At 74.6% G+C, this 50,854-nt stretch carries 41 protein-coding genes; 18 read left to right on the top strand and 23 right to left on the bottom strand.

Going from position 1 to position 50,854, the window contains the following annotated elements:
- Positions 1-50: 50 nt before the first annotated feature.
- Complete coding sequence (gene kynU, locus ACWGB8_RS16745; protein WP_452214227.1) at positions 51-1,280, bottom strand: kynureninase; 1,230 nt, start codon at positions 1,278-1,280, stop codon at positions 51-53.
- A gap of 62 nt (positions 1,281-1,342) precedes the next feature.
- Positions 1,343-2,188 (bottom strand): tryptophan 2,3-dioxygenase, encoded by an 846-nt coding sequence (locus tag ACWGB8_RS16740; RefSeq protein WP_452214223.1) that lies wholly within the window; start codon positions 2,186-2,188, stop codon positions 1,343-1,345.
- A 193-nt stretch (positions 2,189-2,381) separates the two neighbouring features.
- Here ACWGB8_RS16740 and ACWGB8_RS16735 point away from each other — a divergent pair, with 193 nt between their 5' ends.
- Positions 2,382-2,816 carry an Lrp/AsnC family transcriptional regulator gene (locus ACWGB8_RS16735; protein ID WP_452214222.1) on the top strand — a complete coding sequence of 145 codons (435 nt, stop codon included), beginning with the start codon at positions 2,382-2,384 and terminating at the stop codon, positions 2,814-2,816.
- Positions 2,817-2,872: 56 nt separating this feature from the next.
- Here ACWGB8_RS16735 and ACWGB8_RS16730 read toward each other — a convergent pair whose 3' ends face one another.
- Positions 2,873-3,508 (bottom strand): MarC family protein, encoded by a 636-nt coding sequence (locus ACWGB8_RS16730; RefSeq protein ID WP_452214221.1) that lies wholly within the window; start codon positions 3,506-3,508, stop codon positions 2,873-2,875.
- A 223-nt stretch (positions 3,509-3,731) separates the two neighbouring features.
- Between ACWGB8_RS16730 and ACWGB8_RS16725 the strand changes: the two genes are divergently transcribed.
- The 3 genes from ACWGB8_RS16725 (at position 3,732) to ACWGB8_RS16715 (ending at position 7,208) form a co-directional block, all read left to right on the top strand.
- The gene (locus ACWGB8_RS16725; protein ID WP_452214220.1) at positions 3,732-4,292 is read left to right on the top strand and encodes a DoxX family protein; all 561 of its coding nucleotides are present in this window, start codon (positions 3,732-3,734) and stop codon (positions 4,290-4,292) included.
- A gap of 153 nt (positions 4,293-4,445) precedes the next feature.
- A complete protein-coding gene (locus ACWGB8_RS16720) occupies positions 4,446-5,078 on the top strand; it encodes an FxLYD domain-containing protein (protein WP_452214219.1) in 633 nt (210 codons plus the stop codon).
- Positions 5,079-5,381: 303 nt separating this feature from the next.
- The gene (locus ACWGB8_RS16715) at positions 5,382-7,208 is read left to right on the top strand and encodes a glycosyl hydrolase family 18 protein (RefSeq protein ID WP_452214218.1); all 1,827 of its coding nucleotides are present in this window, start codon (positions 5,382-5,384) and stop codon (positions 7,206-7,208) included.
- A gap of 102 nt (positions 7,209-7,310) precedes the next feature.
- Here ACWGB8_RS16715 and ACWGB8_RS16710 read toward each other — a convergent pair whose 3' ends face one another.
- Both ACWGB8_RS16710 and ACWGB8_RS16705 read right to left on the bottom strand, forming a co-directional pair.
- Complete coding sequence (locus tag ACWGB8_RS16710) at positions 7,311-7,859, bottom strand: hypothetical protein (RefSeq protein WP_452214217.1); 549 nt, start codon at positions 7,857-7,859, stop codon at positions 7,311-7,313.
- A 135-nt stretch (positions 7,860-7,994) separates the two neighbouring features.
- On the bottom strand, positions 7,995-8,576 hold the full coding sequence (locus tag ACWGB8_RS16705; protein ID WP_452214216.1) for a MarR family winged helix-turn-helix transcriptional regulator: 582 nt from the start codon (positions 8,574-8,576) through the stop codon (positions 7,995-7,997).
- A gap of 170 nt (positions 8,577-8,746) precedes the next feature.
- Between ACWGB8_RS16705 and ACWGB8_RS16700 the strand changes: the two genes are divergently transcribed.
- The 4 genes from ACWGB8_RS16700 to ACWGB8_RS16685 all read left to right on the top strand — a co-directional run bounded on the left by ACWGB8_RS16700 (position 8,747) and on the right by ACWGB8_RS16685 (position 13,289).
- Complete coding sequence (locus ACWGB8_RS16700) at positions 8,747-10,042, top strand: MFS transporter (protein WP_452214215.1); 1,296 nt, start codon at positions 8,747-8,749, stop codon at positions 10,040-10,042.
- 101 nt (positions 10,043-10,143) lie between these two features.
- Positions 10,144-11,712: a dolichyl-phosphate-mannose--protein mannosyltransferase gene (locus tag ACWGB8_RS16695; RefSeq protein WP_452214214.1), complete on the top strand. Its 1,569-nt coding sequence runs from the start codon at positions 10,144-10,146 to the stop codon at positions 11,710-11,712.
- A 3-nt stretch (positions 11,713-11,715) separates the two neighbouring features.
- Positions 11,716-12,489 (top strand): ABC transporter permease, encoded by a 774-nt coding sequence (locus ACWGB8_RS16690; RefSeq protein WP_452214213.1) that lies wholly within the window; start codon positions 11,716-11,718, stop codon positions 12,487-12,489.
- Positions 12,490-12,698: 209 nt separating this feature from the next.
- The gene (locus tag ACWGB8_RS16685) at positions 12,699-13,289 is read left to right on the top strand and encodes a TMEM165/GDT1 family protein (protein WP_452214226.1); all 591 of its coding nucleotides are present in this window, start codon (positions 12,699-12,701) and stop codon (positions 13,287-13,289) included.
- A gap of 80 nt (positions 13,290-13,369) precedes the next feature.
- On the opposite strand, the gene ACWGB8_RS16680 is transcribed toward ACWGB8_RS16685, so the two are convergent.
- Positions 13,370-14,515 carry a peptidoglycan-binding protein gene (locus tag ACWGB8_RS16680; protein ID WP_452214212.1) on the bottom strand — a complete coding sequence of 382 codons (1,146 nt, stop codon included), beginning with the start codon at positions 14,513-14,515 and terminating at the stop codon, positions 13,370-13,372.
- Between the two features lie 427 nt (positions 14,516-14,942).
- Between ACWGB8_RS16680 and ACWGB8_RS16675 the strand changes: the two genes are divergently transcribed.
- Positions 14,943-17,051: a DHA2 family efflux MFS transporter permease subunit gene (locus ACWGB8_RS16675; RefSeq protein ID WP_452214211.1), complete on the top strand. Its 2,109-nt coding sequence runs from the start codon at positions 14,943-14,945 to the stop codon at positions 17,049-17,051.
- Positions 17,052-17,117: 66 nt separating this feature from the next.
- Here the strand turns inward: ACWGB8_RS16675 and ACWGB8_RS16670 are convergent, their stop codons facing one another.
- Entirely contained in the window at positions 17,118-17,594 is a 477-nt protein-coding gene (locus ACWGB8_RS16670; protein WP_452214210.1) for a MarR family winged helix-turn-helix transcriptional regulator, read from the bottom strand.
- A 59-nt stretch (positions 17,595-17,653) separates the two neighbouring features.
- Between ACWGB8_RS16670 and ACWGB8_RS16665 the strand changes: the two genes are divergently transcribed.
- The gene (locus ACWGB8_RS16665) at positions 17,654-18,073 is read left to right on the top strand and encodes a cupin domain-containing protein (RefSeq protein ID WP_452214209.1); all 420 of its coding nucleotides are present in this window, start codon (positions 17,654-17,656) and stop codon (positions 18,071-18,073) included.
- Between the two features lie 96 nt (positions 18,074-18,169).
- Positions 18,170-18,502 carry an antibiotic biosynthesis monooxygenase family protein gene (locus tag ACWGB8_RS16660; RefSeq protein ID WP_452214208.1) on the top strand — a complete coding sequence of 111 codons (333 nt, stop codon included), beginning with the start codon at positions 18,170-18,172 and terminating at the stop codon, positions 18,500-18,502.
- An 84-nt stretch (positions 18,503-18,586) separates the two neighbouring features.
- On the opposite strand, the gene ACWGB8_RS16655 is transcribed toward ACWGB8_RS16660, so the two are convergent.
- From ACWGB8_RS16655 to ACWGB8_RS16620, 8 genes are all read right to left on the bottom strand, one after another.
- Positions 18,587-20,281: a DUF2079 domain-containing protein gene (locus ACWGB8_RS16655; protein WP_452214207.1), complete on the bottom strand. Its 1,695-nt coding sequence runs from the start codon at positions 20,279-20,281 to the stop codon at positions 18,587-18,589.
- Between the two features lie 127 nt (positions 20,282-20,408).
- A complete protein-coding gene (locus ACWGB8_RS16650; protein ID WP_452214206.1) occupies positions 20,409-21,794 on the bottom strand; it encodes a DUF2079 domain-containing protein in 1,386 nt (461 codons plus the stop codon).
- Positions 21,795-22,167: 373 nt separating this feature from the next.
- Entirely contained in the window at positions 22,168-23,055 is an 888-nt protein-coding gene (locus ACWGB8_RS16645) for an ECF transporter S component (protein ID WP_452214225.1), read from the bottom strand.
- 125 nt (positions 23,056-23,180) lie between these two features.
- Entirely contained in the window at positions 23,181-24,926 is a 1,746-nt protein-coding gene (locus ACWGB8_RS16640) for an ABC transporter ATP-binding protein (RefSeq protein ID WP_452214205.1), read from the bottom strand.
- The gene (locus tag ACWGB8_RS16635) at positions 24,923-26,152 is read right to left on the bottom strand and encodes an energy-coupling factor transporter transmembrane protein EcfT (protein ID WP_452214224.1); all 1,230 of its coding nucleotides are present in this window, start codon (positions 26,150-26,152) and stop codon (positions 24,923-24,925) included. Before ACWGB8_RS16635 ends, ACWGB8_RS16640 begins: the two co-directional genes overlap by 4 nt.
- Positions 26,153-26,544: 392 nt before the next feature.
- Complete coding sequence (locus ACWGB8_RS16630) at positions 26,545-27,534, bottom strand: SCO2322 family protein (RefSeq protein WP_452214204.1); 990 nt, start codon at positions 27,532-27,534, stop codon at positions 26,545-26,547.
- A gap of 59 nt (positions 27,535-27,593) precedes the next feature.
- Complete coding sequence (locus ACWGB8_RS16625; protein WP_452214203.1) at positions 27,594-28,979, bottom strand: prenyltransferase/squalene oxidase repeat-containing protein; 1,386 nt, start codon at positions 28,977-28,979, stop codon at positions 27,594-27,596.
- 550 nt (positions 28,980-29,529) lie between these two features.
- A complete protein-coding gene (locus ACWGB8_RS16620) occupies positions 29,530-30,111 on the bottom strand; it encodes a TetR family transcriptional regulator (RefSeq protein WP_452214202.1) in 582 nt (193 codons plus the stop codon).
- A 430-nt stretch (positions 30,112-30,541) separates the two neighbouring features.
- Here ACWGB8_RS16620 and ACWGB8_RS16615 point away from each other — a divergent pair, with 430 nt between their 5' ends.
- The 3 genes from ACWGB8_RS16615 (at position 30,542) to ACWGB8_RS16605 (ending at position 34,012) form a co-directional block, all read left to right on the top strand.
- Positions 30,542-31,852 carry a glycosyltransferase family 4 protein gene (locus ACWGB8_RS16615; protein ID WP_452214201.1) on the top strand — a complete coding sequence of 437 codons (1,311 nt, stop codon included), beginning with the start codon at positions 30,542-30,544 and terminating at the stop codon, positions 31,850-31,852.
- 292 nt (positions 31,853-32,144) lie between these two features.
- On the top strand, positions 32,145-32,933 hold the full coding sequence (locus tag ACWGB8_RS16610) for a class I SAM-dependent methyltransferase (protein ID WP_452214200.1): 789 nt from the start codon (positions 32,145-32,147) through the stop codon (positions 32,931-32,933).
- Complete coding sequence (locus ACWGB8_RS16605) at positions 32,930-34,012, top strand: prenyltransferase (RefSeq protein ID WP_452214199.1); 1,083 nt, start codon at positions 32,930-32,932, stop codon at positions 34,010-34,012. The genes ACWGB8_RS16610 and ACWGB8_RS16605 overlap by 4 nt, the downstream gene beginning before the upstream one ends.
- Positions 34,013-34,094: 82 nt before the next feature.
- Here ACWGB8_RS16605 and ACWGB8_RS16600 read toward each other — a convergent pair whose 3' ends face one another.
- From ACWGB8_RS16600 to ACWGB8_RS16585, 4 genes are all read right to left on the bottom strand, one after another.
- Positions 34,095-34,985, bottom strand: a complete 891-nt coding sequence (locus ACWGB8_RS16600) for a hypothetical protein (RefSeq protein ID WP_452214198.1) — start codon at positions 34,983-34,985, stop codon at positions 34,095-34,097.
- A 236-nt stretch (positions 34,986-35,221) separates the two neighbouring features.
- A complete protein-coding gene (locus ACWGB8_RS16595; protein WP_452214197.1) occupies positions 35,222-36,364 on the bottom strand; it encodes an N-acetylmuramoyl-L-alanine amidase in 1,143 nt (380 codons plus the stop codon).
- Between the two features lie 7 nt (positions 36,365-36,371).
- A complete protein-coding gene (locus tag ACWGB8_RS16590; protein WP_452214196.1) occupies positions 36,372-37,793 on the bottom strand; it encodes a hypothetical protein in 1,422 nt (473 codons plus the stop codon).
- Between the two features lie 282 nt (positions 37,794-38,075).
- On the bottom strand, positions 38,076-38,732 hold the full coding sequence (locus ACWGB8_RS16585; RefSeq protein ID WP_452214195.1) for a class I SAM-dependent methyltransferase: 657 nt from the start codon (positions 38,730-38,732) through the stop codon (positions 38,076-38,078).
- Between the two features lie 352 nt (positions 38,733-39,084).
- Between ACWGB8_RS16585 and ACWGB8_RS16580 the strand changes: the two genes are divergently transcribed.
- Positions 39,085-40,239, top strand: a complete 1,155-nt coding sequence (locus tag ACWGB8_RS16580; RefSeq protein ID WP_452214194.1) for a zinc-binding dehydrogenase — start codon at positions 39,085-39,087, stop codon at positions 40,237-40,239.
- 65 nt (positions 40,240-40,304) lie between these two features.
- On the opposite strand, the gene ACWGB8_RS16575 is transcribed toward ACWGB8_RS16580, so the two are convergent.
- From ACWGB8_RS16575 to lanL, 4 genes are all read right to left on the bottom strand, one after another.
- Entirely contained in the window at positions 40,305-40,469 is a 165-nt protein-coding gene (locus ACWGB8_RS16575) for a hypothetical protein (RefSeq protein WP_452214193.1), read from the bottom strand.
- A 1,217-nt stretch (positions 40,470-41,686) separates the two neighbouring features.
- Positions 41,687-41,830: a VenA family class IV lanthipeptide gene (locus ACWGB8_RS16570; RefSeq protein WP_452214192.1), complete on the bottom strand. Its 144-nt coding sequence runs from the start codon at positions 41,828-41,830 to the stop codon at positions 41,687-41,689.
- Between the two features lie 139 nt (positions 41,831-41,969).
- The gene (locus ACWGB8_RS16565) at positions 41,970-44,213 is read right to left on the bottom strand and encodes an alpha/beta hydrolase family protein (RefSeq protein WP_452214191.1); all 2,244 of its coding nucleotides are present in this window, start codon (positions 44,211-44,213) and stop codon (positions 41,970-41,972) included.
- Positions 44,210-47,434, bottom strand: coding sequence for a class IV lanthionine synthetase LanL (gene lanL, locus ACWGB8_RS16560; RefSeq protein ID WP_452214190.1), 3,225 nt, complete (start codon positions 47,432-47,434; stop codon positions 44,210-44,212). Before lanL ends, ACWGB8_RS16565 begins: the two co-directional genes overlap by 4 nt.
- Positions 47,435-48,057: 623 nt before the next feature.
- On the opposite strand from lanL, the gene ACWGB8_RS16555 reads away from it, so the two are divergent.
- The 3 genes from ACWGB8_RS16555 to ACWGB8_RS16545 are packed head-to-tail and all read left to right on the top strand — an operon-like array spanning position 48,058 to position 50,817.
- A complete protein-coding gene (locus ACWGB8_RS16555) occupies positions 48,058-48,894 on the top strand; it encodes a Nif3-like dinuclear metal center hexameric protein (RefSeq protein WP_452214189.1) in 837 nt (278 codons plus the stop codon).
- 23 nt (positions 48,895-48,917) lie between these two features.
- The gene (locus ACWGB8_RS16550; RefSeq protein WP_452214188.1) at positions 48,918-49,661 is read left to right on the top strand and encodes a zinc ribbon domain-containing protein; all 744 of its coding nucleotides are present in this window, start codon (positions 48,918-48,920) and stop codon (positions 49,659-49,661) included.
- A gap of 4 nt (positions 49,662-49,665) precedes the next feature.
- Positions 49,666-50,817, top strand: coding sequence for a bifunctional RNase H/acid phosphatase (locus ACWGB8_RS16545; RefSeq protein WP_452214187.1), 1,152 nt, complete (start codon positions 49,666-49,668; stop codon positions 50,815-50,817).
- Positions 50,818-50,854 lie beyond the last annotated feature (37 nt).

Raw genomic sequence — 50,854 nt, 5'->3', positions numbered from 1 at the left:
GTCCGGTGGGGTACCGGACGGGGGCCGCGCGACGATCCGGGCGACGGGCCTCAGGTCACCGCGCCCCGGCGGCCGAAACGCTCGGCCCGCCACTCGCCGGTCTCCAGCACCTGCGCCAACTGCTGCGCCGCGTCCCAGACGTCGGTGTACGAGAGGTACAGCGGGGTGAAGCCGAAGCGCATCAGGTCGGGGGCGCGGAAGTCGCCGATCACCCCGCGCTCGATCAGCGCCTGCACCACCGGGTAGCCGTCCGCGTGCCGCAGCGCGACCTGGCTGCCGCGCCGGGCGTGCTCGCGCGGGGTCGCCACCTCGATGCCGTCCAGCCCCTCCACCAGGGAGATGAACAGGTCGGTCAGCGCCAGGCTCTTCGCCCGCACCGCCGCCAGGTCGACCCGCTCCCAGACGTCCAGCGAGGCGTCCAGCGCGGCCTGGCCGAGCAGCGACGGCGAGCTGGTGAGGAATCGGCCGATGCCCTCGGTGGCCGCGTACCCGGGCTCGAAGGCGAACGGGCGGGCGTGGCCGAACCAGCCGCTCAGCGGCTGCTCCGCCGCGGCGAGGTGCCGGCGGGCCGCGTACAGGAAGGCCGGCGAGCCGGGGCCGCCGTTGAGGTACTTGTAGGTGCAGCCGACCGCGAAGTCCGCGCCGCTCGCGCCCAGTTCGACCGGGAGCGCGCCCACCGCGTGGCAGACGTCCCAGATCATCAGCGCGCCCGCGGCCTGTACCCGGGCGGTGATGCCGGGCATGTCCAGCAGCTCGCCGGTGCGGTAGTCCACGTGCGAGAGGACGACCACGGCGGTGTCCGCGTCGAGGTGGGCGTCGAGCTCCTCGGGGGCGACCAGCACGCTGCGGGTGCCCTCGAACAGCCCGGTGACCCCCTCGGCGATGTACAGGTCGGTCGGGAAGGCCGCGCCGTCGCCGAGCACCGTGTGCCGGCCGGGGCGCAGCCGCAGGGCCGCCGCCAGCACCTTGAACAGGTTGACCGAGGTGGTGTCGCAGACCACGACCTCGTCCGGTCCGGCGCCGATCAGCGGGGCGATCCGGCGGCCCAGCCGGTACGGCTGCTCGAACCAGCCGGCGTCGTTCCAGCTGCGGATCAGCTCGCGGCCCCACTCGCCCTCGACCACCTCGCGCACCCGTTCGGGGGTGCGGGCGGGCAGGGCGCCCAGCGAGTTGCCGTCGAGGTAGACCACCCCGTCGGGCAGGGCGAACTCCTTGCGGAACGCCGCCAGCGGGTCGACGGCGTCCAGCGCCGCGCACTCCTCGCGCGTGATCACCGACATGCCCTCCTTGCTCGGGGTCGTGCCCGGGTCCCCGTCCGGGGCCCGGTGGTTCTCGGTCGTGCTCACAGTCCGTCCCGGACGGTCCACAGCTCGGGGAAGACGTCCTGCTCGGCGGACTTCCGCAGCCAGGTGAGGCCGCTGGAGCCGCCCGAGCCCGGCTTGGCGCCCATCGAGCGCTTGACCGCCGCCAGGTGCCGCTGGCGCCAGCGGGTCACCCGCTCGGCGACGTCCAGCAGGGCCTCGGCGAGCGGCTGCAGCCCGGCCAGCTCCGGTTCGGTGTACACCCGCCGCCAGGCCGCCTCGACCGCCGGGTCGGGCAGGTGCCGCTGCTCGGACGGCGCGTGCGGCACCGCCACGCCGCGGCGGTCGAGCAGCGCCAGCGCGTCGTCGTAGAGGCTGGCGGAGCGCAGTACCCCGGCGAGCTCCTCGCGGGTCTCGGGGACGTCCGCGTACATGTTCAGCAGGGCGCCGTTCTTGTTGCCCAGCAGGAACTCCAGGTGCAGGAACGCCGAGGACTGGAAGCCGGACGCCTCGCCGAAGACCGAGCGGAAGGCGTTGAACTCCTGCGGGGTCAGGGTGGCCAGCAGGTCCCAGGAGGAGACCAGCACGTCCTGGGCGTGCGTGCCGCGCCGCAGCGCCGCGAGGGCGCTGGGCAGGTCGTCCTCGCGCAGCGCGTGCTGGGCGAGCGTCCACTCGTGCTTCAGCAGGTCGAAGAGCAGCTCCATGACCTGCGTGGTGACGATGAACGACAGTTCGGCCGGCACCTTGCTGCGCGGGTGCTGCAGGCTGTGCAGGTCGTCCAGCCGCGCGTAGCGGGCGTAGGGGGTGCCGCGGTCCGGCTCCCCGCCGAGGCCGGGCTCCAGCCGACCGAACGACAGGTTGGGTGTTTCCACCGTGTCGTGACCCATCCCAGTTCCTCCTGACGACCCGGGCTCTCCCCGGGGGCCCCATTGTGCTTCCGGGGCGGCCCGGACTTGAATGGGCTCCGGGCACCGCAACGGGCTGCCCGCTTTCCATTCGCGAGGCGTTTCGTCGGATCGGCCTTACGATCGCCAGGCAGCCTCTCGTCCGCCCTCCTCCACCGACCCCGGGAGCCCGCCCATGGACGCCGTCGACCGACGCCTGCTCGCCGAGCTCCAGGCGGACGCCCGGCTCTCGTACAACGAACTCTCCCGCCGGGTCAGCCTCTCCGCACCCGCCGTCGCCGAACGGGTGCGCCGACTGGAGGCCGAGGGGGTGATCAGCGGCTACCACGCGCACGTCGACCCGAACCGCGCCGGGCTGCCGATCACCGCGCTGGTCCAGCTCCAGTGCTACGGCCCGCGCTGCGTGCTGCGCGACCCCGAGGTGGCGCACTGGCCGGAGGTGCTGCAGCTGCACCGGGTCACCGGCGGGGCCTGCTGCGTGCTGCTGGTGGCGGTGCCCGCGATGGCCGCCTTCGAGGCGCTGATCGACCGGCTCGGCAGCTACGGGCAGCCGGCCAGCTCGATGATCCTGTCCTCCCCGGTGCCCTGGCGCCCGGTCGTCGCGCCCTGACCCGCCCGCCCCGGGCGCCCGCCCACCCCCCCGGGGCGGGCTGGGCCCTGTCCGGCCTACTCGTGCGGTTCGGGCAGGTGCACGCCCAGCCCGGCCAGACCGTTCAGGAAGAGCTCCACGCCCACCGCCGCCAGCAGCAGGCCGAGCAGCCGCGACAGGACCTCCAGCGAGGTGCGGTGGGTGCGCTGCATCAGCGGGGCGAGCACGACCACGCAGACGTAGTTGATCGCCACCACCGCGAGGTAGGCGCCGGTCACGGTGGTGCGCCAGCCCCAGTCGTCCTTGGCGAGCGAGCCGATCAGCACCGCGGTGACGGCGAGCGGGCTGGCGATGTACGGCAGCATCAGCTCGCGGATGCCGTCGATCAAGGGGTTGCGCAGGTGCTCGCCCTCGTCGTCGCCGGCGCCCAGGTGGACGCCCAGGACGAGGGCGACCGCGTAGATGAAGAAGATCACCCCGCCCGCCAGCTCCAGCGACTGGTCGCTGATGTGGAAGAGCGAGGTGACGAAGTCCGCCGAGTACGCGAGCAGCACGCCGACCAGCGCGGCGATGAGCGTGCTCCAGGCCGCCAGCCGCCGCAGCTCGCGGGAGCTGCGGTCGCCCGCCAGCCGGGCGTAGGCCAGCAGGACCTTCGGCGGGCCGACGACGGCGAAGAACGCGATGAAGGCGCTGCTCAGGTTGAAGACGAACATGGACAAAGCATGCCGTGACGGACGCTCCGGGCCGGGCGCCGCGGCTCCGGGCGCCGTGTGTCGGCGGCCGCGCGGCCACGTTGCGGTGCCGTTCCCGGACGCTGCGACATTCGCCCGGATGGCGGTCCCGGGTCGAGTCCGCTCGTCCTTTCGGGTGCCATGGAGACCGGACGGTCGGATGCCATGGAGACCGGACGGAATCTCGCTGGAACGAGGATTCGACATGTGTCTGAACCGCAAGGATCTCGGCCTGCTGGCCCTGCGCAGCGCCGTCGGCGGTGTGCTCATCGCGCACGGCACCCAGAAGCTGTTCGGCTGGTTCGGCGGCAGCGGTCTGGACGGCACCGCGGAGGCGATGGAGCACATGGGCTTCCACCCGGGCCGGCAGAGCGCGCTGGCGGCCGGCCTCGGTGAGGCGGGCGGCGGCGCGATGCTGGTGGCCGGGCTGGCCACCCCGGCGGCCGGTGCGATGGTGGCCGGCACGATGGCGACCGCCGTGGCGGTGCACGCCCCCTCGGGCTTCTTCGCCATGGGCGGCGGCTACGAGTACCCGGCCTTCCTCGGTGCGACCGGTCTGGCGCTGGGCATCGCGGGTGCCGGCCGGTACTCGCTGGACCACCTGACCTGCCACGTCCTGGACCGGCCCTGGGTCGGCGCGGCGGCCTTCGTGGCGAGCGCGGCCTCGGCGTACGGGGTGGTGGCGCGGCGGCGGCACGTGGTGCGGCTGCGCGAGGAACGGGCCGCCGTGGAGGCGGACCGCGAGGAGGGCGCCGGGCTGTCCTAGGCCCGACCCCGGCCGCCGCGGATCACCCCGGCCTGCTCCGGCCGACCCCGGATCACCCGGATGCGCCACCCGTGCTGCGGGCCGGGCCGGGGACTCGCAGGGTGGGCGGGAGGTGCGCCGGGCAGCCCGGCCCAGGGCAGAAACGAGGACGCGATGGACCGCCACCAGCCCCGTCGGACGACCACTCCGCCGCGGACGGGAGCCCCCGTCCGTACGACCGTGCGGGACACCGCCGCCCCGGTGGTGCGCCGACCGCGCCGGGCCGTGGCGGGCGCCCTGGCGGCGGTGGCGCTCGGGGCGGCGGCCCTGGCCGGCTGCTCGTCGGACGGCTCGCCGAGCAGTCCGGCGGCCACCTCCGCCGCCTCGGCCGTCCAGTCGGCCCTGCAGTCGGGGCTCTCGGCCGCGGCCTCCGCCGCCGCCTCGGCGGTGCAGTCCGCGGCGGGCGGGCTCTCCTCGGCGGCGGCCTCGGCGCAGGCGGCGGCCTCCTCGGCGATCGCGGGCATCAAGGGCGGGCTGGACGCCAAGGGCGATGTGACGCTCGGTCCGGTCGCCGCCGCGTCGGACGGGCGGCTGGAGGTCCCGCTGACCGTCAACAACCAGCAGCAGCAGGCCAATCGCTACACGGTCCAGGTCAACTTCACCGACCAGTCCGGGAACCTCCTGGACGCGGTCGTGGTGAACGTGCCGGACGTCCCGGCGGGCCAGAGTGCGCAGGCCACGGCGCGCAGCAACCGGGAGTTGAGCGGCGACGTGAAGGCGGTCGTGGCGAACGCGGTGCGCTACTGAGCCGCGGGTCGCGGCTGTTCGGGCGGGGGAGTACGAACCTTAAGGGCGGCTCAAGCCTCACCATCACCCCTTGACGGCGATGTTGGTCTAGTCCATTTTAATCCCCAGGTGCAGGGAGCCCCTGGACCGGCGTCAGCGGTCTCGACCGCTGGCGCCGGTTCGGCCCATCCCGGTGTCCGTCAAGGCATGTAGCCGCTCTGTTCTCCTCCCCCTTGTTCTGTCATGCCCCGGTCGTACGGCCCCACCCCGTGCGAGCCCACCCGGAGCGGGCGGAGTCCCCCACAACCCGGAGTCATGCACCCCATGCTGCGTTCTGTTCCCGCGGCGGCCCGGCAGCCCGCCCGCCGGCGGCGCCCGAAGAGCCTGGCCGCGCTCGCGGCCGGCACGGCCGCCTCCCTGCTGCTCGGCGCCGGTCTCGCGCTCACCAACGGTGCGGCCGCCAACGCCGCCGTCACCAACTCCACCGGTGCCCCGGCCACCAGCGGTGGCATCAAGGTCGCCTACTTCGACCAGTGGTCGATCTACGGCAACGCCTACTACCCGAAGACGATCCAGGACACCGGCGTGGCCGGGAAGCTGGACTACCTGATCTACTCCTTCGCCAACATCCACCCCACCGACCTGACCTGCTTCCAGGCCACCAAGGCCGCGAACCAGGACGACAACAACCCCAACGCGGGTGACGGTGCGGGCGACGCGTTCGCCGACTACCAGAAGAGCTTCGGCCCGGACACCTCGGTCGACGGCGTCGGCGACGTCTGGGGCCAGCCCATGGCGGGCAACTTCAACCAGCTGAAGAAGCTGAAGGCGAAGAACCCGAACCTCAAGGTGCTGATCTCGATCGGCGGCTGGACCTACTCCAAGTTCTTCTCCGCGGCGGCGGCCAATGACGCCTCCCGCAAGAAGCTGGTCTCGTCCTGCATCGACATGTTCATCAAGGGCAACCTCCCGGTCGACGCCGGGTACGGCGGCCCGGGCGCGGCGGCCGGCGTCTTCGACGGCATCGACATCGACTGGGAGTACCCGGGCGGCGGCGGCCACGCCGGCAACCTGGAGAGCCCGAACGACAAGCAGAACTTCACCCTGCTGCTCAAGGAGCTGCGCGAGCAGCTCGACGCCCAGGGCAGGGCCGACGGCAAGACCTACGCCACCGCGGCGGCGGTCGGCGCCGGCCAGGACAAGATCCGCAACGTCGAGACCGACAAGATCGGCCAGTACCTGACGTTCCTGGACATCATGACGTACGACATGCACGGTGCCTGGGACGCCAAGGGTCCGACGAACCACCAGGCCCCGATCTACTCCGGCCCGAACGACCCGATGACCCCGGCCAAGCCGGGCAACGGCAAGTACTCGGTCGACGCCGCGATCAAGGCCTACACCGCGGGCGACGCGGAGTACGGCATCCCCGGCGGCTTCCCCGCCAAGAAGATCAACATCGGCGTCCCCTTCTACTACCGCGGCTGGACCGGCGTCGCCGACAACGGCAAGCACGGCCTCTTCCAGCCCGCCACCGGCCCGGCCGCCGGTGCCGCGATGTCCGGCAACGTGCCCGGCATCCAGATGTACAAGGAGCTCGCGGGCTTCGTCGACAACCCGTCGAAGACCTACTGGGACGAGGCGGCGCAGACCTCGTACTTCTACGACGGCACCACCTTCTGGTCCGGTGAGGACGCCCGCTCGATCCAGGCCAAGCTGGACTACGCCCACTGCAACGGCCTCGGCGGATCCTTCGCCTTCTCGCTGTACGACCTGGGGACGAAGACCGCGCTGTTCGACACGATGGTGGAGGCCACCAACGGCTCCGCCGCGTCCTGCCCGGCCGCGCCGAACCCGACCCAGACCCCGACCGCGACCCCGACGGTGACCCCGAGCCCCACGGCCACCGCCACCGCGACCGCGACGGCCACCGCGACGGCGACCCCCACCGCGACGGCGACCCCCACCGCCACCGCGACGGCCACCGCCGGCTGCCCGGCCGCGCCGAGCTGGAACTCCGGCACCGTGTACGCGGCCCCGACCAAGGTCTCCTGGAAGGGCCGCTACTACACCAACAAGTGGTGGACGACGGGCGAGGACCCCTCCACCACCGGCCAGTGGGGCGTCTGGACCGACAACGGCCCCTGCTGACGCACCCCTGAGCGGTTGAGGGCCTGACGGACCCTCGGCACCGAACCCGAGCGGCCCCGGACGAGCACGGATCTCGTCCGGGGCCGTTCGTCATGCCCGGGGTCAGACCTTGGTGTAGGTGACGGTCACGGTGTTGCCGGCGGTGCTGGCCAGCAGGTTGATGCCACCCTTGCGGGCGAGGACGCCGCCCGCGTCGGAGTTGGTGTCGTACCCGGCGGCCTTGAGGGCCTTCGCGTACTCGGCGGAGGCGCTCGCGCCGTTGGAGGTCTCGTAGACCAGGACGTAGGCCCCCGGGACGCCGGTGACCGAGGTGAGCTTGCCGTTGGGCAACGGGAGGTCCGAGGGCAGGTCGGACGGCTTGGTGGTACCGGTCGTGACGCCCGGCACCCCGGGGATGCTGGGCATGCCCGGCAGGCTCGGTACCACGGGGACGCTGGGCATCCCGGGGACGCTGGGAACACCGGGCAGGCTGGGGACACCGGGCAGGCTGGGCACCCCGGAGGTGTTCGGTACGCCGGGGATGCTCGGCGCCGGCGGGGCGGCCGGGGTGGTGGCCGCGGCGCCGGTCTTGTCGTCGTTGGTGCAGGCGGTGAGGCCCAGCCCGCCCACGAGCACGGCGGCGAGCAGGGCGGAGGTGCGCTTGAGCAACATGTGACGGCCAATCATGCGACGTGTTTCAGTGGTGTACTGACGCCAAGCAAGTTGTCATACGAGCACTGAAATGCCAACAGTTCGTCGGCGGTCGCATGCGTGCGCCCGGCGGAAGTCGGCCGGGCGCGGCCCGCGTCAGTCCAGGTCGTCGGTGCGCCCGAGGGCGTCCGGCTGGGTGCCCTCGATCCGGCGCAGCATCCGGGCGAGCATCCCGGACAGCACCGAGCGCTCCTCGGCGGCGAGGTCCTGGAGCAGCTCCTCCTCGAAGACCGCGGCCATCCGCATCGACTCCAGCCACTTGTCGCGGCCGTTCTCGGTCAGCTCGATGATCACGCGGACCCGGTTGGCCTCGTCGCGCTCCCGGGTGACCAGGTCCTCGGCGACCATCCGGTCGATCCGGTGGGTCATCGCGGCGGGGGTGAGGCCGAGCCGCTTGGCCAGCTCGCCCGGGCCCAGCCGGTACGGGCTGCCCGCGACGACCAGGGCCTTCAGCACCTCCCACTCGGCGGAGGTGATTCCCAGCACAGTGAGCTGGCGCCCGTAGGCGACGCCCATCCGCCGCGCGACCCGGGAGAGGGTCTGCACGATCGTCTCCACCTGGGGGTCCACGGTCGGGAATTCCCGCTGGTAGACGGCCACCTGCTCGGCGACTCCCAGCTCGCCGGGGGTGGCCGGCCGCTGCTTCGGTGCGCTCGGTTCCGGCTTCTCTGCGGTCATGCGCACCAGTGTCGCACGAGGGGTGCACCTCTTAAGCCTTTGACTCCGCAATCTTCCAGTGCTAAGACTTTAGGGTCAAAGTTTAGCTCTGAAATCTTCGGGCCTTAAGAGTATCCAGCTCAAGAGTGCCCGCGAACACTCACGAAGGGGTGTGCACGGTGACCGGCACGGTGAAGCAGCAGAGGCAGCAGCGTCACGGGGCGGGCGGCCCGCTGCGCCGCGTCCAGATCGGCAATGCGCTCAGCGCGTTCGGCAGCGGGTTCACGATGCCGTACATGTTCGTGTACGTGGACCAGGTGCGGGGCCTGGGCTCGCTCGCCGCCGGGATGGTGTTCACCGTCTTCGCGCTGGCCGCGCTCGCCGTCCTGCCGTTCACCGGCCGGGGCATCGACCGCTACGGCCCGCGCCCGGTGCTGCTCGCCGGCGCCGGCCTGGCCGCCGTCGGCGCGTTCGCCTTCGGCCAGGCCGCCGGCACCCCGGCCCTGCTGGTCTCCTCGTTCCTCTTCGGCGCGGGCGTCACCACCTGCCAGCCGGCGCTCGCCACCATGATCGTCCGCTGCTCCACCGCCGCCACCCGGGCGCACGCCTTCGCCCTGCAGTTCACCCTGGTCAACCTGGGCATGGGCATCGGCGCGCTGGTCGGCGGCCAGATCGTGGACGTCGCCGACCCGGCCAGCCTCACCCGGCTGTTCACCATCGAGGCGCTGACCTTCCTGGGCCTGGCCCTGGTCACCGGCACCGCCCGGATCCCGAACGCCGCGCCGGTCCTGGTGCAGCAGAAGGCCGACGGCCCGAACGGCCTGCGCGCCCTGGTCGCCGACAAGGCGATGCTGCGGCTCAGCCTGCTCGCCGGCCTGATCTTCTTCACCTGCTACGGCCAGTTCGAGTCCGGCGTCGCGGCCTTCGCCACCGACACCGTCGGCACCGCGCCCTCCACCCTGGGCCTGGCGATCGGCGCCAACGCGGTGACCATCGTGGTGCTGCAGATGTTCATGGTCCGGATCACCGCCCGCCGCCGGCGCACCACCGCGATGGCCGCCGCCGGCGTGGTCTGGCTCGGCGCCTGGACCATGGCCCTGGTCGCCGGACTCGTCCGCGGCGAGGCACTGGCCGCCACGGTCGCGATCGTCTCGATCTACGCCCTGTTCGGCGTCGGCGAGTCGCTGCTCGCCCCGACCCTGGGCCCGATCGTCGCCGACCTCGCCCCGGCCCGCCTGCTCGGCACCTACAACGCCGGCTACGCCCTGGTGAAGCAGATCGCCGTCGCGGTCGGCCCCGCCGTCGGCGTGCTGCTGGTCGGCTCCGGCACCTGGCCGCTCTACCTGGCGGCGATGGCCGGCTGCACCGTGCTGATCGTCGTCCTGGCGGTCCGGCTGCGCGCCCACCTGACGCCGGCCCAGGACAACGTCCGTACCGCCACGGTCCGCCCGCTGCCCGCCGTCCGGGAGCTGCAGACCGCCGCCTGACCGGCCCGCCCGTCGCGCTTGGTTTCGCGTCAGGCACGTCATAGTGTCGGTCGGCGGCGCCCGGACCGGGCGACCGGACCAGCGGCGGAACGACGAGGCACATGACGCAGGCGCAAGTCACGCAGCACCCGGCCCCACCGGCCCCACCGGCCCCCGCAGCCCCCGTCAGGGAGGCCCTGCGGGGGCCGGTGTCCTGGGCCGCCGCCCGGTCCGGCTGGCTCGGGCCGATCGCCGTCGCGCTCTTCGCCGGACTGCTGCGCTTCTGGGACCTCGGACACCCCGACGCCTTCGTCTTCGACGAGACGTACTACCCCAAGGACGCCTGGTCGCTGCTCAAGCAGGGGTACGAGGGCAGCTGGCCGGACAGCGCCAACCGCGACATCCTGGCCGACCCCCAGGTCGTCCCGCTGGGCCCCGCGCCCTCCTTCGTCGCCCACCCGCCGCTCGGCAAATGGGTGATCGCGGTGGGCGAGCAGCTGTTCGGTCTGCACCCGTTCGGCTGGCGCTCCATGACCGCCCTGCTCGGCACCCTCAGCGTGCTGATGCTGGCCCGGATCGGCCGCCGGCTCCTCGGCTCCACCCTGCTCGGCTGCACCGCCGCCCTGCTGATGTCCGTCGACGGCCTGCACCTGGTGATGAGCCGGACCGGCCTGCTCGACGGCGTCCAGATGTTCTTCGTCCTCGCCGCCTTCGGCAGCCTGCTGCTCGACCGCGACCGCACCCGGGCCCGCCTCGCCGCCGTCCGGCCCGACCACGGCGGCGACACCGTCCGGCTCGGATGGCGCCCCTGGCGGATCGCCGCCGGACTGCTGCTCGGCGCCGCCTGCGCGGTCAAGTGGAACGGCGCCACGGTGCTCGCCGCGTTCGGCCTGCTCACCGTCCTGTGGGACCAGTCCGGACGGCGCTGGGCGGGTGCCCGCCGCCCCTGGCGCTCGATGCTGCGCCGCGACGCCGTCCCCGCCCTGCTCGCCATGGTCGGCACCGCCCTGGTCGTCTACGTCGGCTCCTGGGCCGGCTGGCTCGCCACCACCGGCGGCTACGACCGCCAGTGGGCCGACGGCCGCTCCGGCTTCGGGCCCGCCCCGCTGCGCAGCCTCTGGCACTACCACGCACAGATGTGGGAGTTCAACACCGGTCTGTCCACCCCGCACACCTACCAGTCCAACCCGTTCAGCTGGCTGGTCCAGGGCCGCCCGGTCTCCATGTACTGGGAGCAGGTCCCGCAGGGGCAGCAGGGCTGCACCGCCCCCGGCGGCTGCGCGGCGCAGATCCTGGGCCTCGGCACCCCGCTGCTCTGGTGGGCCGCCTGCTTCGCCCTGGTCTACCTGCTGTGGTGCTGGTTCTTCCGCCGCGACTGGCGCTCCGGCGCGGTGCTCTGCGCCGTCGCCGGGATCTACCTGCCGTGGTTCCAGTACCAGGAGCGCACCGTCTTCTCCTTCTACATGGTGGTGCTCGTCCCCTTCCTCTGCCTGGCCGTCGCCCAGATGCTCGGCGCGATGCTCGGCCCCCCCGACTGCACCCCGCTGCGCCGCCGGGTCGGCGCGGCCGGCGCCGGGCTCGTCGTCCTCGCGGTCATGGGCTGCTTCCTCTTCTACTACCCGCTGTACACGGCGGAGGTGATCCCGATGTCGGAGTGGCAGGACCGCATGTGGTTCACCAGCTGGATCTGACCCGTGCGCCTCGCCGCGGCCGACCAGCTGCTGCCCGTCGGCCCGCTGCTCGGCGCGGTCACCGCCGTGCTGCTGGCGGCCGCCGCGGCCGTCGCCGGACTGGGCCTGCTCGGCCACGGCCGCGCCGTCCTGCGGGCCGGAGTACGGGCGGTGGTGCAGCTCGCCGCCGTCGCCCTGGTGATCACCTGGGTGGTCGACTCGCTCGGGCTCTCGGTGCTGTTCGTGCTGCTGATGTTCGCCGTCGCGGTCCGCACCGCCGGGCGTCGGATGACCCCGGGGCCCGGCTGGGCCTGGGCCGCCGCCCCGATCGGCGCGGGCGTGCTGCCCGTCCTGGCCCTGCTGCTCGCCGTACGGCTGCTGCCGCTCGACGGGCTGTCCCTGATCCCGGTGGCCGGGATCCTGATCGGCGGCGCGCTCACCGCGACCTCGCTGGCCGGCCGCCGCGCCCTGGACGAGCTGCGCCAGCGGCACGGCGAGGTGGAGGCCGCCCTCGCCCTCGGCTTCGAGGAGCGCGACGCCCGGCTGGAGATCTGCCGCACCGCCGCCGCCACCTCGCTCGTCCCCGCCCTCGACCAGACCCGGACGGTCGGCCTGGTCACCCTGCCCGGCGCCTTCGTCGGCATGCTGCTCGGCGGCGCCTCCCCGGTGGAGGCCGGCGCGGTGCAGCTGTTCGTCCTGGTCGGGCTGCTGGCCGTGGAGGCCGTGGCGGTCGTCGTGGTGCTGGAGCTGGTCGGCCGGGGCCTGGTCACGGCCGGGCCGGATCCGGCGATCGGGTAGGCTGGCACCTGTTGAAGGGGAGTAGCCCTCCACCGGACCGTCGACATACTGGCCCCCACGGGCCCGGCGCCCGGGGCACCGCGTCCGCGCAGGTGCCGGCGAGACCTTCGGCCGCAGTGCTGTGAACCATGACCAGTGCTGTCGGGCCGAGGCGTCCCCTGACGGAGTTGCGCACCCGGTCCGGCGGCCCGACCCGAGGACCGTAACCCCTGATGAGCCTGACCGTCGCCGCGATCACCTTCGGCATCGTCTTCCTGGCCGAGCTCCCGGACAAGACCGCCCTGGCCAGCCTGATGCTCGGCGCCCGCTACCGCGCCTCCTACGTCTTCGCCGGCATCGCCGCCGCCTTCGCGGTGCAGGTGGCCATCGCCCTGCTGGCCGGCCAGCTGCTCTCCCTGCTGCCGCAGCGCTGGGTGGAGGGCGTCACCGGCGTGCTGTTCCTGGCGGGCGCGGCGATGCTGCTCCTCCACGGCGGCGGCGACGAGGAGGACGGGCACGCCGCCAAGGAGCCGTCCTCGGGCAGCTTCTGGAAGGTCGCCGGCGCCAGCTTCGTGGTCGTCGCGGTGGCCGAGTTCGGCGACCTCACCCAGATCGTGACCGCCAACCTGGCCGCCACGTACGCCGATCCGCTGGCCGTCGGCCTGGGCGCCTGGCTGGCGCTCTGCTCGGTCGCCGGGATCGCGATCCTCGGCGGGCAGAAGCTGCTGAAGCACGTGCCGATGAAGGTGGTCATCCGGGTCGCCGCGGGCGTGATGGTGCTGATGGCCGGGTTCAGCATCTTCCAGGCCGTCACTGGCTGACCGGGCGACGGGATCCGGGCGGCGGGTGGCGCGGGGCACGGGGCGGGCGGTGGGTGGCGGGCGAGCGGGTGCCCGCGGCCTCAGCAGCCGGTGCGCTTGTCCAGGGCGGCCTTGGTGTTGGGGCCGAAGACACCCCGCTTGTCGCCCTGGACCCCCTGCATCCGCTGGAAGTAGCTGACCGCGTCCTCGGTGTCCCCGTCGAAGCTGCCGCTCTCCGGGACGTACATCCAGCACATCACCACGCCGAGCTTCTGCTGCATCGCCAGCACGTCGTCGCCGGTCATCCCGTACTTCAGCACCCGCACGGTGGGCGCCGGAGCGGGGGTCGTGGTGGTGGCGGACGGCGTCGGAGTGGCCGCCGGGGCCGGCGCCGCCGGGGTGGTCGCCTCGGGGGGCGCGGTGGCCGGGGTGCTCGCCGGTGTCGACGCCGACCTGGTCGCGGTCGGGCTCGGCCTGGCCGTCCGGGTCGGCGAGGGACTCGCCGTCGGGGTGGCCGACGGCTCCGCACTCGGGCTCGGCGGCGCCGCGGTGGTCGGGTCGGCCGGCGCCGGAGCCAGGGTGACCGACGGGGCGGGCTGCGCCCTGCGGTCGTCGTCCGACCCGGACGGGGTCACCGCGTAGGCCAGGCCGACGGTCGCCGCCAGCAGGCCGCTGCCGATCGCCGCCACCAGGCCCTTGCGCCGGGCGAGCGGGTGCTGACCGGCCGTCCGCCGCGCGGCCCGGCCACCGCCGGGCGCGGTGTCGGCCGCCGCGTCGAACGGGAAGAAGCCGAGCTCCTCGCCGCCCCGGGGCTCCTGGGGCCCGTGCGGGTCGTGAAGGTCGTGCGGGGCCGGGTGGTCGTGGAGGTCGCCGGTGTCGTGGAGGTCGTGGAGGTTGCGGGGGTCGTGCGGGTACGGGGTGTACCCGGCACCCGGTATGCCCTCTGCACCCGGCGTACCCGGCGTACCCGGGGCGCCGTACGGCGGCTGCGGGGGCGGGCCGGGGCGGTAGGGCGGCAGCACGGTGGTGGCGTGGGCGTGGGCGTCGGCCTGCGGTGCGGGGGCGCCGTACGGGGCGGCGGGCGCCGTCGGCGGCGCGAGCCGGGTGGCGAACGGGTCCGGTGCCACCGGGCCGGGCACCGGCGCGGGCGCCACCCCGGCCATCGGTCCGGGCGCCTGTCCCGGCATCGGTCCGGCCGCCGGCGGGGGCGCGACCTGCCCGAGCGCCTGCGGCACGTACGGACGCACCAGCGGCGGTCCCCCGACGTGCGGCAGGACGGCCGTTTCCTCAAGACCCGGATCCGGGAGGCACCGGCACCCGGCGGAGCGTGCGGTGCCGCACGTCGGGCAGTGCTGGTCCGGCATCGGCCGGTCCTCCTCGGTTTCCTTGGTACCCACACGGGGGTCCCGGGGTGCGAACGCGCCTGATTATGCAGCACGTTTCCCCGGGGCAGACAGGGGCGTCCGACCGCGCCCGGGGGTGTTGTGCCGGTTGGTGGTGGTTGGCACTTGATGAACGGTCGGTGTCACCGGAATGCCTCCCGAACGGCGGCCCGCCTTACGTTCGGCGCAATCGAAAGCCGCATACTTGGGCATTTCTGACAGCATGGTGAGCCGGGAGTGACCACCGCACGGAACCCCGGCCGGCCCGGGCCCGACACCTCACGGAGACGCCATGACGGATCCGACGGCCGAGCCCGATCGCAGCCCGGCGTCCGGATCGGGTCCGGCGTCCGCTTCGGGTCCGGGGCCCGGAGCGGGGCCGCCGGAGGTCACCGCCCCCAACCTGTGGGTGCCGATCGGCGCGCTGCTGCTGGCGATGCTGCTCGCCGCCCTCGACCAGACCATCGTCTCCACCGCGCTGCCCACCATCGTCGGCGACCTCGGCGGCCTGGAGCACCTGTCCTGGGTCGTCACCGCCTACCTGCTGGCGTCCACCGCCGCCACCCCGCTCTGGGGCAAGCTCGGCGACATGTACGGCCGGAAGCGCTTCTTCCAGGCCTCCGTCGTGATCTTCCTGCTCGGCTCGGTGCTCTGCGGCATCGCCCAGAACATGGGCGAGCTGATCGCCTTTCGCGCTCTCCAGGGCCTGGGCGGCGGCGGCCTGATGGTGCTCTCCCAGGCCATCGTCGGGGACCTGGTGTCGCCCCGGGACCGCGGGAAGTACCAGGGCGTCTTCGGTGCCGTCTTCGGCGTCACCAGCGTGCTCGGGCCGCTCCTCGGCGGCGTCTTCGTCGACAACCTCAGCTGGCGCTGGGTCTTCTACATCAACCTGCCGATCGGCGTGGTCGCACTCGCCGCGATCGCCGTCGCGCTGCACACCACCGAGGTCAAGCGCCGGCACCGGATCGACTACCCCGGCACCCTGCTGATCGCCGCGGTGGCGACCTGCCTGGTGCTCATGACCTCGCTCGGCGGCACCACCTGGGCCTGGGGCTCCTGGCAGATCGTCGGCCTCGGCGTACTGGGCGCGGTGCTGCTGGTCGCCTTCGTCCTGGTGGAGCGCGTCGCCGCGGAGCCCGTCCTGCCGCTGCAGCTGTTCCGCTCACGGACCTTCAGCCTGGTCTCGGCCATCTCCTTCGTCGTCGGCTTCGCGATGTTCGGCGCGCTCACCTTCCTGCCGACCTTCCTCCAGGTCGTCATGGAGGTCTCGCCGACGATGTCCGGCCTCCACATGCTGCCGATGGTGCTCGGCATGCTGGTCACCTCCATCGGCTCCGGCCAGATCGTCGCCCGCACCGGGCACTACCGGATCTTCCCGATCCTCGGCACCGCCGTCACCGCGCTCGGCCTCTGGCTGCTCTCGCTCATGGACGAGCACACCGGCACCACCGTGACGAGCCTCTCCTTCCTGGTCTTCGGCCTCGGGCTGGGCCTGGTGATGCAGGTGCTGGTGCTGATCGTCCAGAACTCCGTCGGCTACCAGGACCTCGGCGTCGCCACCGCCGGCGCCACCTTCTTCCGCTCCATCGGCGCCTCCTTCGGCGTCTCGGTCTTCGGCACCGTCTTCGCCTCCGGCCTGGAGGACCGCCTCCCCGGGGCCCTGAGCGGCCTGCCGCTGCCCCCGGGCTTCGACCCGGCGAGCATCACCGCCGACCCGAGTGCCGTCGCCGCGCTCCCCGAGGCCGTCCAGGAGGCCGTCCACCACGCCTACTCCGAGTCGATCACCCAGGTCTTCCTGTACGCCGTGCCGGTGGCGGTCGCCGCGTTCGTCCTCTCCCTGTTCCTGCGCGAGCAGAAGCTGCGCTCCACCGTCACCGCCCCCGACCTGAGCGAGTCGATCGGCGTCAACCCGGTCGAGCGCTCCTCGCTGGACGAGATCGCCCGCGCCCTGTCCGTCCTGAGCAGCCGGGAGGCCCGCCGGGACCTCTTCCGGCGGATCACCGAGGCCGCCGGCCTCGACCTGAAACCCGCCTCCAGCTGGCTGCTGCTCCAGATCCACCATCAGGGCTCGGTCGAACCCGCCGAACTGGCCGAGCGCCGGATCGTCCCGTTCGCCGTCATCGACGAGGCCGCCCGCGAGGTCGAGGGCCGGGGCCTCGCCCTGCGCAGCGGCGGCCTGCCGCTGCGGCTGACCGAACCCGGCGAGGCCGCCGCGCTGCGCCTGGTCGCCGCCCGCCGGGCCCAGCTCGCGGACCTGCTGGGCGACTGGGACGAGAAGCAGTACGCCGACCTCGCCGACCTGCTGAACCGGCTCAGCTCCGCGCTCTGCTCCGACGAGCGCGACCGCCCGGACCGGACCGGCCCGGAGCACGTCCGGCACGGCGAGGGGCGGCCGTTCTAGGCCGGCGGACTGTCCCGGACCGGGCCTCGGGCTTGTTCGGGCCGGTCGCAGGGCGGCGCCGACCCGTCAGGCGCCGCTGAGCCAGCGCGGGGTGTCGAGGCGGAACAACTCGCCGGGTGCGACGGTGCGCAGGTCCTGTTCCAGGGCGCGCAACCGGTCCTCGCCGAGGACACCCGCCCAGCGGGCGCGCAGCGCGTCGAAGACCCGGGCCGACCGGTCCAGGGCGTCGAGGCTGCGGTCGGTGAGCCGGACCACCTTGCGCCGGGCATCGGCCGGGTCGGCGCCGCGGGCGACGTAGCCGAGCTGTTCGAGGTGGTCGACGGTCTTGCCGGCGGCCTGCTTGGAGACGCCCAGGCGGCGGCCCAGCTCGACGGCGGTGGTGCCGTCGGGCCCGATCGCCTGAAGGACGAAGCCGTGCATCGGACGCAGGTCCGGGTGGCCCTGGCGGGCGAGTTCCGCGTGCAACTCGTCGATGAGGGTGCGGAAGCCCAGAAGGAGCAGCAGCGGCAGTTCGTAGCCGGGCGGGGCGGATTCGCTTGACACGATAGACAACCTCGTTGACTATATGGACAACCAGGTTGACCATTCTAGGGGGGAACCGCATGACCGACACCCGTACCGCCGACGTCCTTGCCGCCGCCGTCGTCGTCCGCAGCAACGAGACCCGTCGCACCGAGACGCCCAACGGCGTCATGACCACCCTCGCCTCGCCCACCCAGGGCGGCGCGGCCAGCGCCCTGTGGCGGGTCGAGATGGCGCCGGACCGGCAGGGACCGCTGCACGCCTTCGACGTCGAGCTGCTCTGGACCTTCCTGGCCGGCGGCGCGTCCGTCGAACTCGGGGAGGAGACCGTCACCGTGGCGGCCGGCGACACCCTCGTCCTGCCCGCCGGCCTGCCGCGCCGCCTCACCACCGGCCCCGCCGCCGGCTTCACCGCCGTCGTCACCGCGCCCGCCGGAGCCCTGGCGAGCCGCCCCGACCAGCCCGCGGCCGATCCCGTCCTCCCGGCGTGGATCGCCTGACCCGCGGCCCGTTCCGGGCGTCGGCTGTAGCAGACTGCTGCCGACAGCAGTGAGGCCGGCGCCCGGGCCGGGGGCCGGCGGACGAGGAGGTACCGGATGTCCGTGGTGAAGATCAATGTGCTGACCGTTCCGGCCGAGCAGCGCGAGGTGCTGGAGAAGCGGTTCGCCGCCCGGGCCGGGGCGGTCGAGAACTCGGACGGCTTCGAGTGGTTCGAGCTGCTGCGCCCGGTCGAGGGCACCGATCAGTACCTCGTCTACACCCGCTGGCGCAGCGAGGCGGACTTCGCGGCCTGGATGGAGGGCCCCATGCAGGCCGCCCACCGCCAGGGCCCGCCGGCCGCCGAGGGCGAGGCCCCCAAGCGTCCCGCCGCCACCGGCTCCACCCTGTGGTCCTTCGAGGTCGTCCAGTCGGCCGGTCCGAAGGGCTGAGCGGGCTCCGGAGCGGACGGCACGAAGGCGGCGCACCCTGGTCGGGGTGCGCCGCCTTCGGCGTGTTCGTGGGTCAGCCGGGGGTCAGCCGCGGAACAGGTTGCGGCCGACGTCCGAGGGCACGATGTCGCGGACCGGGGTGCTGTTGTCGTCGGGGATCCGGGCGCCCGGGATCGGCACCACCGTGTCGCGGTGCAGCAGGACGGCCCCGTCCTCGGCCCACACCTGCCGGTAGCCGTGGGCGAGCAGCAGCGCGATCCGGTCGACCTGCTGCTGGTCCGTGTGGAACGGGAAGGCCCGGTAGTTCGAGCGGATCAGCACGTACTCCCGGCCGCGCGGCACCTCGTCCACCAGGACGACGTCCGTCCGGGAGACCAGCCGGGGCACCGCCTGGTTGTCCGCCTCCACCTGCACGCCGTCCGGGACCTGCTCGGCCCCGCGGGCGAGCGCCGCGCCGCTGACCGTCGGCTGCCACTTGTGGGGGGTGAGCAGGCCCACCCCGCCGAGCAGGACGCTGATCACCAGCGACCCGCCCACGACCGCGAGGCCCGCCCTGCGCGCGGTGCGCCGCCACCGGTCGGAGGCGTGCAGCCGGCCCAGGGTCTCCAGGGCGGCGGTCAGCAGCACCGGCCAGATGAAGGCGTCGTAGTGGTGTGCGATCGACCAGTGGTTGGGGTTGTCGGAGAGGATCCGCTCGGCGAGCAGCGGGACGGCGCAGAGCGTCGTCGCCGAGCGCAGCGGCAGCAGGAGCAGGGTGCCGAACAGCCAGAGCAGCAGCATCGGCTTCAGCGCCGCGTTCGAGGCCGCGCCGACGAGCAGGGTCGGGTCGCCGAGGAGGTTGGTGAGCGCCGTCTTGGCGTCCGGCCCGATCGGCCCGTAGTTCCAGTAGTAGTTCGGCTGCCCGCCCATCCCCGGGATCAGCCAGACGATCGCGATCACCGCGGCCAGCGGACCGCCCACCAGGAACCCGGTGCCGTACGCCAGCCCGCGCCGGTCGCCCGAGCGCCGGCTGCGCAGCAGCAGCACCAGGCCGTACGCGCCGACCAGCAGGCCGAGGTCCTCCTTGGTGGCGCACAGCAGCAGGGCGGCGACGGCGACGGTGCCGTAGCGGCGGGCGAGGCCGCGCTCCAGCAGCAGCAGCGTCAGCGGGACGGCGAACGCCACCTCGTGGAAGCCGCCCTTGGCGGCGATGAGGAGCGGCCAGCCCAGCCCGTACACCAGGGCGGCGAGGTCGGCGACGCGGCGGACGAGGCGGTCGTGCGCCGGGTCCGGGGCGTCCTCGGCGTCGTCGCCCGCCTCCGGGGCGGTGCCGGCGGATGTGGTGCCCGCGGCCGGGCGCCGGAAGCTGTACACCGCGATCCGCCGGATCAGCGGGACGCCGGCGGCGAACAGCAGCGCCTGGCCGATGATCAGGCTGCGGGGGTCCTCCCAGATCCAGTACAGCGGCGCGAGGGCCGCCAGGATCGGGGAGAAGTGGTCGCCCAGCAGCGAGAACCCGGGCGGGAACTCGTGGTGGTAGCTCTTCACCGTCGAGATCGGCAGGCCGAAGTGCGCGTAGCCCGCCACGCCCTGGTGGAAGATCCCGAGGTCGAAGCCGCCGAGCTGGAGCGCCGACCACTGCTGGAACCCGACGGCCGCCGCCACCGCGAAGCACAGCAGCGTCAGGGCGGCGGTCCGGCGGGCGGGCAGCACGGTCCGGAGCGCGGACGGACGGGCGGTCCGCGGCAGCAGTGCGCGGGCCGTACGGGTGGACGGGCGGAGCCCGGTGTCGACTGTCACGAGATCCCTGGCTGGTCGGGGGCTGGGGCGTCCGGCGCGGCCGGGCTTGTCGGGCGTGGCCGACCCGGACGAAGCCGGCCCGCGGACGGGGTCCGGGCCGGCTCTCGGCCTCTAGTTTCGCTCATGTTCACGGCGCCGCTGTCGCCCCGCCCCCCGGGGAGCGGTGCAGCAGGGTGATCCCGTGGTCCGCCCGGACCACCCGGTAGCCGTCCCGCCGGGCGGCCGCGACCTCCTGCCGCTCGCGGTCGGGCGCCAGTGGCCAGCCCATCGGCGCGCCCTCGTCCACCACGATCCACTCGGCCGACCAGGCCTGGGGCCAGCCGAACTCGATGACCTCGCAGCGGGCGGTCAGTTGGGGCACCAGACGGTTCGAGGCGGCGACCCGGGCGTCGTCCGGGATCTCGGCGAGGACCGATCTGGCGGCCTCGATCCGGTCGGAGGAGGCCCAGAAGCCCGGGGTGAAGGCCCGGCTGAACGCGAAGCCCGGCAGCAGGACCACGGTGACGGCGAGGCTGACCGGCAGCGCCGCCCGCACCGCCCGCCGGGGCAGCACCCCGGGCGTCGACCGGGCCCGCGCCAGGACGTCGACGAACGCGGCGAACACGACGGGCATCAGCGCCGCGCTGTAGTGGTAGTTGGTGCCCCAGTACGAAGGGTTGTCGGAGAGCAGCCGCCAGGCGAGGGTCGGCAGCGCGAGCAGCATCAGCGGCGAACGCACGGCCAGCAGCATGGTCGGGGCGAGCAGAAGCAGGACCGTCCGGACCTTCTCGCCCGGGGTGACCAGGTCGAGCGGCAGGGTCAGCAGGTTGCGCCCCTCGGAGCCGCCGCCGAGGTTGTCCCAGTAGGCGAAGCTGCCGCCCGGGCTCATCGCGGGGAGGAACACCAGCAGCTCCAGCGCGCAGGCGAGCACGCCGAAGCCGATCGCGGCCAGGCCGAGCCTGCGGCCGCCCTGCCAGAGGATGTACGCGCCGACCGCCGCGACGGTCAGCCCGAGGTCCTCCTTCACCAGGACGAGCGGCGCCGCCCAGGCGAAGCCGGCCACCCAGCGGCGCTCGCCGAGCGCCACGGCCGAGAACGCGAGCAGCGGCACCGCGAAGCCGATCTCGTGGAAGTCGAAGCCGAGCGCGGATGCGAGCCCCCAGGACAGCCCGTAACCGAGGCCCGTCACCACCGCGGCGAACACCCCGAGCCGGTGCAGCGCCCACCGGCTGATCGGGACGGCGGCGACCGCCAGCAGGGCGGCCTGGGCCAGCAGGAGGGTCGTGGCGGAGGGCCGGATCCAGTACAGGGGGGCGAGGGCGGCCAGGATCGGCGAGAAGTGGTCGCCGAGCAGGTTGAACCCGCTGCCCTTGAGTTCCACGACCGGCCCGCGGGCCTCGGCGTAGCCGCGGACGGCCTGCTCGAAGATCCCCAGGTCGTACCCGCTGGTCACCAACTGGTCGTGACGGCGGATCGAGAACAGTGCGTAGGCCAGGAAGAGGGCCAGGGCGAGCACCCACGGGAGGAATCGCATCCGCCGATCGGCGGGGTCGGTTATGCCGGCATTGCCGGATGGCTCGTCGGCATCCACTCCCTGCTGGAAGAACGATGCGAGTGTGCTGATTGTCACGTGGCGCCCCCGCCGATTCGGCTTTGAACAGCCTGCGCCGCCGATTCTTGTTCGGTGCTCACGGAGGGCGGGCCGGTTCAGCCGGGGGCGAACGAGTGGCGGGCGATGCGGTGCTGCACGCTCCGTTTGCCGTGCCCGCCGGCTGCTCGGCGCGTGGTGTCGACCTGCCTACGGCCTTCCGGATTTCGGTCGGTCGGTCGATGGCGAACCCGTGCAGAGGAATTCGACGGGCGGATTCCTGCCGGGGAATGTCCGACATCGTCCGGCCGTCCGGGATTCACCGGTCGGAGGTATCGGGGCCGGGTGCCGTTTCCGTACCGGATTTCCGGATCGGCCGCACCGGACGCGCCGGGGGTCGGAACTCGACGGGCGCGGCGAAGGCAGCCCGGCGGGTCGCCCGGCGCAGGGCCCGCAGCACCGGGGTGCCCAGGGTCAGGCAGAGTACGGCGGTGAGCACCGCCCGCGGCAGGTCCCAGCCGAGCGAGGTCGCCAGACAGTACGCGGCGAAGCGGGCCAGGTTCTCGGCGACCGGATCACCCGGCACGAAGGACACCGAGCTGGAGAGCCCGGCGATGTACGGCCAGCCCTGGAGGTTCATCACCGTCCCGTACACGACCGACGCCAGCGCCCCGTACCCCGCGAGCAGCAGCAGCTCACGGCGTCCGCGCAGGCCGGCCGAACCCGGGAGCAGCCCCGTGCCCAGGCAGACCCAGCCCATGGCGAGCATCTGGAACGGCAGCCACGGGCCGACCCCGCCCGTGAGCAGCGCGGACGCGAACATCGACAAGGCGCCCAGGACGAACCCGAAACCCGGCCCGAGCACCCGCCCGGCCAGCACCATCAGGAAGAACATCGGCTCCAACCCGGCCGTCCCCGCGCCGAGCGGACGCAGCGCCGCCCCCGCCGCGGCCAGCACCCCGAGCAGGGCCACCGCCTTGGCGTCCAGGCCCGGTGTGGCCGGCCCACCGCCGACCCCCGCACGCCCCTCGGAGATCTGGGCGACCACCACCGCCAGCAGCAGGGGCAACAGGAGCGCGAACAGCCAGGGTGCGTCCTCGGCATGCCCGACCAGGGCCGACTCGGTCGAGGCGAGCAGCGGCCAGCCGAATGCGACCACGCCCACCGCGGAGATCAGGGCGAGCACGGCGATCGAACGCCGGCCCAGGGGGACGGGCCGGTTGAGCGGTGACCTGCTGAGCGGTGACGTGCGGACGGGTGATGTGCCGAGGGGCGATGTGCGGACGGGCGGCGCGTCGAGGGGGGACGGGCGGTGCGGGGGCGTCGGTGTCTTCACGGGGCCTCGTCGGGGGTGAGTGCCTGCTCGACCTGGTGGACGGTGAGCCAGGGGGACGGCGCGAGGATCTTGGCGACCTGCGGGGCGAACGCGGGGGAGGAGACCACCACGTCGGCCGTCGGCCCGTCCGCGACGATCTCGCCCTCGGCCAGGATCACCGTGCGGTCGGCGAGTTCGGCGGCGAGTTCGACGTCATGGGTGGCGAGCAGCACCGCATGCCCGTCGTCGGCGAGCGCGGTCAGGATCTCGGCCAGGCGGGCCTTGGCGGCGTAGTCCAGACCCCGGGTGGGCTCGTCGAGCAGGAGCAGCGGCGGGCGTGCGGACAGGACGACCGCCAGGGCCAGGCTCAACCGCTGCCCCTCCGACAGGTCGCGGGGATGGGCGGAGTCGGCGATCCCCGGCAGCAGCCGTTCCACCAGCGCCCGGCAGGTGCCCGGTTCGGCGCCGGCGTCCGCATCGGCGTTGGCGCATTCGGCGGCCACACTCTCCCCGTACAGCAGGTCGCGCGGATCCTGCGGGACGAGGCCGACGCGGCGGATCAGCTCGGCGGGGCGGGTGCGGTGCGGGGCGACAGCGGCTGCGGTGCCCTTCGGGGTGCGGTTCGGGTTGCTGCTCGCGGTGCGGTTCGGGGCGTTGCTCGTGGTGCCGTTGGGGGTGCTGCTCGCGGTGCTGCTCGTGGTGCTGCTCGGGGCGGCGATGCGGATGCTGCCTGCGGCGGGCGCGTGCAGGCCGACCAGGCTGCCGAGCAGGGTCGACTTGCCGGCCCCGTTGCGGCCCATCAGGGCGGTGATCCCGTGGGGGTGGAGGGTGAGGTCGAGGCCGCGCACCGCCGGGACGGGCCCACGCCGCACCTCCAGCCGCTCGACGACGGCAACGGGCTGCCGCACGCCGTCCTCGTGGCCGCGGGTACGGCCGACGGGCCGCCGGCCGTCCAGGCGGGTCCGCAACGGGCCCGCCTTGCGACGGGCGTCGCGCACCGACAACGGCAGCGGGTCCCAGCCGACCGCCCGGCCCAGCCCCACCACCGGCGGGTACACGGGCGACTGTGCCATCACCTCCGCCGGTTCGCCCAGCACCGGCGGCTCGCCGGCACCGGGCAGCAACAGGACCTGGTCCGCGTACTGGACGACCCGTTCCAGGCGGTGCTCGGCCATCAGCACCGTCGTCCCGAGGTCGTGCACCAGCCGCTGCAGGACGGCGAGCACCTCCTCCGCCGCGCCCGGGTCGAGCGCCGAGGTCGGCTCGTCCAGGACCAGCACGCGCGGGTGCACGGTCAGGACCGAACCGATCGCCACCCGCTGCTGCTGCCCGCCGGAGAGCGAGGTGAGTGCGCGGTCGCGCAGGTCGGCGAGCCCGAGCAGATCGAGCGTCTCCTCGACCCGGCGCCGCATCACGTCCGACGGCAGCCCCAACGACTCCATGCCGTAGGCGAGTTCGTCCTCGACCGTGTCGGTGACGAAGTGCGCGAGCGGATCCTGGCCCACCGTGCCCACCAGATCGGCGAGTTCGCGCGGACGGTGGTGGCGGGTGTCACGTCCGTCGACGGTCACCCGGCCGTGCAGCACCCCGCCGGTGAAGTGCGGCACCAGCCCGCTGACCGTACCGAGGAGCGTCGACTTGCCGGAGCCGGACGGGCCGACCAGCAGGCAGAGTTCGCCCTCGGGGACGGTCAGGTCGACGGCGGACAGCGCGGGCGCCTCGGCGTCGGCGTACTGGACGGAGACCTGCTCGAAGGTGATCACGCGTGCCTCCGGTGGGGGGTGTCGGACCTGCTGCGGGTGCCGCGGGCGGTGGGGGCGGGCCGGTGTTGGGCGGTGGGGCTCTGGGCGGTGGGGGCGGGTCGGTGTTGGGCGGTGGAGCCTTTGGCGGTGCGGGCGGTGGGGCTTTCGGTGCTCCGGCTCCGGGTGCTCGTTCCAGTCCGGGTCGGTGGCTCCGGGGTCGCGAACGCCGGTACCAGGCCCACGAGTACGGCGAGTACCGCGGCGAGCGGCAGTTCGGGTGCGCTCGGCGGGACAACGGTCGGAGCGAACGGCACCGGGTCGACGGCCGAGAAGCAGATCATCAGCGCCGCGGTGGCGACGCCCGACCCGGCCGTCAGCCACTCGGGCAGCGCCCACGGGTCCGGGCGATAACGGGACCGGACGGAACGCCGGCTGCCGAGCGCAAGTCCGCCGACGGCCGCGGCCAGGCCCAACAGCAGGACGGGCAGTGCCCAGCCCGCGCCGCCCGCCGTCAGCAGTCCGTACGCCGCCAGGCAGATGCCGAGCAGTCCGGTGAGCGTGAGCACGGCGGTGGCCCGGGCGAGGCGACGCGGCACCTCGGCGGTGCGCCCGAACCCCCGGGTGTCCATCGACGCGGCCAGCGCCACCGAGCGCTCCAACGCGCCCTCCAGCACGGGCAGTCCGACGCTCAGCACCGCCGCAATGCCGCGGTCGCTGCGCCCGCGCAACCGGCGCGCCGCCCGCAGCCGCTGGACATCGGCCACCAGGTTCGGCGCGAAGGTCATCGCCACGACGACGGCCACGCCCGCCTCGTACAGCGCGCCGGGCAGTGAACGCAGCAGCCTCGACGGGCTGGCCAGCGCGTTCGCCGCACCCACGCAGATCAGCAGCGTCGCCAGGCGCAGCCCGTCGTACAGCGCGGCGAGCATGCCCTCGACCGTCACCCGCCCGCCGATCCGCACCCCCTGGGCCCAGTCCGGCAGCGGCACCTCGGGAAGCGTGACGACGACGTGCGTCCCCGGCACCGGCGAACCCAGCAGCACCGCGAACACCAGCCGGATTCCGAGCACCAGCAACCCCAGCCGCAGGAACGCCCCGTACGACCGCGACCACGGCGCATCCCCGCGCCGGGCGGCGACGACGTAGCCGGCGACGGCGACCAGCAGCAGGAGCAGCAGCGGGTTGGTCGTCCGGGTCGCCGCCGTGCCCAGGCCGAGCGCCCACAGCCACCACGCCCCGGGGTGCAACGCGCGTGGCCCGCCGGCGGGGCGGGTGCGGGTGCGGGGGTGGGTACGGGCGCGGGTGGGTGAGCCCTTGGACAGGTCGGCGGCGGGCTTGTCGCCGGGATGGGGCGGGGGTGCGGGTGTGGGCGTGGGCGGGGGCGTGGACGAAGGCGGCGGGGTCACGGTGAGGGGTCCTGGGTGGTCCTGGGTGGCGGGTCCGGGGCTGCTCGGCGGGGTGTCGTTCGGGGGTGGTGGCTGGTGGGGGCGGTTTGGTGGGTGCGGCTTGGCGGGTGCTGTTCGGCGGGGCGTGCGCAGGAAGTCGGCGGGTCCGACTTCCGGCGCGCGGTCGTGGGGTGGGGATGTAGACCGGTCTGCATAATCATCTGGGAACCCGCCGTATCTGTAGACCGGTCGGTCTATTCGTGCCCGGCTCGCCGCTGCCGGTTCCGCAGGACGGCGCCCGCGCCGACCGCGAGGACGAGCGCCCCGCCCGCAACCGGACCGATGTCGGGGCCGAGCCCCCCGCCCGTACGGTCATCGGCGGCAGACACCTGCGCGCCCGCCGTCGCACCCGGGCCGGGGCCGGAGGTGGAAGCGGAAGCGGCGGTGGAGCCGGCTCCGGCTCCGGCACCCGAGCCCGCGCCCGAACCGCTCAGCTGCTCGCCGCACCCGGTCCTCGGGTAGCCGGCGATGGCGCACAGCAGCCCGTCTGTGCCGTACCGCAGCGGTGGGGCGACCGTGGCCAGCACCTCGGCGGACGTCGCCCGGGCGTGCACCGTCGCGCAGGCGGTACGGCCCTCGGGCGGGTTGCCGCTGTCGGCGTCCGACGGGGTGCCGAAGTCCAGGACGACGGCCACCCGCTTCCGTCCGGCCTGTTCGGGGGTGCCCGCGCAGATGGTGGCGAAGTCGCCGGGCGTACGGGGCCGGGCGGCGTCCCGCCCGCCGTCGGGGCTCACGGCGAACCGCCAGCCGTCCACGCTGCCGTCCGGCGGCAGGTGCACCGAGGGGCCCTGCTGCTGGTAGGCCCACGCGTCCCCGGTCGATTTCCAGAAGGACCAGTAGCGGTAGCCGGCAGCGTGGGCGGGGGCGGCGGTGAGCGCGAGCAGCCCGGTGAGGGCCGCGAGCGTGGTGAAGGCGGCGAGTAGTGCGCGTGCGGCGGGGACGCGGCGACGGTCGGCGGCGAGGCCGGACCGCGAATATGCCGACCGGTCTACGGGTCGGGGCGAATATGCAGACCGGTCTACGGATTGGGCGGAGTATGTAGACCGGTCTACCGAAGCCTCGGAATATGTCGACCGGTCTACTGAAGGTGCAGAATATGCAGACCGGTCTACCGACCCGCCCCGGCCTCGCGCGGGGTCCGCGTTGGAGCCCGCAACGACGCCGGTGCCGACGCCTTCGCCCATGCCCGCACCCGCACCCGCACCCGCTCGGCGGCCGCGGCCGTCGCGCCCCGCCGCGTGGGTCACAGCTTCGGGCCGCGCTTGCGCTGCAGGCTGAGCAGCAGACCGCCGCCGACACCGATGAGCAGGCCGACGCCGATCACCCAGTAGTCGCCGATCCCGCCGTCGCCCTTGTCCTCGCCCTTGCCGTCGTCCTTCTTCGCGGCCGACGTGTTCGCTGCGCCGGCCGCGGGGGCGGTGGCCTTGGGCGCCGGGCCGAGTGCGGTCAGCTGCTTGACCAGGTCGGTGCCGCCGAAGTCCACGGGGTTGCGCTGGGCGGCCTGGGCGACCAGGACCAGCGTGGCGGTGGCCGCCGCGTCCGTCCCGCCCTTGGTCCACACGCCGCCCTCCTTGGCGAGCCAGTCGACCGGGCCGGTGGCCTGCTGCGGGTGGCCGCTCTGCACCAGGCCGAGTGCGGCCCAGGCGGTGGCGGTGTAGTCGGCGGTGGGGGCGGCGCCGGGGGTGACCAGGTTGAGGTGCTGTCCGCCGGCCGTGAGTTCCGCGGTCAGGTAGGCGGCTGCCGCCTCGGCGGAGCCCGCCCGCGGCACAGGAGCACCGGCGGACCCGGCGGCACCGGTCGGCGTGCCGGCGGCATCGCAGGGCAGGGCCTTGGGTGCGGCGTCCACCCGGTTGGTGTTGGTGACCGGGAGCTTGCCGCCCGCCGCGGCGAGCGTCGCCTGGGCGGCGGCGAGGGCGTTGGGCGCAAGCGTGCCGTCCGGGGCCGGCTGGTAGGCGAAGGCTCCGCGCTGTTCGGCGGGGGCGGCGCAGCCGAGCTGGAACAGGGCCAGGCCGTCGTAGGCGTTCCGGCCGGCCTTGGCGACGCCCGCGGGGTCGGCCTTGGCGGCGAGCAGGGCGTTGACGGCGAGTCCGGTGGAGTTGGCGTCACCGGGGTTGCCGGGGTTGTAGGCCCAGCTGCCGTCGGCGTTCTGGGTGGTCTTCAGCCACTGGACGCCCTTGTCGACGGCGGCCTGGTGTCCGCCGAGCGCGACGAGGGCCTGGACGGCGACGGCGGTCGCGTTGCTGTCCTCGGTCTTGGGGTCGCAGGCGACGGAGATGTCCGCGCGGTAGGACGGCCAACCGCCGTCGGCGCACTGCTGGCCGGTGAGCCAGGCCACCGCGGAGTCGGCGGGGGTGACCTTGGCGCTCGCCAGGGCGGTGAGGGCGAGCGACTGCCGCCAGACGCCGTCGAACGTCGGGTCGCCCTGGCCGTAGAGACCGGCGGGAGCGGTAGCGGCGGCCGGCGAGGGCGGCGCTCCGGTCGGCGAGGCACCGGTCGGGGTCGTACCGGCCGGGGTCGTCGCGGCGGGCGACGGGGTGTCGGCGAAGGCCGGGGCGGCGGCGACGCCGCCGAGGCCGGCCAGCAGCGAGGCGGACAGGGCTGCGGCGCCCAGGCGGGCGGCGGTGAGCATGGTGGAGGTGAGCCTTTCGATGAGCGGTGACGCGGTCGCACCCGCTGCGCGGGCGAACGGAGCCCGACCGGTTCGGCTGGGCGGTCCGGTGGTCCGGTGGTTCAGTCCGGCCGTCCGGCGCGGCCGGTCGGTGCGTGGCCGGCCGCCGTGCCCGGGGGCGCCACGGCAGGTGCAGGAGCCCGAACCGGACCCGCCTGAACGGGACAGCCCGACACCCGTCCGGCCGGTGTGCGTCCGGCCGAACGGCCCGGCGGCGGCGAGGACGAGGTGTCCGCGGCGTTGCCGAATCGGTCTCCGACGACTTTAGCCGCCGTCCGCCCCCGCCCGGACGGGGTCGGCCGCGCCGGTGAGCACCCGGGCTCCGCCCACAGCCGCCCCGAGGCGCGACCCCTGCACAACCCGGGTCACCCGGGTCACCCGGGTCACCCGGGTCACCCGGGTCAGGCCGGCCGGACGGCAGACTGCGGACCTACGGCGGCCTACGGCGGACCGTGGACCACGGCCGACCCCGGACGGCCGGACTGCAGGCGGCAGCTGGAACACGTTCCGGTCAGCCCGGCGCGAGGAGCCGGGCCGCCGTCCGCAGGTCGGCGCGGACCTCGGCGATGGAGGCGCGCCCGGAGAGCCAGGCGACGAGGGCGGAGTGCCAGGTGTGCTCGATGACCCGGACCGCCGCGCGCTGGTCGGCGCTGGGCGGTCCGGACTGGCCGATGGCGTCCAGGATGAGCTGTGCGGTGAGCCCGCTGACCCGGTCCACCTCGGCGCTGACCGAGCGGTCGGCGAACGACAGCGCCCGGACCATCGCCTCGGCCAGCAGGGGTTCGCGCTGGAGCGCGTGGAAGGCCCGGGTGAGCGTTTCGGCGACCCGCAGGGCGGGGTCCTGTTCGGTGGGCGGGTGGCGCCGGACCTGTTCCTGGAGGCCCTGCAGCTGCTCCTGCATCACGGCCACCAGCAGGTGGACCTTGGACGGGAAGTACCTGTACAGCGTGCCCAGGGCGACCTGCGCGGTCTCCGCGACCTCGCGCATCTGGACGGCCTCGTAGCCGCCGCGCCCGGCCAGTGCGGTGGCGGCCCGGAGGATGCGCCGGCGCCGTTCGGCCTGGCGGGCGCTGAGCGGAGGTTCGACCCGCACCCGTTCGGCGGCAGGCCCGCCACCGGGCGCACGCCCGCCACCGGGCACGGCCCCGCCATCGGGCACGGCCCCGGCATCGGACGCGCGCCCGCCACCGGGCGGGGCGGGGGAACCGGCGGGTTGTGCCGGGTTCGCTGACGTGGGCGACGAGGGCAAGTGGGCTCCCGGGACGAGTGGCGTGAATCACCAGCCCTGACCTCTGACCCAAAGCTACGGGCCGGTATCTTCGAGGTCTCCCATTGTTCATATGCTCAATGACGAGCTCCACACCACACTGAAACCTGATCCACTTTAGCGGCCAGGCGGGGCGACCGGCAGACGAGCGACCGGCGGGAAACGGACGGCACCCGGCCGGACGGCCGACGGCCGTCCCGCAGCCGACCAGCAGCAGTGACCGCAGCAGAGACCAGAAGTGAGTGAGGGGCCGCCGATGACCGCGCAACCGCTGCGGATCGCCCTGTTGTCCTACCGGGGAGACCCGTTCTGCGGCGGTCAGGGCGTGTACGTACGGCATCTCTCGCGCGAGCTGGCCCGCCTCGGCCACCACGTGGACGTGATCGGTGCGCAGCCGTACCCGGTGCTGGACGAGGTCGACGGACCCGGTTCGGTGCGCCTGGTCGAGCTGCCGAGCCTGGACCTCTACCGGGCGGACGACCCGTTCCGCACGCCGGCGGCGCACGAGTACCGGGGCGCTGTGGACGTCCTGGAGTACGCGACCATGCGCACCGGCGGCTTCCCCGAGCCGCTGACCTTCTCGCTGCGCGCCCGCCAGTACCTGGCGCGGCACAAGGGCCGCTACGACGTCGTGCACGACAACCAGACCCTCGGCTACGGCCTGCTCGGGCTGGCCCGGCACGGCTTCCCGCTGGTCACCACGATCCACCACCCGATCACCGTGGACCGGCAGTTGGAGCTGGACGCCGCCACCACCCGGCTGAAGCGGCTGTCGCTGCGCCGCTGGTACGCCTTCACCCGGATGCAGCGCCGTGTCGCGGCCCGGCTGGACCGCATCATCACCGTCTCCGGCAGTTCCAAGGCCGAGATCGCCGAGCACCTGGGGGCCGATCCGGCCGCGGTCTCGGTGGTCCCGATCGGCGCCGACACCCGGCTCTGGTCGCCCTCGGACGCGGTCGAGCGGGTGCCCGGACGGATCGTGACGACCTCCAGCGCGGACGTGCCGCTCAAGGGGCTGGTCCACCTGGTCGAGGCACTGGCGAAGGTCCGCACCGAGCGGGAGGCGCACCTCGTGGTGGTCGGCAAGCCGCAGAAGGACGACGGGCCGGTCGCCCGCGCGGTGCGGCGGTTCGGACTCGACGGCTGCATCGAGTTCCGCAGCGGGCTGACCGACCAGGAGCTGGTCGACCTCTACCGTTCGGCGGAGGTGGCCTGCGTCCCGTCGCTGTACGAGGGGTTCTCGCTGCCGGCGGCCGAGGCGATGGCGACCGGCACCCCGCTGGTGGCGACCACCGGCGGGGCGATCCCCGAGGTGGCCGGCCCGGACGGCGAGACCTGCCTCGCGGTGCCGCCGGGGGACGCCGGCGCGCTGGCGGCGGCGCTCGGCCGGCTGCTGGACGACCCCGCGCTGCGCGCCGAACTGGGTGCGGCCGGCCGGGAACGGGTGCTGGCGCGCTTCACCTGGGAGCGGGCCGCCGAACTGACCGTGGCGGACTACCGCGCGGCGATCGCCTCCGGAGCCGGTCGGGCAGCCCGCTCCGGTCCGGGCTGGCGGTACGTCGCCTGACCACCCCGGTCGAAGGGCGGGCGGGACCGGATGGCGGCCGGGCGGCTGTCCGGAGGGATCGGGCTGTCGGACGGCCGTCGGGCCGCGGGGATATCGGGCCGTCGGAATGTCGGACGGCCGGTCCGTCAGAGGGTCGGATCGTCAGGTGTGCGGTCCGTCAGGTGTGCGGTCCGTCAGGTGGTCGGATCGTCAGGCGGACGGGCCCGCCGAGTGGTCGGTAGTCGGATCGTCCGAGGTAGCGTCCAGAGCGATTGGCGCTACGCGTTGGGTACTGAAGGAATGGGAGCCAGTAGTGCTGACCGTTGATTTCTCGCGCTTCCCGCTCGCCCCCGGCGACCGGGTGCTCGACCTGGGCTGCGGCGGTGGCCGGCACGCGTTCGAGTGCTACCGGCGCGGCGCCAATGTGGTCGCCCTCGACCAGAACGCCGAGGAGATCGCCGAGGTCAGGAAGTGGTTCGCGGCCATGGAACAGGCCGGCGAGGCGCCCGAGGGCGCGTCCGCGGTCGCCATGGAGGGCAACGCGCTGGCCCTGCCGTTCGAGGACGAGTACTTCGACAAGATCATCATCTCCGAGGTGATGGAGCACATCCCGGACGACAAGGGAGTGCTCAACGAGATGTTCCGGGTGCTCAAGCCCGGCGGTCTGCTGGCCGTCACGGTGCCGCGCTGGCTGCCCGAGAAGATCTGCTGGGCGCTCTCCGACGAGTACCACGAGGTCGAGGGCGGCCACATCCGCATCTACCGGGGCGACGAACTGCTCGACCGGCTCAAGGACGCCGGCCTGGAGCCGTACGGCACCCACCACGCGCACGCGCTGCACTCGCCGTACTGGTGGATCAAGTGCGCGGTCGGCGTGGACAACGACAAGGCGCTGCCGGTCAAGGCGTACCACAAGCTGCTGGTCTGGGACATCGTCGGGACCCCGGTCATCAGCACCCTCACCAGGGCCGCCGAGAAGGCGCTCAACCCGGTCATCGGCAAGAGCTTCGTCGCGTACGCCTCCAAGCCCAACCGCGCCGAGCCGGCTCGTGCCGAGTCCGGCCGCACCGAGTCCAACGGCGCCGCGGGCGGGGCCGAGTGACCGCCGCCGTCCCCGAGGCGCTGCTGCTCGACGGGGTGCTCGACGCCGTGCAGGCCGCCGAGACCGTCCGCAGCATCCTCGCCGAGCAGCAGCCCGACGGGGCCCTGCCGTGGTTCCACGGGTACCACCTCGACCCGTGGGACCACACCGAGGCCGCGATGGCCCTCGACACCGCCGGCGAGCACGCCGCCGCCGAGGCCGCCTACCGCTGGCTGGTCGCCCACCAGAACCCGGACGGCTCCTGGTACGCGGCCTACGCCTACGGGCAGGAGGGCGCCGCCGACGGCAGCGTCACCAACGCCTCGAAGGAGACCAACTTCTGCGCCTACATCGCCGTGGGCGTCTGGCACCACCACCTCAGCACCGGAGACGACACCTTCCTGGAGTGGATCTGGCCGTCCGTCCGGCGGGCGCTGGACTTCATCGTCGGCCTGCGACTGCCCGGCGGGCCGATCGCCTGGCGGCTGGACGAGGACGGCACCGCGCCCGAGGAGGCGCTGCTCACCGGTTCGTCGAGCATCCTGCACGCCCTGCGCTGCGGACTGGCCATCGCCGACTACCTGGAGGAGCCGCAGCCCGACTGGGAGCTGGCGGCCGGACGGCTGCGCCACGCGATCGCCCACCACCCGGAGCGGTTCCTCGACAAGGACCGCTACTCGATGGACTGGTACTACCCGGTGCTCGGTACGGCGCTGCGGGGCCCGGCCGCGCTGGAGCGGATCGAACGGGACTGGGCGCGCTTCGTCGTCCCGGGCCTGGGCGTGCGCTGCGTCAGCGACCGCCCGTGGGTGACCGGCGGTGAGAGCGCGGAACTCGCCCTCGCCCTCTGGGCGGTGGGCGAGTCCGACCGCGCGGTGGAGATCCTGCGCTGGATCCAGAAGCACCTGCGGCACACCGACGGGTCGTACTGGACGGGGTACGTGTTCGAGGACGACGCGATCTGGCCGGAGGAGCGCACCACCTGGACGTCCGGGGCGCTGCTGCTGGCGGTGGCCGCGCTCGGCGGCGACCCGGCCACGGTGGCGGTCTTCGGCGGCGACCACCTGCCGGCCGGCCTGGTGGTCCACGACTGCTGCTGAGCGGCCCGCGGACACGCGGAAGGGGCGGCACCGGAGAGTTCCGGTGCCGCCCCTTCCGCGTTGCGGGGAGCAGGCGGCTGCGTCAGCCGCGCTGGATGCCCGTGGTGTCGGCCAGCACGCCCTGGGTGCCGTCCTGCAGCTGGGCGACCAGTGCGCCGCCGCGCTGCTCGACGGCCAGGTACCAGGTGCCGGGGACGAGCTCGCCCACCGGTCCGCCGGCCGGGTTGTCCTTCGGGGCCAGCTGGCGCGGGCCCGGGACGGCGAACCAGAACGGCGCGAAGTCGCCGGCCGGGGCGCCCGCGGCCGGAGCCGGAGCCGGGGCCGGAGCGGCCTGGGCGGCCGGAGCCTGGTGGGCGTCCTGCGGCTGGCCGGGCGCCGGGTAGCCGTAGCCACCGGGCTGCGGCTGGGCGCCGAACGGCTGCGGCTGGCCCTGCTGCGGGTAGCCGTACTGGCCCGGCTGCTGCGGGGCCGGGTAGCCGCCCGGGTAGCCGCCCTGCGGCGCGGCCGGCTTGTCGGAGACCAGCGCGGCCTGGAGCGCCGGGACGACCGGGGTCGCCACGGCGGCGCCCGCCATGATGATCAGCGAGATGACGGCCAGCCAGGCACCGAAGCCGTGGCCGTAGATCTCGGCCTGGCCGCCGAGCGACCAGAGCGAGGCCCACAGCGCGGAGACGGCGAAGGCGATGCCCCACTGGTCCAGCCGCAGACCGAGGATCTGGCGGTTGGCGGCGCCGGCGCCCTGGAAGCGCTGCACGAGGATCAGCACGGCGGCGAGGATGCCGAGCAGGAAGATCGACGGCAGGACCGGGAAGAGCTCCGTGTTCCAGGCGTTCTCCGACCGGGAGCAGGAGCCGCCGAACTTGGACCCGCCACAGGGGTCGAAGGTCAGGTACGGCAGGAAGGAGGCGATGAACAGCAGGACGGCCGCACCTGCGACGGCGGCGTCTCCCCTGGTGAGAGCGCGCAGATTCACTAACGTTCCCCTCGTTGGTGTGTCGTGGACGGCGGTTTCTGCGGTCGGTTGGCCGGCCGGTAGAACTCCCGAACGGAGCAAGAGCCTAGGCCCAAGCACCCGACGGGTGCACAGCGGGTTCCGGAATGGGGCGAAGTCGTTGCAAAGCGGAGCCCCGACCGGGCCGGTCGGAACAGGCCCGTTCCCCCCGCGCTCTCAGGTGATGCCATGCGGTGTCACCCGGAAGTGGTATTCCGTCACCCCGGTGTGGTTCCCCCGGAAGCGGTCAGGAATGCCGTCACCGCGTCGGCGATCCCCTGGGCCGCCTGCTGGCGCCACTGAGGGTCCGTCATCCGCTTGGCGTCGGCGGAGTTGCGCATGTTACCGCACTCGATGAAGACCTTGGGGACGGCCGAGAGGTTCAAACCGCCGAGATCCGTACGGGTGTCCAGCCCCTGCTTGGCCACGTAGCTGGCGTAGGGCTCGTTCGTGGCGGCCTTGAAGCTGTCGCGCAGCAGGGTGCCGAGCCGCTGCGAGGGGGCGACGATCGCCGAGTTGTCGACCTTGCCCGGGACGCTGACCCGGCCCGGCACGATCACGTGGAACCCGCTTCCGGACGCCGGGCCGCCGTCCCCGTGCACCGACACCGCGACCTGTGCGTGGGCGGCGGCACCGGCCCGTGCCCGCTCGTCGATGCACGGCCCCCACGGCCGGTCGCCGTCCTGGGTCAGCACGACGGTCGCGCCCCGCGCCGTCAGGACGGCCCTCGCCCGGCGGGACACGTCGAGCGAGAACTCGGCCTCCGTGTAACCGGAGTTGGTGGACGTACCGGTGGCGTCGCACTCCTTGCGGGCGTTGCCGATGTCGACCTGGCGGTTGATGTCCGCGGTGTGCGAGAAGTTGCCCGGGTTGTGACCGGGATCGAGCAGTACGGTGCGACCGGCGAGTGAGGATCCGGAGGAGGTTCCGGGTGCGGCGGGTGTGCCGGGAGCGCCAGGCGTCGCGGAGGTGGACGCGGTGGGGCCTCCGGTCGGTGCGGACGCGCCGGTCGGCGTGTCGATCGCTGCCGGGGTCGAGGCGGGGCCCTGGGTGGCCGGGCCCGCGCCGGGGGAGGCCGCGGACACGTCCGGGGAGCCGGTGGCCGGCGGCGCCGGAGCGGCCGCGCGGGCCGAGTCCTCGCGGTCCCCGCCGTGGTCGCCGAACGCCTGCCAGCCCAGCCAGCCGGCCAGGCAGAGCGGCACCACGGCCCCCGCGACGGCGGCGGAACGCAGCAGCGCGGAGCGGCGGGTGCCGCGGGGAGCCGGGGCGTCCGGGTCGTCCGGGGCGTTTGCGGTGTCCGGCGCGGTCGGGCCGGATGGGCCGGTCTGGCCGGACGGGTCGGGGGTGGTGCGGGGGGTCACGGGTGGTTCAGATCCTGTCCTGGGTGCGGGGGGTCAGCCCGTAGGTGGACGCCACCGGGTTCCACTTGGCGACGAAGTCCTTCTTCGCCTGGGTGGCCTGCGGGTTGAGCTCGTCGGCGCGCTTCTTGTCGGCGGTGTTCGGGGCGTTGCCCGCGCAGCCCTTCTCGGCCACCGACCGCGCCCACGCCGCGTACGCCCGGTCGACGTCCGCGGACAGCTGCCACGCGGAGTTCAGCGACTTCGCGGCCTCCACCCCGCCCGGTACGTCGGTCAGGGTGAGCTTCGCCAGGTCCGCCATCAGCTGGTCGCGCTCCTTGGCGCCGGTGTCGAAGACCTGGGCCGCACTCTCGATCTCCGACTTGGACGGGCAGCTGTTGACCTTGGCGACCGCACTGCCGATCGGGGCCTTCGCCCCCTCGCCGCGGGCCAGCAGCTGGTCCAGCGCCTTCGCCTGGGTCTGCGCGTTGGGGCCCGGCGCGCCGGAACTCGGGCTCGCGCTCCCGGACGGGCTCGCCGACGCGGAACCGCCGGCGTCCGCTGACGGCGCGCCACCGCCGGACGGCACGGGCGCGGGCTGCGGGTTCGCGCTCCCGCTCGCCGAGGACGCCGGCGCCGGCCCGGCCTGGCCCCCGTCCGGGTCGTCGCCCTGCATCGACCACAGGATGCCGCCGCCGATCGCCACGACCAGCAGCAGCGCGAAGCCGATCAGCAGCGGTGCCCGGTTGGTGCCGGGCCGGTCCTCGTCGTCGCCCTGGTGGTTCGTGTAGTTCTCGTAGGTGGCGTAGTCGGGCTGGGCGCCCGGGTACTGGCCGCCGTACGGCGGGAGACCGCCCTGGGCGGTCGCGTGGCCGGGAAAGGCGGACCCCGGCGCCCCCGGTGCTCCCGGAGGTGCGGACGGGCCGGCGAACGGGCTGCCGGGCGGGGCCGTCGGCGGACCGGCGGGCCGTGCGGGCGGCGTCTGGGGGAAGGCGGGGGCGGTCGGCGCGTCGTACCCGGGCGCCGCGGCCACGTACGGGCGGGCGCCCAGCGGCGGGCCCTGGTCCCCGACGGCCCCCGGGGCGGGCGGGGCCTGCACGGGCGGGGCCTGGTACGGCGGCACCGGGGTGCGCGGAGCGGCCGGGACGGGCGGCAGCACCTGGGTGGCGGCCGCGTCGTCCGGGTACCCGGCGGCGGGCGGCCGGCCCCCGGGCGGCTGCGCTGCCGGGGGCTGGCCGGGCTGGCCGGGATAGCCGGGCTGTGGGTGGGGCGCCGGGGGCTGGGCGGCCGAAGCGGGGGCGGCCTGGGCGGCGCCGGGCGGGGTGGCGCCGGCCGGCAGGCCCTGCTGCGGGGGCTGCCCGGGCTGCGGCTGCCCGCCGCGGACCCAGCCGCCCGCGCCGCCGCGCGCGGTGGGGTCCCAGACCGCCGGAGCGGTGTTGTGCTGGTCCGTCATGCGTTCGCCCCCGCCGTCCTGCTCCGCTGAGTGCCGTTCCGTGCCGTGTCGTCGTCGGCGCCGGTACCGGGTGGCAGGCCGTACCCGGCCCTGCCGCACACCGCCGCGCGGACACCGTACCGTTCGAACACCCGCTTGGGAGTCCCGGCACCCGGACCACGCACCGGGCCGGGCACGACGTTAGAGCATCCGTGATCGCCGGTGGGGCCGGTCCGGGGATCCCGTCCCGGGGAGGCGGGAGCAGCAGGAGGCAGGGGGGCCGGTGGGCTTCGGGCGGCGGCCTCAGCCGGCGGCGCGGCGCAGGACCCGCAGCGAACCCGTCACCGAGACTTCCTCGAACCCCTCGGCGAGCGCCCGCAGGTACACCCGGTACGGGGCCTGGCCGCCGTCCGCCGGGTCCGGGAAGACGTCGTGCACCACCAGCAGGCCCTCCGGCGCCAGGTGCGGCACCCAGCCCTCGTAGTCGCCGGTGGCGTGCTCGTCCGTGTGGCCGCCGTCGATGAACACCAGGCCGACCCGCCCGCCCCACGCCGCCGCGATCTGCGGCGAACGCCCGACCAGCGCGACGACGTGCTCCTCCAGCCCGGCCGCGTGCAGGGTCCGGCGGAACCGGGGCAGCGTGTCCATCAGCCCGACCTCAGGGTCCACCAGCGTCGGGTCGTGGTACTCCCAGCCCGGCTGCTGCTCCTCGGAACCCCGGTGGTGGTCCACCGTGAGCGCCACCGTGCCGTGCTCCCGAGCGGCGGCCGCCAGCAGGATCGCCGAACGCCCGCAGTACGTGCCGATCTCCAGCAGCGGCAGGCCGGTGCGCCCCGCCGCCTCCACCGCCGCCGCGTACAGCGCCAGGCCCTCGTCCACCGGCATGAACCCGGTCGCGGACTCGAAGGCGGCCAGCACCTCGGGCTTCGGCGTGGGGGTGCTCTCGGGGCGGTCGGACATCGCTGCTGCTCCTTGGCTCGGCCGGGCGCGGCCGGGGACGGTGCCGCCGGTACGGGGGCGGGTGCGCGGGTTGCGGGGGGCGGGTACCGGGGCGGGGCGGGGGTGGGGGTGGGGGCAGGGGTGCAGAAGGGGGTGCGGGCGCGGGTGGTGCGAGGAGACGGATGCGAGGAGACGGGGGCGAGGGGACGGGTGCGAGCGCCGGTCGGAGTTGCCCGCCGTCGGACCCTACTCGACGGTACGGAAGCTGTGTCCGGTGGATCCCGGCCGGTGCCCGGATGCGATGGAACGTGTTCTAGTCCGGAGGATGGCATGCCACAATCAGCCGACACCCTCCGCGAACCCGGGAGAGCCCATGCGCGCAGCCGTCCTGCACAAGACCGGCGAGGAGACCCTCGACGTCCGTGACGACGTGACGGCGATCGGCTTCGGACCGGGGAAGGTCCGGGTCCGCCTGCGGGCAGCGAGCCTCTGCCACTCCGACCTCTCCGCGATGAGCGGCGTCCTGCCGCAGCCCGCCCCGTTCGTCCCCGGCCACGAGGGCGCCGGCGACGTGGTCGAGGTCGGCGAGGGCGTCACCGGGGTGGCCGTCGGCGACCGGGTGGTGCTCTGCTGGATGGCGCCCTGCGGGACCTGTGCCCACTGCGCCGCGGGCCGCGGCCACCTCTGCGTCGCCAGCCTGCGCGGACTCGGGGCGCCGGGGTTCCGCTTCGGCGGCGCCGGAGGCCCCGGGGACGCTGCCGGTGGTGCTGCCGGTGGCGCTGTCGGCGGGCCTGCGGGGTCGGGCGAGTCGGGCGCGGTGGCGTCCGGGTTCTACGGCACCGGCTCCTTCGCGGAGGAGGTCGTCGTCGACCGGACCGCCGTCATCAAGGTGCCCGCCGACCTCCCGTACGACCTCGCCGCCCTCATCGGCTGCGGCGTCACCACCGGTATCGGCGCGGCCGTCAACACCGCCCGGGTGGAACCCGGCTCCTCGGTGGCCGTCATCGGCGCCGGCGGCGTCGGCATCGCGGCCGTCCAGGGCGCCCGGGTCTGCGGGGCCGGCCGGATCACCGTCGTCGACCCGGTGGCCTCCCGCCGCGAACGCGCGCTCGCCTTCGGCGCCACCGACGCCCTCACCCCCGAGGACCTGAAGGCCGCCGCCAAGACCCTGCCGTCGGGCGGGTACGACTACGTCTTCGAGGCGGTCGGCCGCGGCGCCACCGTCCGGGCCGGCTACAACGCCGCCCGGCGCGGCGGGGCCGTCGTGGTCATCGGGGCCGGCGCCCAGGACGACCTCGCGCAGTTCAGCATGGGCGAACTGTTCTTCAACGAGAAGCGCCTCCTGCCCTCCCTGTACGGCGGCGCCGACGTGCCGCGCACCGTCGCGCTGGTCGTCGACCTGTGGCGGGCCGGCCGGATCGACCTCGCCGGCATGATCACGCACCGGGTCGCCCTCGCCGACGTCAACGACGCCATCGCGCAGATGCGGAGCGGAGAGGCGCTCCGCACCGTCGTCACCATGGACTGACCCCGGCCCGAACAGCCCGCAGGGCCCGCCGCGTGTGCGGCGGGCCCTGCGGAGCGAGGTGTTGCTCAGGCGGTGAGGCGGTGGCGCCCGTGGGCGTTCGACTCGGCGGTGTCGTCGGCGGCGGAGGCCCCGCGGTGGCGGCCGTGCGACGCGGTGTCCTCGGCCAGGGTCTCGTCGGCGTCGATCCCGTGGCTCGCGGGACCGGTGGTGTCGGTGAGGGTGTCGGACATCAGAATCGTCTTTCCGTACTTCCGTGGAGGGTGCGGGTTCGTCGGCGCCGCTCTAGCGGACACCGGTGGCACGGCCGGGCACCCGATCGGGATCGCGGTCGAACCGGCGATCACGCACACGATCGGCCGCACGCGGCACGGGCGAAGTCCAGCGGCAAGATCCTAACGGCATCCTTCCGCCGTCCGTGCCCCTAGGTCGCGCCCGCCGACGGCCCCCGCCTGCGGCCCCGGGCCGCTTCGCTCACCGACGACCAGCGGCGACCGGTGACGACCAGCGGTGACCGGTGACGACCGGGGGCGAGCGCCGGCAGCGTTGAAGCCGACGCGCTCGCCGCACCGCCGGGCCCCAGTAGGGCAGGGGGTTGCGGTTTCGGGGGAGCGGCTCCGTACGCACCCTGCGCAGGAAGTCGGACCTGCCGACTTCCTGCGCGCGGTCCCGTCCGGAGTTCGGGGGCGCGGGTCCGGACGCGACGTCGGCACTGGGTTCGTCCGTCCGCCCCGTGCGTGCGCCACCGTGAGCGGCCGCCCCCCGGGCAAATATGCAGACCGGTCTACATTTCCTTAAGCCTGTCTGAATATGCTGACCGGTCTACATATCTGCTGCTCCCCGGGCGCCCGTGGCTGACGATCGCCCCGGTCGGCCGAGAGCAGCACCCCGCGCAGGAAGTCGCCAGGTCCGACTTCCTGCGCGCGAGTCGGGGCGGGCGGCTCGGTGGCGCACGCGCACCTGCGGCAAGTCGACCGAGCAGGCTGCTCGGTGCGAGCAATTGCCCGAAGGTGAGTCGGCGGTGGGCGGGGGCGCTCCCTCGCGGCACCGGCACCGGCACCCTCGGCGGCGAGTTGCAGCGCCGACCCGTCCGCGCGCAGCTTCAGGTGTGCGGGTCGCCCGGCCCCCCGCGCGAGAAGTCGGCCCCGTCGACTTCTCGCGCAGGTGGGCGGGGGCGGCAGGACACCGGGCTGCCAGGGCGGCCGTGGCTGGGGCCCGCGGCCGGCCCCCGTCGGCTGGCAGGGAAAGGCAGGGCAGGCACGTGCGGGCCGGGAGGCTCGACGGTTGCGGACGGCGGACGGCGGACGGCGGACGGCGGACGGCGGATGCGGACGGCGGACGCGGAGCACCTCGCGACAGCGGGGCGGCCGGCACGCCCGGGGGTGCGCTCGGGAGCGGCGCCGTTCCCGCCTGTCCGGACAGGCGGGAACGGGCGGTCTGCGGTGGGTGGCTAGCTGGCCGTGAAGATCAGGCAGGTCAGGATGAGACAGGTGAACTGGCAGCCGCCGCCGTGGCCGCCCAGCTCGACGGACTCCTTCTCCGGCAGCTCCTGCAGGGCCGCGAGGTCGGTCTCGAAGTCCACCGTGTTCTCCATGATCGGGTTCCTCCCCTGGTGGTGTGGTCGCCCGTGGCGGCGCGGTCCGCCGCCGCGGGTACTGCCCCGGGCCGTGCGCGGAGGCCGCGCGGGTCCGGGAGTCTGTGGGCGCGCCCGGCGGGGTTCCGGACGGGAGGGTCTAGCCGGGGCGGCCGGTGCGCAGGAAGCCGGCGAGCAGTTCGTGCAGCACGGCGCCGCCCTCCTCGGCGAGGACCTCGTGCCCGGAGCCGGCGGCCTCGACGTACCGGAAGTCGGCTCCCTCGGTACGGCCGATCCGCAGCAGCTCGTGGCGCAGTGAGCGCGATTGGCCGACCGGTACCACCTCGTCCCGGTCGCCGTGCACGATCAGCAGCGGCGCGGTGAGGCGGTGGGCGAGTTGCAGGACGTCGCGCGGGCCGCGGGCGTCCTCGACCGGATCGGCGCCGCCGAGTCTGGTGCACAGCGCCCGGACGGGGGCGGAGGCTTCGGCGAGCAGGCGGGCGCCGGACAGGAAGGGGGCGACCACGGCGCAGCGGGCGAGGTGGTCGGCGGGTGCGTGGGCCGCGGCCAGCAGGGCGAGGAAGGCGCCGTAGCTGACGCCGAACAGCGAGGGCGGTTCCAGGCCGAGGGCCGCGCGCTGGCCGGCGATGGCGTCGAGCAGGTAGAGGATGTCGTCGAGGTCGGGGCCGCCCCAGGCGCCGCGGATGGCGAGGGCGTGTTCCAGGCCGTAGCCGGTGGAGCCGCGCTGGTTGGGGGCGAGGACGGCGAGGCCGTCGGAGGCCATCCGCTGGAGGGCGGGGTCGAATTCGAGCCGCCACGCGTCCGCGGGGCCGCCGTGCAGGGCGAGGACCAGGTGCGGGCTGCTCAGCCAGGTGTCGCCGCCGTACACGACGGCCTCCAACGGTCCGGCCGGGCCGGCGAGTTCCAGGACGTGTGCGGACCGCCAGTGTCCGCCCTCGTTGGGCGGGGTGCTGCCGTCGAGTTGCCAACCCGGCGGCGCCGTACGGGAGGTGTGCGCGCCGGGGGCGACGGGCCGGGGCAGGGCGGCGTCGCGGCGGGCGGTGCCCGGCAGTCCGCCGCCGAGTGGGGCCAACTGCAGGGGCAGTGGCGCGAGTTGCAGGGGGAGCGGCGGTGCCGGGTCGGCGCCGGTCCGGTCGGGGGCGTGGGCGAGCAGGGCGTCGATGTCCAGGGTGGCCAGGGCGGCGGGGTGGTCGGGGGCCGAGTACGGCATCCGCAGGCCGGCCGCCGACCAGTGCCCGACGGCGCCGAGCCGTCCGGGCGGGACCGCCAGCGGCACCGGCCGCCCGCCCCCGGGCCGCCAGAGCGCAAGGGTGGAACCGGCGCCGTGGTCGATCTGCAGGGCGACCCGCGGCCCGATCGGACCCCGGCCCGCGCCACCACCGGGACCACCCGAACCCCCACCCGCGCTCGCACCCGCGGGGCAGCCCGAGCCCGCCCCGCCGCCCGGCTCCGCCGTGCGCGACGCTGCCTGCAGGGCGATCGGCCGCAGGAACATCCCGTGCAGGTGCAGCCCGTCCGGGAACCGCAGGGGGTCGCCGCTGCCGAGGACGCCCCAGCCGAGCCGGTCCGTTCCGGGGGCGTCGCTGCGGACCATCGCGAAGCGGGTGTCGGGGTCGAACAGCACCAGCCGGTCGTTGCTGCGCTCGCCGATCTCCAGCAGCGGGGTGACCGTGCCGCTGCGCAGGTCGAGCACCACCGTGCGGACGGTCCCGCCGTCGACGCGGTCGAGGGCGAGCAGTGCGCCGGTGTGGTCCAGCCAGACGCCGCCGCCGTGCAACCCGGGGATCTCGGCGACCCGGTGGGGTTCGGTGCCGTCGGTGCGGACCAGCCAGACCGTGGTGGCGGGCCGGGTGTCGCTGCCGAGGGCGACGGCGACCGGGGCTCCGGCGGGGCGGTGCGTGCCGGGGGCGACGGGCGTGGGCAGGAGGCGCAGTCCGGGCATCCGCAGGGTGGCGAGCCGGCGTTCGCGTACGGCGGTGGCGGCGTCGACGGCGGCGGGGGTCTCCCGGGCGGCGGTCTCCCGGACGGGTGTCGCCCCGGTGGGGGAGCCCGCGGGTCCGAGAGGTGCGGCCGACTGCCCGGCGGCGGGCTCCGGGCCGGTCGCCGACAGCAGGGCCAGTTCGTGCCGCTCGCCGTCGTGGCGGCAGATCAGCACGGCACCGCCCGGCAGGGCGACCAGCTGGGAGTGCAGGCTCTCCGCACGGTTGTCGGGCAGCGGGAGCGCGGTGGGGACGGCCGGTCCGGTGAGCGGCAGCCGCCAACTCTCCACGTACCAGCCGCCGTCGGCCGCGGAGGCGAGGCAGGCGGCGCGGCTGCCGTCGGCGGCGAAGGTGAAGCTGAGCCGCCGCAGGGCCTGGGCCGCGGTGCGGGTTGCCACGCTCATGGCGCCCCCGTCTCGGGCCGGGGGTGCGGCGCTTGGCGCTTCAGTCCGGGTGGCACCGGGTCGACCCAGAGCCGCGGACCGCCGTGCAGCAGCCGCAGCAGGAAGGCCAACGCCCCGGCGGTACCGGTCCCGTACGCGGCGGCGCTGTCGGTGCCGGTCTCGTCCGGCAGCACCAGCAGGCCGTCGCGCACGGCGGCCCTGGCGGCGATGAGGTGGGCCAACTCCACGGCGCCGGTGTGGAATGCGCGGTCGCCGGTGGCCTCGGCCAGGTCGAGCAGGTACTCGCCGTCGCCGGCCAGGCCGTGGCAGGCGCTGGTGCCGCTGTGCCAGCGGTCGGCGAGGACGGCCTGCCCGGCGGCGAGGGCGAGTTCGTACGTCTCGTGGTCCCCGGTGTTCTGCCAGAGCCGGAGCAGGAAGGTGCCGACCCCGGACGAGCCGCTGCACCAGTGGGTCAGCCGGACGTGCCCGGGGTCGCCGGCGCTCTGCGGCCAACGGGCGGTCGTGCCGCCGTCGGAAGACTCCGCCGGGTCGGCGGGCCCGGCCCGTCGGACCGTCGCCGCGAGGGTGCGGCCGGCCTCGGCGGCGCCGGCGAGGAGTACCCGGTCGTGGCTCTCCTCGGCGGCGGCCAGCAGGAAGGCGCCGACGCCGGCGACGCCGTGGGCGTACCCGAGGTGGGTGATCCCGGCGAGCGCGGAGTCGAAGTCCTTCGGCACCGGCCAGACCGTTCCGTACGGTTCGTGCTGCGCCGCGGCGAGCAGGGCGTGGCCGCTGTGCACGGCGCGGGCGCGGAACTCGCGGTCGACGGGTGAGGCCAGATCGCCCCAGCCGAAGCGGAGTTGGGCGAGTCCGGCGCCGGCGGTGCCGTGGCAGACGTCCGGGTTGGGCCAGTCGGACGGGATCGAGCGGGCCATGGCGACGGCGCGGGCGGAGAGTTCGCGGTCCTCCAGGGCGGTGGCGGCGTCCAGCAGGGCCCAGGCGGTGCCGGAGCGTCCGAAGTGCAGGCCCGGCAGCACCGACGGCTCGGCGGTGCAGCGGGGTTCGATCCAGTCGGCGGCCGTCCGGGCGGTGCGGCGGGCCAGGTCGCGGATCCCGGTCGGCATCCCCCACTGCAGGGCGACCCGGGCGAGCAGGGCGAGCACTCCGGCGGCGCCGTGCTGGACGTTGCACGGGTCGGAGAGCCGGCCGGCGGGCACCGCCGGCCAGAGCCGGTCGCGTCGCTCGGGCGTCGCGGTGGCGGCCAGGTGGTGGAGTCCGTCGTGCAGGACGCGTTCGAGGTCGGGCCCGGTGGGCGCCCCGGGATCGAACAGTGCCGTCCCGGGGGCGAACACCAGTGCCCCGGCCCCGGCGGCGGCGCGGGGAACCGGGTCACACAGGTCGAGCGGTCCGGGTGAGGACGGTTCAGCCGAGTGCGGTCCCGACGATTGCGGCCCGGACGAGGACGGCCCGGACGCGGGCGAATCCACCAGCGCACCGCAGTCCACCCCACTCACCCGCGGGCGCGGGCGCGGAGGCGGGCCCGCCGCGGGGCCGTCTGGACGTCCGTCCGCCAGCCCCGCCCGGACGCGCTCCAGGCTCCACCGCTCCGCAGGCTCTGCCGCCCGCAGGCCGAGCACCAGCGGAGCGAGCCGGCGGGCGGTGGCGCCGTGCCGGGCGGCGAGGGCGAGCCAGCGGCCGAGGCGGTCGGCGACCGGGCGGGCGTGCGGCAGGTCCTCGGGGAGCAGCGGGTCGTGGCCGGTCGCGAGGAGGAAGAGCAGGCCGCCCAGGGCATAGAGGTCGGCGGCGGGGTCGGCGCGGCAGGTGCCGTCGGTGACCAGGCTGAGCCGGCCGCCCGGGCCCTGTTCGGGGGCGCGGTAGCCGGGCGTTCCGGCGGAACCGGCCCGGCTGCCGGTCTCGGCGGCGAGTTCCAGGTCGACCAGGCGCAGGCCGCCGCCGGGCAGGACCAGGACGTTGCCGGGGGAGAGGTCGCGCAGCACCAGGCCGTGGGTGTGGATCCGCTCCAGCAGGTCGACGAGGGCGCGGGCGAGCGGGCCGGCCTCGGACCAGTCGACGTCGGGGCTGCCGTCGCGGCGGAGCCGGTCGGCGACCCAGGTGCCGAGCGGTCGTCCGGCGATTCGTTCCTGCACGAGGAAGAGCGAGTCGTCCTGTTCGATCAGTTCGAGGGCGTTCGGTGCGACGGGTGGGCCGCCGGGCCGGGCGAGTTCCGCGAGTCGGCCGAGCAGAGCGGCCTCGTGGCGCAGGGCGGTACGGGCGTCCGTTCCGGCGCGGTCCACCTCGATGTGGGCGCGGGCCTGTTTCACCACGACCTCGGTGCCGTCGAGGACGTCCCGGCCGAGGAAGACCCCGCCCTTGGTGCCGTGCCGGACGGCGGAGGTGATCGCGTACCGGCCGACCAGCAGGACCCCGCCGGAGCGCCGGGCGGGCACCACCGGCTTCCCCGCCCCGGGCCGGCCCTGAGCGGCACCCCTGGCCCCCGGAACCCCGACCCCGCCAGCCGCCCCGGAACCCGCAGAACCCCCGACCCCGCCGGCCACCCCGGAAGGCCCGACACCGGAACGCCCGCCCCCTGCCCCCCATGGATCCCGGACCCACGGCGGACAGCGGTAGGCCGCCCCGCGCACGTCCTCGACGCGCTCGCCGTCCGGCCCGTGCAGCATCGAGCGGTAGCCGCCGTCGTTGCCCAGTTCGGCGCGGCCCGCGAAGGCGCCGTAGCGGTAGTGCACCCGGCTGCCGGGCGCGTACGGACGGTCGGAGAGGACGACCGGGCCGGGCAGTCCGGCGGTGGCCTCGTGCAGGGCGGCGGCGAGCCGGCGGAACTGGGTGTCCCCGTCCGGATAGACGGTGACGAACTTCCCGGCCGAACCGCGTTCGCTGTTGCGGGAATTGAGTTCGTGCAGCTGCTGCGGTGCGGCGGCGAACTTGAACGGGCAGGGGTCGGCCGCAATCACCCGGGTGACCGCCGCCAGGACTTCCTCCGCAGCGGCCGAGGCAGCGCTGACGTGGATCTTCCAGCCCTGGGCGGGTGTTGCGGCGGACCGGTCCGCGGGCGGCCCGACCGTGCACCAGAAGCCGTCGACGTCGACCGCCCAGGTGCCGCCGCCCTCCCGGCTCCCGGCGCCGGCCAGCGCCGCCCGCGTGCGTTCCGGCCACGAGCCGCCCGCATGCGGCCCATGACCGTCCGAGTCCCGACCCCCGGCCGTACGCAGTGATGTGTTCGACCCCATCCGCCATCCACATCCCTTCGTCTCCCGCCGGCGTCCGGGGGTGCCCACTGCTCCGGCACCCGGGCGCACGGTCGCGGCCTGATCGGTTTCTCGGAATGACGGGAGTGGTACCCGGCCGCGTCCGCCACTGCCGGGTTTCGCCATTCCCGTGCGCCGCCGGGGATTGGGACCCGGACGGTCGGCGGAGTGCCATTCCCGACCCAGGGTCGGGGCAACTCCCGTTCGCAGGACTGAAGTTACTTTCGATTGTGCGGGACGCTCAATGCCGTGCGGGTCACTTCACTCGTAAGGGTGATCCGGCCTGCGTTTCGAATATGTGCGAACGGCTCGATATGCGCGCGCAGACCGGGGAGCGGGTTCCGCGGCGGCGGTACGGTCCCGCACCCGCCGGTTGACGCGCAGTTGTACGGGTGTCCGCGCGCCCCTCCCGTACGGAGCACCCCCGCCCCCGTGCGCCCCTCCCGTACGGACCGCCCGCGCGCCCCGCCCCCGCGCCCGCGCACCCCTCTGTACGGAACACCCGCGCGCGCCGCCCCCGCCCCCCGCGCGCCCTGCCGCCCGTGCCCGCGCGCCCCCAGTGCCGGGCGGCCCGCGGCGCTCCGCGCGCACGGTAGTCTCGACAGGTGCCGAAACTGTCCGACGTCATCACCGCGCTCGAAGAGATCTACCCGCCGCAGTGGGCGGAGTCCTGGGACGCCGTCGGCCTGGTCTGCGGGGACCCTCAGGCCGAGGTCCGCCGCGTGCTGTTCGCCGTGGACCCCGTGCAGGCGGTCGTCGACGAGGCGGTCGAGTGGGGTGCCGACCTGGTGGTCACCCACCACCCCCTCTACCTGCGCGGCACCACCAGCGTCGCGGCGACCTCCTTCAAGGGCCGGGTCGTGCACACCCTGATCGGCAACGGCATCGCCCTGCACGTGGCGCACACCAACGCCGACCACGCCGACCCGGGCGTCTCCGACGCGCTCGCCGAGGCCGTCGGCCTGCGGGTGACCGGCCCGCTGGTCGCGGACCCGACCGACCCGCTGGGCCGGCGCGGCAGCGGTCGGATCGGCGAACTGCCGGAGCCGATCACCCTCGCCGCCTTCGCCGCCCGGGTCGCCGCGGGCCTGCCGGCCACCGCCGCCGGAGTCCGGGTGTCCGGTGACCCGGAGCGCCTGGTCGGCCGCGTCGCGGTCTGCGGCGGGTCCGGCGACAGCTTCCTCGCCGAGGCGCGCGCGGCCGGTGTCGACGCGTACGTCACGGCGGACCTGCGCCACCACCCCGCCTCCGAGGCCACCGAGGCGGCGCCCGTGGCGCTGGTCGACGCCGCGCACTGGGCCACCGAGTGGCCGTGGCTCACCCTGGCCGAGCGCGCCCTGCTCGCCGCCGCCGACAAGCGCGGCTGGGCCGTCGAGACCAAGGTCTCGCACCGGGTCACCGACCCGTGGACCGCGCACGCCCCCATGTCCTTCACCGCCTGACCCGATTCACAGGAGCTCTCCGCTTGAACGCCGCGCCCGCCGACCAGATCCGCCTGCTCGACCTCCAGGCCATCGACTCGAAGCTCGACCAGCTGGCCCACCGGCGTCGCAGCCTGCCCGAGCACGCCGAGATCGACAAGGCCACCGCCGACCACACCGCGCTCAAGGACCTGGTCGTCGCCGCCCAGGCCCAGCACGGCGACACCACCCGCGAGCTGACCAAGGCCGAGCAGGACGTCGAGCAGGTCGTCACCCGCGCCGCCCGCAACCAGCAGCGCCTGGACTCCGGTGCCATCACCTCGCCGAGGGACCTGGAGAACCTCCAGCACGAGATCGGCTCGCTCGCCAAGCGCCAGGGCGACCTGGAGGACGTCGTCCTGGAGGTCATGGAGCGCCTGGAGGCCGCCCAGACCCGGGTGACCGAGCTGACCGCCCGCCTGGAGCACTCCACCGTCGTCCTCACCGAGGCCGAGTCCCGCCGGGACGCCGCCTTCGCCGAGATCGACGCCGAGGCCGACAAGGTCCGCCGCGACCGCGAGACCGTCATCGCGGTCGTCCCGGCCGACCTGGCCGCGCTCTACACCAAGCTGCGCGAGCAGCAGGGCGGCGTCGGCGCGGCCCGCCTCTACCAGCGCCGCTGCGAGGGCTGCCGCACCGAGTTCTCGATCACCGAGTTCAACGCCATCAAGGCCGAGCCCGCCGACAAGGTGGTCCGCTGCGAGAACTGCTCCCGGATCCTGGTCCGCACCGCCGACTCGGGCGTCTGATCCGGTGGCGGGGCGCAGGTTCATCGTCGAGGCGGACGGCGGCTCCCGGGGCAACCCGGGGCCGGCCGGCTACGGCGCGGTCGTCCGCGACGGCGACACCGGGCAGATCATCGCCGAGGCCGCCGAGTTCATCGGCCACGCCACCAACAACGTGGCGGAGTACAAGGGCCTGATCGCCGGTCTCCGGGCCGCCCGGGACCTCGACCCGGACGCCTCGGTGGACGTCCGGATGGACTCCAAGCTGGTCGTCGAGCAGATGTCCGGGCGCTGGAAGATCAAGCACCCCGACATGCAGCCGCTCGCCGCCGAGGCGCGGACGATCCTGCCGCGCGGCCAGGTCAAGTACACCTGGATCCCGCGGGAGCGGAACAAGGACGCCGACCGGCTCGCCAACGAGGCGATGGACGCGGGCAAGGCGGGCCGCCAGTGGCAGCCGAAGTCGCCCGCCCCGGCCGCGGCCGCCCCGGCGGTCGAGGAGCCGCCGCTGGAGACCGCCCGCCCCAAGGCGGGCTGGGCCGGCGCCGCGGACCTCGGCACGCCCACCACGTTCGTCCTGCTGCGCCACGGCGAGACCGCGCTGACCCCGGAGAAGCGCTTCTCCGGGAGCGGCGGCAGCGACCCGGAGCTCTCCGAGAAGGGCCGCTGGCAGGCCGAGCGGGTCGCCGAGGCGCTGGCCGCGCGCGGTTCCGTCCAGGCCGTGGTCAGCTCGCCGATGCTGCGCACCCGGCAGACCGCCGAGACCGTGGCCGCCCGCCTCGGCCTCGACGTCCGCTACGAGGAGGGGCTGCGCGAGGTGGACTTCGGCGCCTGGGAGGGGCTGACCTTCGCCGAGGTGCAGCAGCGCCACCCGGAGGACCTCGACGCCTGGCTCGCCTCGGCCAAGGCCAAGCCCACCGGCAGCAGCGAGAGCTTCACCACCCTCACCCACCGGGTGGGCGTCGCCCGGGACAAGATCCTCGCCCGCCACGCGGGCCGGACGGTGCTGGTGGTCTCGCACGTCAGCCCGATCAAGACGCTGGTCCGGCTCGCCCTGGGCGCCCCGCCGGACGCGATGTACCGGATGGAGCTGTCGGCCGCCGCGCTCTGCGCCGTCCAGTACTACGCGGACGGCAACGCCTCGCTGCGGCTGCTCAACGACACCGGGCACCTGCGCTGACACGGCGGGCGGCCGGCCCCGGTCCGAGGACCGCGGC

This window comes from Kitasatospora sp. NPDC054939, assembly GCF_053610105.1.
The sequence above is the reverse complement of the archived record's forward strand: the minus strand, read 5'-3'. Positions and strand labels throughout refer to the sequence as shown.

Excerpts from the sequence above, each read along its gene's own strand:
- ACWGB8_RS16715 (WP_452214218.1), top strand. The coding sequence starts at position 5,382 with ATGCTGCGTTCTGTTCCCGCGGCGGCCCGGCAGCCCGCCCGCCGGCGG.
- ACWGB8_RS16735 (WP_452214222.1), top strand. The coding sequence starts at position 2,382 with ATGGACGCCGTCGACCGACGCCTGCTCGCCGAGCTCCAGGCGGACGCC.
- ACWGB8_RS16710 (WP_452214217.1), bottom strand. The coding sequence starts at position 7,859 with ATGTTGCTCAAGCGCACCTCCGCCCTGCTCGCCGCCGTGCTCGTGGGC.
- ACWGB8_RS16720 (WP_452214219.1), top strand. The coding sequence starts at position 4,446 with ATGGACCGCCACCAGCCCCGTCGGACGACCACTCCGCCGCGGACGGGA.
- ACWGB8_RS16725 (WP_452214220.1), top strand. The coding sequence starts at position 3,732 with ATGTGTCTGAACCGCAAGGATCTCGGCCTGCTGGCCCTGCGCAGCGCC.
- ACWGB8_RS16675 (WP_452214211.1), top strand. The coding sequence starts at position 14,943 with ATGACGGATCCGACGGCCGAGCCCGATCGCAGCCCGGCGTCCGGATCG.
- kynU (WP_452214227.1), bottom strand. The coding sequence starts at position 1,280 with ATGTCGGTGATCACGCGCGAGGAGTGCGCGGCGCTGGACGCCGTCGAC.
- ACWGB8_RS16740 (WP_452214223.1), bottom strand. The coding sequence starts at position 2,188 with ATGGGTCACGACACGGTGGAAACACCCAACCTGTCGTTCGGTCGGCTG.
- ACWGB8_RS16660 (WP_452214208.1), top strand. The coding sequence starts at position 18,170 with ATGTCCGTGGTGAAGATCAATGTGCTGACCGTTCCGGCCGAGCAGCGC.
- ACWGB8_RS16705 (WP_452214216.1), bottom strand. The coding sequence starts at position 8,576 with ATGACCGCAGAGAAGCCGGAACCGAGCGCACCGAAGCAGCGGCCGGCC.
- ACWGB8_RS16585 (WP_452214195.1), bottom strand. The coding sequence starts at position 38,732 with ATGTCCGACCGCCCCGAGAGCACCCCCACGCCGAAGCCCGAGGTGCTG.
- ACWGB8_RS16575 (WP_452214193.1), bottom strand. The coding sequence starts at position 40,469 with ATGTCCGACACCCTCACCGACACCACCGGTCCCGCGAGCCACGGGATC.
- ACWGB8_RS16650 (WP_452214206.1), bottom strand. The coding sequence starts at position 21,794 with ATGCGATTCCTCCCGTGGGTGCTCGCCCTGGCCCTCTTCCTGGCCTAC.
- ACWGB8_RS16695 (WP_452214214.1), top strand. The coding sequence starts at position 10,144 with ATGACGCAGGCGCAAGTCACGCAGCACCCGGCCCCACCGGCCCCACCG.
- ACWGB8_RS16730 (WP_452214221.1), bottom strand. The coding sequence starts at position 3,508 with ATGTTCGTCTTCAACCTGAGCAGCGCCTTCATCGCGTTCTTCGCCGTC.
- ACWGB8_RS16590 (WP_452214196.1), bottom strand. The coding sequence starts at position 37,793 with ATGACGGACCAGCACAACACCGCTCCGGCGGTCTGGGACCCCACCGCG.
- lanL (WP_452214190.1), bottom strand. The coding sequence starts at position 47,434 with ATGGGGTCGAACACATCACTGCGTACGGCCGGGGGTCGGGACTCGGAC.
- ACWGB8_RS16570 (WP_452214192.1), bottom strand. The coding sequence starts at position 41,830 with ATGGAGAACACGGTGGACTTCGAGACCGACCTCGCGGCCCTGCAGGAG.
- ACWGB8_RS16565 (WP_452214191.1), bottom strand. The coding sequence starts at position 44,213 with ATGAGCGTGGCAACCCGCACCGCGGCCCAGGCCCTGCGGCGGCTCAGC.
- ACWGB8_RS16665 (WP_452214209.1), top strand. The coding sequence starts at position 17,654 with ATGACCGACACCCGTACCGCCGACGTCCTTGCCGCCGCCGTCGTCGTC.
- ACWGB8_RS16615 (WP_452214201.1), top strand. The coding sequence starts at position 30,542 with ATGACCGCGCAACCGCTGCGGATCGCCCTGTTGTCCTACCGGGGAGAC.
- ACWGB8_RS16580 (WP_452214194.1), top strand. The coding sequence starts at position 39,085 with ATGCGCGCAGCCGTCCTGCACAAGACCGGCGAGGAGACCCTCGACGTC.
- ACWGB8_RS16630 (WP_452214204.1), bottom strand. The coding sequence starts at position 27,534 with ATGGGCGAAGGCGTCGGCACCGGCGTCGTTGCGGGCTCCAACGCGGAC.
- ACWGB8_RS16625 (WP_452214203.1), bottom strand. The coding sequence starts at position 28,979 with ATGCTCACCGCCGCCCGCCTGGGCGCCGCAGCCCTGTCCGCCTCGCTG.